38 protein-coding genes are annotated in these 40,954 nt (G+C 40.4%); 23 read left to right on the top strand and 15 right to left on the bottom strand.

Going from position 1 to position 40,954, the window contains the following annotated elements:
- Positions 1 to 145 precede the first annotated feature (145 nt).
- The gene (gene trpE, locus CDG77_RS18745) at positions 146 to 1,675 is read left to right on the top strand and encodes an anthranilate synthase component I (RefSeq protein WP_094330850.1); all 1,530 of its coding nucleotides are present in this window, start codon (positions 146 to 148) and stop codon (positions 1,673 to 1,675) included.
- Between the two features lie 460 nt (positions 1,676 to 2,135).
- On the opposite strand, the gene CDG77_RS18735 is transcribed toward trpE, so the two are convergent.
- The gene (locus CDG77_RS18735; RefSeq protein WP_094330848.1) at positions 2,136 to 2,375 is read right to left on the bottom strand and encodes a hypothetical protein; all 240 of its coding nucleotides are present in this window, start codon (positions 2,373 to 2,375) and stop codon (positions 2,136 to 2,138) included.
- A 775-nt stretch (positions 2,376 to 3,150) separates the two neighbouring features.
- Between CDG77_RS18735 and CDG77_RS18730 the strand changes: the two genes are divergently transcribed.
- Positions 3,151 to 4,113: an orange carotenoid protein N-terminal domain-containing protein gene (locus CDG77_RS18730; RefSeq protein WP_094330847.1), complete on the top strand. Its 963-nt coding sequence runs from the start codon at positions 3,151 to 3,153 to the stop codon at positions 4,111 to 4,113.
- A 316-nt stretch (positions 4,114 to 4,429) separates the two neighbouring features.
- Here the strand turns inward: CDG77_RS18730 and gndA are convergent, their stop codons facing one another.
- Positions 4,430 to 5,860 (bottom strand): NADP-dependent phosphogluconate dehydrogenase, encoded by a 1,431-nt coding sequence (gene gndA / locus CDG77_RS18725; RefSeq protein ID WP_094330846.1) that lies wholly within the window; start codon positions 5,858 to 5,860, stop codon positions 4,430 to 4,432.
- Between the two features lie 357 nt (positions 5,861 to 6,217).
- Here gndA and CDG77_RS18720 point away from each other — a divergent pair, with 357 nt between their 5' ends.
- Complete coding sequence (locus tag CDG77_RS18720) at positions 6,218 to 6,955, top strand: Ycf66 family protein (protein WP_094330845.1); 738 nt, start codon at positions 6,218 to 6,220, stop codon at positions 6,953 to 6,955.
- Positions 6,956 to 7,008: 53 nt separating this feature from the next.
- Here the strand turns inward: CDG77_RS18720 and CDG77_RS18715 are convergent, their stop codons facing one another.
- On the bottom strand, positions 7,009 to 7,203 hold the full coding sequence (locus CDG77_RS18715) for a hypothetical protein (RefSeq protein WP_223269871.1): 195 nt from the start codon (positions 7,201 to 7,203) through the stop codon (positions 7,009 to 7,011).
- A 153-nt stretch (positions 7,204 to 7,356) separates the two neighbouring features.
- Between CDG77_RS18715 and CDG77_RS18710 the strand changes: the two genes are divergently transcribed.
- The gene (locus tag CDG77_RS18710; RefSeq protein WP_094330843.1) at positions 7,357 to 7,623 is read left to right on the top strand and encodes a type II toxin-antitoxin system ParD family antitoxin; all 267 of its coding nucleotides are present in this window, start codon (positions 7,357 to 7,359) and stop codon (positions 7,621 to 7,623) included.
- Complete coding sequence (locus CDG77_RS18705) at positions 7,623 to 7,925, top strand: type II toxin-antitoxin system RelE/ParE family toxin (RefSeq protein WP_094330842.1); 303 nt, start codon at positions 7,623 to 7,625, stop codon at positions 7,923 to 7,925. Before CDG77_RS18710 ends, CDG77_RS18705 begins: the two co-directional genes overlap by 1 nt.
- A 339-nt stretch (positions 7,926 to 8,264) precedes the next feature.
- Here CDG77_RS18705 and CDG77_RS18700 read toward each other — a convergent pair whose 3' ends face one another.
- Together CDG77_RS18700 and CDG77_RS18695 are read right to left on the bottom strand one after the other, a co-directional pair.
- Positions 8,265 to 9,488 carry a glycoside hydrolase family 10 protein gene (locus CDG77_RS18700; RefSeq protein ID WP_094330841.1) on the bottom strand — a complete coding sequence of 408 codons (1,224 nt, stop codon included), beginning with the start codon at positions 9,486 to 9,488 and terminating at the stop codon, positions 8,265 to 8,267.
- Between the two features lie 417 nt (positions 9,489 to 9,905).
- Positions 9,906 to 10,883, bottom strand: a complete 978-nt coding sequence (locus tag CDG77_RS18695; RefSeq protein ID WP_094330840.1) for a DNA cytosine methyltransferase — start codon at positions 10,881 to 10,883, stop codon at positions 9,906 to 9,908.
- Positions 10,884 to 11,049: 166 nt separating this feature from the next.
- Here CDG77_RS18695 and bchI point away from each other — a divergent pair, with 166 nt between their 5' ends.
- The 5 genes from bchI (at position 11,050) to CDG77_RS37700 (ending at position 14,400) form a co-directional block, all read left to right on the top strand.
- Positions 11,050 to 12,174, top strand: a complete 1,125-nt coding sequence (bchI, locus tag CDG77_RS18690; protein WP_094330839.1) for a magnesium chelatase ATPase subunit I — start codon at positions 11,050 to 11,052, stop codon at positions 12,172 to 12,174.
- A gap of 111 nt (positions 12,175 to 12,285) precedes the next feature.
- Positions 12,286 to 12,582: a hypothetical protein gene (locus CDG77_RS18685; RefSeq protein ID WP_094330838.1), complete on the top strand. Its 297-nt coding sequence runs from the start codon at positions 12,286 to 12,288 to the stop codon at positions 12,580 to 12,582.
- Positions 12,583 to 13,121: 539 nt separating this feature from the next.
- On the top strand, positions 13,122 to 13,385 hold the full coding sequence (locus CDG77_RS18680) for a helix-turn-helix domain-containing protein (RefSeq protein WP_094330837.1): 264 nt from the start codon (positions 13,122 to 13,124) through the stop codon (positions 13,383 to 13,385).
- Positions 13,382 to 13,582: a hypothetical protein gene (locus tag CDG77_RS37705; RefSeq protein ID WP_223269870.1), complete on the top strand. Its 201-nt coding sequence runs from the start codon at positions 13,382 to 13,384 to the stop codon at positions 13,580 to 13,582. The genes CDG77_RS18680 and CDG77_RS37705 overlap by 4 nt, the downstream gene beginning before the upstream one ends.
- 410 nt (positions 13,583 to 13,992) lie before the next feature.
- Positions 13,993 to 14,400 (top strand): hypothetical protein, encoded by a 408-nt coding sequence (locus CDG77_RS37700; protein WP_223269869.1) that lies wholly within the window; start codon positions 13,993 to 13,995, stop codon positions 14,398 to 14,400.
- Here the strand turns inward: CDG77_RS37700 and CDG77_RS37695 are convergent.
- From CDG77_RS37695 to CDG77_RS18655, 5 genes are all read right to left on the bottom strand, one after another.
- Positions 14,366 to 14,977 (bottom strand): DNA methyltransferase, encoded by a 612-nt coding sequence (locus tag CDG77_RS37695; protein ID WP_223269868.1) that lies wholly within the window; start codon positions 14,975 to 14,977, stop codon positions 14,366 to 14,368. The genes CDG77_RS37700 and CDG77_RS37695 overlap by 35 nt on opposite strands.
- A 60-nt stretch (positions 14,978 to 15,037) precedes the next feature.
- A complete protein-coding gene (locus CDG77_RS37690; protein ID WP_223269867.1) occupies positions 15,038 to 15,454 on the bottom strand; it encodes a hypothetical protein in 417 nt (138 codons plus the stop codon).
- Positions 15,455 to 15,649: 195 nt separating this feature from the next.
- Positions 15,650 to 15,877, bottom strand: coding sequence for an antitoxin (locus tag CDG77_RS18665; RefSeq protein WP_094330836.1), 228 nt, complete (start codon positions 15,875 to 15,877; stop codon positions 15,650 to 15,652).
- A 42-nt stretch (positions 15,878 to 15,919) separates the two neighbouring features.
- Positions 15,920 to 18,694 (bottom strand): hypothetical protein, encoded by a 2,775-nt coding sequence (locus tag CDG77_RS18660; RefSeq protein WP_094330835.1) that lies wholly within the window; start codon positions 18,692 to 18,694, stop codon positions 15,920 to 15,922.
- A 68-nt stretch (positions 18,695 to 18,762) separates the two neighbouring features.
- Positions 18,763 to 19,932, bottom strand: a complete 1,170-nt coding sequence (locus tag CDG77_RS18655; protein WP_094330834.1) for a cysteine desulfurase family protein — start codon at positions 19,930 to 19,932, stop codon at positions 18,763 to 18,765.
- Between the two features lie 217 nt (positions 19,933 to 20,149).
- Between CDG77_RS18655 and CDG77_RS18650 the strand changes: the two genes are divergently transcribed.
- Positions 20,150 to 21,781 carry a DUF655 domain-containing protein gene (locus tag CDG77_RS18650; RefSeq protein WP_094330833.1) on the top strand — a complete coding sequence of 544 codons (1,632 nt, stop codon included), beginning with the start codon at positions 20,150 to 20,152 and terminating at the stop codon, positions 21,779 to 21,781.
- Between the two features lie 64 nt (positions 21,782 to 21,845).
- On the opposite strand, the gene CDG77_RS18645 is transcribed toward CDG77_RS18650, so the two are convergent.
- A complete protein-coding gene (locus CDG77_RS18645) occupies positions 21,846 to 22,931 on the bottom strand; it encodes a glycosyltransferase family 4 protein (protein WP_094330832.1) in 1,086 nt (361 codons plus the stop codon).
- Between the two features lie 810 nt (positions 22,932 to 23,741).
- Here CDG77_RS18645 and CDG77_RS18640 point away from each other — a divergent pair.
- Positions 23,742 to 24,551 carry an ABC transporter permease gene (locus tag CDG77_RS18640; RefSeq protein WP_094330831.1) on the top strand — a complete coding sequence of 270 codons (810 nt, stop codon included), beginning with the start codon at positions 23,742 to 23,744 and terminating at the stop codon, positions 24,549 to 24,551.
- Here CDG77_RS18640 and CDG77_RS18635 read toward each other — a convergent pair.
- Positions 24,544 to 24,804 carry a hypothetical protein gene (locus CDG77_RS18635; protein WP_094330830.1) on the bottom strand — a complete coding sequence of 87 codons (261 nt, stop codon included), beginning with the start codon at positions 24,802 to 24,804 and terminating at the stop codon, positions 24,544 to 24,546. The genes CDG77_RS18640 and CDG77_RS18635 overlap by 8 nt on opposite strands.
- 96 nt (positions 24,805 to 24,900) lie before the next feature.
- Between CDG77_RS18635 and CDG77_RS18630 the strand changes: the two genes are divergently transcribed.
- From CDG77_RS18630 to CDG77_RS18615, 4 genes are all read left to right on the top strand, one after another.
- The gene (locus tag CDG77_RS18630; RefSeq protein WP_094330829.1) at positions 24,901 to 25,869 is read left to right on the top strand and encodes a bluetail domain-containing putative surface protein; all 969 of its coding nucleotides are present in this window, start codon (positions 24,901 to 24,903) and stop codon (positions 25,867 to 25,869) included.
- 676 nt (positions 25,870 to 26,545) lie between these two features.
- Entirely contained in the window at positions 26,546 to 28,384 is a 1,839-nt protein-coding gene (locus CDG77_RS18625) for a bifunctional serine/threonine-protein kinase/formylglycine-generating enzyme family protein (protein WP_181154328.1), read from the top strand.
- A 27-nt stretch (positions 28,385 to 28,411) separates the two neighbouring features.
- Entirely contained in the window at positions 28,412 to 28,873 is a 462-nt protein-coding gene (locus CDG77_RS18620; RefSeq protein WP_094330827.1) for a hypothetical protein, read from the top strand.
- Between the two features lie 595 nt (positions 28,874 to 29,468).
- The gene (locus CDG77_RS18615; protein WP_223269866.1) at positions 29,469 to 30,161 is read left to right on the top strand and encodes a hypothetical protein; all 693 of its coding nucleotides are present in this window, start codon (positions 29,469 to 29,471) and stop codon (positions 30,159 to 30,161) included.
- Here CDG77_RS18615 and CDG77_RS18610 read toward each other — a convergent pair.
- Positions 30,148 to 31,695 (bottom strand): phytoene desaturase family protein, encoded by a 1,548-nt coding sequence (locus CDG77_RS18610; RefSeq protein WP_094330825.1) that lies wholly within the window; start codon positions 31,693 to 31,695, stop codon positions 30,148 to 30,150. The genes CDG77_RS18615 and CDG77_RS18610 overlap by 14 nt on opposite strands.
- Before the next feature lie 344 nt (positions 31,696 to 32,039).
- On the opposite strand from CDG77_RS18610, the gene CDG77_RS18605 reads away from it, so the two are divergent.
- The 6 genes from CDG77_RS18605 to CDG77_RS37685 all read left to right on the top strand — a co-directional run bounded on the left by CDG77_RS18605 (position 32,040) and on the right by CDG77_RS37685 (position 37,597).
- Positions 32,040 to 32,888: a prohibitin family protein gene (locus CDG77_RS18605; protein WP_181154327.1), complete on the top strand. Its 849-nt coding sequence runs from the start codon at positions 32,040 to 32,042 to the stop codon at positions 32,886 to 32,888.
- A 170-nt stretch (positions 32,889 to 33,058) separates the two neighbouring features.
- Positions 33,059 to 33,475, top strand: a complete 417-nt coding sequence (locus tag CDG77_RS18600; protein ID WP_094330823.1) for a DUF1824 family protein — start codon at positions 33,059 to 33,061, stop codon at positions 33,473 to 33,475.
- Between the two features lie 71 nt (positions 33,476 to 33,546).
- The gene (locus CDG77_RS18595; RefSeq protein WP_094330822.1) at positions 33,547 to 35,475 is read left to right on the top strand and encodes an ABC-F family ATP-binding cassette domain-containing protein; all 1,929 of its coding nucleotides are present in this window, start codon (positions 33,547 to 33,549) and stop codon (positions 35,473 to 35,475) included.
- Positions 35,476 to 35,714: 239 nt separating this feature from the next.
- Positions 35,715 to 35,921 carry a hypothetical protein gene (locus tag CDG77_RS18590; protein ID WP_094330821.1) on the top strand — a complete coding sequence of 69 codons (207 nt, stop codon included), beginning with the start codon at positions 35,715 to 35,717 and terminating at the stop codon, positions 35,919 to 35,921.
- Positions 35,911 to 37,113: an alpha/beta hydrolase gene (locus tag CDG77_RS18585; RefSeq protein ID WP_094330820.1), complete on the top strand. Its 1,203-nt coding sequence runs from the start codon at positions 35,911 to 35,913 to the stop codon at positions 37,111 to 37,113. The genes CDG77_RS18590 and CDG77_RS18585 overlap by 11 nt, the downstream gene beginning before the upstream one ends.
- Positions 37,114 to 37,156: 43 nt before the next feature.
- Positions 37,157 to 37,597, top strand: coding sequence for a hypothetical protein (locus tag CDG77_RS37685; RefSeq protein WP_223269865.1), 441 nt, complete (start codon positions 37,157 to 37,159; stop codon positions 37,595 to 37,597).
- A 7-nt stretch (positions 37,598 to 37,604) separates the two neighbouring features.
- Here CDG77_RS37685 and CDG77_RS18575 read toward each other — a convergent pair whose 3' ends face one another.
- Complete coding sequence (locus tag CDG77_RS18575) at positions 37,605 to 38,216, bottom strand: hypothetical protein (protein WP_094330819.1); 612 nt, start codon at positions 38,214 to 38,216, stop codon at positions 37,605 to 37,607.
- A 134-nt stretch (positions 38,217 to 38,350) separates the two neighbouring features.
- On the opposite strand from CDG77_RS18575, the gene CDG77_RS18570 reads away from it, so the two are divergent.
- Positions 38,351 to 38,782, top strand: coding sequence for a biotin carboxylase (locus CDG77_RS18570; protein ID WP_094330818.1), 432 nt, complete (start codon positions 38,351 to 38,353; stop codon positions 38,780 to 38,782).
- Positions 38,783 to 39,092: 310 nt separating this feature from the next.
- Here the strand turns inward: CDG77_RS18570 and CDG77_RS18565 are convergent, their stop codons facing one another.
- A complete protein-coding gene (locus CDG77_RS18565) occupies positions 39,093 to 40,607 on the bottom strand; it encodes a trehalase family glycosidase (protein ID WP_094330817.1) in 1,515 nt (504 codons plus the stop codon).
- Positions 40,608 to 40,954: the final 347 nt, after the last annotated feature.

Here is a 40,954-nt window from a genome sequence, read left to right as displayed (position 1 = left end):
AACTAGGGACTGGGAATTGGGACTAGAGACTAAAAAAGTTTTCTTAATACCCAATGCTCCATACCAGATACCCTAAACCCATATCCAAGCCCCAAGTTCCAATCCCCAAGTTCCAATCCCCAATCCCCAATCCCTTGGCTATTTTATGGTATTTCCCGATTTCTCTGAATTTTCCCAGCTAGCTCTACAAGGCAACTTCGTACCCGTATATCAAGAATGGGTAGCCGACTTAGATACGCCCGTATCTGCTTGGTATAAAGTCTGTGCAGGTCAGCCCTATAGCTTTTTGTTGGAATCCATAGAAGGTGGGGAAAAACTAGGACGCTATAGTTTAGTGGGTTGCGATCCGCTTTGGGTTTTGGAAGCAAGGGGCGATCGCACAACCCAATTAAACCGCGATGGTTCGCAGGTCGTTTTTGCAGGCGACCCTTTTACAACTTTAGCCGAATGTTTAGCACCTTATCACCCAGTCAAGTTACCACAGCTACCGCCGGGAATTGGCGGATTGTTTGGGTTTTGGGGTTATGAATTGATTAACTGGATTGAGCCGCGCGTGCCAATCTATCCACAAGACGAACGAAATATCCCTGATGGGTTGTGGATGCAGGTAGACCACCTATTGATTTTTGACCAGATAAAGCGGAAAATTTGGGCGATCGCTTATGCTGATTTACGCGACCCCAATGTAGATTTACACGCAGCCTATCAACAAGCAGGCGATCGCGTCACCCAAATGCTCGAAAAGCTATCTCTCCCCCTATCCCCAGAAAAAACTCGATTGGAATGGAACCCGCCAGGAAGCAGAGGGGCAGAGGAGCAGGGGAGCAGAGGGGCAGAGGAGTATAAAAGTAATTTTACCCGCCCTGATTTTTGTGCCAGCGTCCAAAAGGCCAAAGACCATATTAAAGCTGGCGACATCTTTCAAGTAGTAATTTCTCAGCGATTATCAACAGCATACACAGGCGATCCCTTTGCCCTTTACCGCTCCCTACGTCAGATAAATCCTTCGCCTTACATGGCTTACTTTAACTTCCAAGATTGGCAAATCATCGGTTCCAGTCCTGAAGTGATGGTAAAAGCCGAAACCGATCCAGATGGTGGAGTTATAGCAACAGTACGCCCCATTGCTGGGACACGTCCACGGGGTAAAACTACCCAGGAAGATGCAGCCTTCGCTCAAGATTTACTCGAAGATCCCAAGGAAGTTGCCGAACATGTAATGCTTGTAGATTTAGGACGGAATGATTTGGGGCGTGTTTGTCAAAATGGTAGCGTCAAAGTTGATGAATTGATGGTAGTTGAGCGCTACTCTCATGTGATGCACATTGTTAGCAATGTTGTGGGTAAATTAGCACTTGATAAAACAGCATGGGATTTATTGAAAGCTTCCTTCCCAGCAGGTACGGTAAGCGGCGCACCTAAGATTAGAGCGATGGAAATTATCCACGAGTTAGAGTCTAGCCGTCGGGGTGTTTATTCCGGTGTGTATGGATATTACGATTTTGAAGGACAATTAAATACTGCGATCGCAATTCGCACAATGGTAGTACATGACAAGACGGTTAGCGTGCAAGCTGGTGCAGGTTTGGTAGCTGATTCTGAGCCAGAGAAAGAATACGAAGAGACGCTGAATAAAGCTAGAGGTTTATTAGAAGCAATTCGCTGTTTGCGTTGAACTGGGGAATAGTAGTGGCGAAAGTATTGCCTACCTTTCAAACATCCTCTAATATCGTTATTCAATGCCTTTACAGTTACTATCCCTTACAATTAATTGCCAACTGGTTTTTATTGCTTAATTGTAAAACCGGGCTTGATACAAGTACAGTAACAGTTCGATTTGCTGTATGAGAATCTAGACCAGACTTTAAAAGTTGATTTATCAATATCCTTCTATTTTGAATTACGTATGTTTTACTTTGAACTGCCAGATGTTTAGAAACAATTTCTGCTACTTCTAAACCCATGTATCCACAGTACCTTGACAAATTAGGAAGCTTTATAAATCCAATCAACATCGAATTTTTTCCAAAGCTAAACAGAGTTTTTTAGACGTATTAAACAGTGAAAATAAGTCCTGGTATCCAAATCCAAGACCTCCATTAAATTTACCATATACTAGAAATGAACTCACTTGCTCATCCTAATTGGCTGAAGTAAACCGCCCACAGAATTCCAGTTACTCCAATAGCGATTAAGAGGTTGGTAAAAAACCTGCCTAATTCGATTTCTTGTCCCAGTCCCTTATCATCTTGACCGGCACTGAAAAACAATGACCACGCTTGATTTGCATTGATGGTCTCAAAGTTGTTGAAATCAGGTCTAAAAACCACTGCTCCAATCAAATCTTTTCTGGGGTAATCAAAATCAGTTTTCATTAGTTTGCCTCTAAATTGTTTTATTTGTCAACTGGAGAAAATTTGTAGTCTTCTCTAAAAGCTAGTTTGTCCCGTGAAAACTTCCAAGGCAATGAGTTAAGACAAAACCAATCATTGCCAAAACATAAAGCTTGAGTTCAATTGCAAATCTGTTGAACTGACCGCGTTAGTCAATAGTGAAGTTTTTATTTGTTATCTGTAAATGAATATAACGTATTGTAAATATTCTTTGCAAGTACTTGACACTAACCAATAGTAGTGAGAACCGTACCGTTCTGGTCGGGTATTTTGCATTTGTGCGAGAAGATAAGCGACGGCGCAAGAAGTTCAGTGAAGGATTGTTTGTGGAAATTTGATACATCGAAAGATATGCGAATGCTCTTGAAAGTCAATGCATACAAAGACATCAATTATCTTGAATAGAGCTTAATTAAAACTTATAACTCTTATAAACAAAAATTATCGAAGGAAAAGTAAAGAAGTCTTGCTTATTTGTAACGAGTTTGTTATGTTTCTTTACATAAAGATACAAAAACCAGATAAATGCGTTAAACCACTGTTAACCAAGGTTTTCTAAATAACTATGTAGTTGGGTCTTCAATGTGCTTTGCCGAGTATCCAAACTCAACCCCCCATAGCTTTGGTAAAGCATATCTAAAACGCCCTATACCCAGACTGTTTAGTGCCTTTATTAACAGCTAAACGCATTTCCCTACGTCTTTGCACATTTGACTTCACATTCTATAGAACCGTAATTTTTTTGGGAATATCTGCTATGTCTTTTACCATCAAGTCGGCTCAAAGTATTTTTCCCGGCACGTTAGTTGCTGATGTTGTTCCAGCAGTTGTCGAATCATTCTCTCAACTCAATGCTGAAGATCAACTAGCATTACTCTGGTTTGCTTATACCGAGATGGGTAGAAGTATTACGGTTGCCGCTCCCGGAGCAGCTAACATGATCCTCGCACAAGGCTTACTCGAACAAATTAAGCAGATGCCTTTCGAGGCTCAAACACGAGTTATGTATGATTTAGCTAACCGTGCTGACTCTCCCCTCTGTCGTTCCTATGCATCCTTCACCGTGAACATCAAGTTGGGCTTTTGGTATCAATTAGGAGAATGGATGGCTCAGGGAATTGTCGCTCCTATTCCAGAAGGCTACAAACTTTCTGCCAAGGCTGCTGATGTATTAGAAGCAATCAGGAATGCTGATTCCGGTCAACAAATTACAATTCTTCGCAATACTGTAGTGAGCATGGGATTTGACCCGAATGCTCCCGGTAGTTACAAAAAAGTCTCAGAGCCTGTGTCTCCACCCACTGCACCAGCATTTCGGACTAAAGTCACCATTGAGGGGATCGCCAACCCCACAGTGCTTGGCTATATCAACAACATGAATGCCAACGACTTTGATGCTGCTGTTGCTCTGTTTACTTCTGAAGGTGCTTTGCAACCTCCCTTTGAAAGACCAATTATTGGTCAAGATGCAATCCGCGCTTATATGCGTGAAGAATGCCAGGGATTAAAGATGATACCAGAGCGTGGTATATCTGAGCCAGTGGAAGATAACTATACTCAAGTTAAAGTCACAGGTAAAGTTCAAACCCCTTGGTTCGGTGCGAGTGTGGGAATGAATATTGCATGGCGGTTTTTGCTCGATCCCCAAGGCAAAATCTTCTTCGTAGCGATTGACTTGCTTGCTTCTCCTAAAGAACTTCTCAACTTAGTACGTAAGTAGAAGCTGGATTAGTTTTTGCTTGAGCGTGGATAAGTGAAGGAGCGATCGCCATTTTCCACGCTCAAGCTCACTTATGCTATTATTGATGGCGTTAAAGTTAAGAGAGAAAAGGGTAACTACAGTATAAAACCTATCAAGTTTGACTCTAATAGCTTTAGTTAACTTTTCACTATATCTATATATTTAATATTTATAAATTTTCTCGCTCGCCTACTGACGTTAAAAAAAGTGGCTCTGAAACTCAGAGCCACTTTGAAATCTGTATTTAGAAAACTGACTAACCTTTCACAATATTTTGATACAGATGTGCAAAAGCTTACTTCTTAGCTTCAGCAATAGGTACCCATTCAGTATGGAAACTTCCGGGCTTGTCAAGACGTAGGTAGGTATGTGCGCCGAAGTAGTCGCGTTGTGCTTGAGTTAGATTTTGAGGTAAGCGATCGCGGCGATAGCTGTCAAAATAATCCAAGGATGCGCTAAATGCGGGGACTGGAATTCCCAGTGTTGCAGCTGTCGCAATCACTTCCCGCCAAGCAGTCTGTCTATCGAGAATTGTCTGCTTAAATTCGGGAGCTAACAGCAAGTTAGGCAAAGCTGGATTTTCGCTAAAAGCCTTTTTAATCTTATTCAAAAAGCGAGCGCGAATAATACAACCGCCCTTCCAAATCCGCGCCATTTCGCCCAGATCCAAATTCCAGTTATATGTTTTGGAAGCTGTGGATAGCAACGCCATCCCTTGAGCATAAGAACAGATTTTTGAGCAATAGAGAGCATCGCGTACTTTGTTGATAAAGTCCTTAGTTTGCCCGTCATACTTGCCACTGGGGCCTGTGAGGACTTTCGATGCTGCAACCCGCTCGTCTTTAATCGAAGAAATAATCCGGGCATTAACTGCGGCTGTAATTGTGGGAATAGCAACTCCCAATTCCAATGCAGTTTGCACAGTCCAGCGTCCAGTTCCCTTTTGACCTGCTGCATCAACAATCAAATCCACCAGGGGTTTATTTGTTTCTGGGTCAATATATGGGAAGATATTCTTCGTAATCTCAATCAAAAATGAATCGAGTTCATCGGTGGTGTTCCATTCAGCAAACACATCATGTAGCTGACTAGGGTTTAATCCAGCGACATTTTTCAGCAAGTCGTAGGCTTCAGCAATTAGCTGCATATCGCCATACTCAATACCGTTGTGTACCATTTTGACATAATGGCCAGAACCACCGGGGCCAATATAGGTTACACAAGGGCCATCATCGACTTGGGCAGCAATTTTGTTGAAAATTGGTGATAGAAACTCGTAAGAGCTTGTTGTACCTCCGGGCATTAGTGAAGGGCCGTTGAGCGCCCCTTCTTCACCGCCACTGACACCCATACCAAGATACCGAAGCCCAGCCGGTTCTAATTCCTGAGTGCGTCGTTCTGTATCTTCAAACCAAGAGTTGCCACCGTCGATAATGATATCGCCTTCGTCTAACAAAGGTTTTAGTTGAGCAATCACCGCATCCACTGGCTTACCAGCTTGCACCATTACTAGAATTTTGCGGGGACGTTCCAATAAGGCGACGAATTCTTCCAGAGTAAAAGCGGCTTTGACGTTCCTTCCTGGCGCACGCTGCGCCATAAACGCATCCGTTTTTTCGCGGGAGCGGTTGTAAACTGCAATTGGGAAGCCATTGCGCTCAACGTTGAGAGCGATGTTCTCACCCATAACGGCTAATCCAATCACACCAAAGCTTTGTAGTGTCATAAAAAATTTCTGGCTAACTCTTGCAGATCCTTTACCTATAAGGGTAGTCCGATATTTTCCGTTCTCCCCTAAAGAAGACCTTAAGACTTGAATAAAGGGCAAAAATCCACAACTAACATGGATAATTAATTTTAAATTGTATCTAAATCAACAATTGACTGGCAAAATTTGCAAAATTGTTAGTTGAGGGACTAGGGACTGGGGATTGGCGACTGGGGACTAGGAAAGAATTTAATTTACTAAATTAGTTTTTCTTCCTAATACCCAATACCCAATACCCAATACCCAGTCCCCAATACCCAATACCCAGTCCCCAATACCCAGTCCCCAATCCCTAGTCAAAGGAGTAACCAAATAATGCTGGCATATATCCTAGCTTTAGTAGTAGGTCTTGGTAGTTTAGCCATCTATATAGCAGCTTTCTTTTTTCCAGAAATCCACCGTAAGAATGACTTTATCTGGAGTGGTGTGGGACTATTCTATGCTTTAGTCTTATGGGTGTTTGCACCACGCATTACTGGAGGTTTGTTGCTGGGTCATGTGGCTAGTGTGGCTCTTTTGGTTTGGTTTGGTTGGCAAACTCTATCATTACGTCGCCAACTGACCCCCCAGGCACAACAAACCCAAGTACCTAGTGCTGAGACGGTGAAAACTGGCATTCAAGAACAGGTGAATAAGTTTTCCCTTCAGGAAAAGCTGGGCCAGTTGCAAAAAGGTCTTGATAGTACCTTTAGTGGCGCGAAAGACAAGGTGCAACAGACTGGGAATAAAAAGCCACCCACAACCCCCAAACCTGAAGACATTACTTCTGTTCTGGTAGAACAACCTGCTGTTGAGATTATCGACAAAACTATTGTCATACCAGAACAACCAGCACCGCAGACAATTACTACCGACACCGAAGCAAAAACCGAGAGTATACCGGAAGCGATTCCACCACATCCCCCATCTCCTGAACTGGTGGAAGCAGCGCAACCAGATTTTGAAATTGAGGATAAGCAACCGATTATCGTAGAAGAAATTGCGCCGGATGCGGTACTCGCTCCCCCGGCGGAAACACCACCGGAAGCAATACCGCCAAATCAAGCTAGTTAAATGGAGTGAAACCTAACGTTAACCTAATATGATGTTGGGTTTCACTATTTCCATCAAGCTATTTTAGGGCTAATTTCAAACACTAATTCAGAACGATAGAAGCACATATCAAACGCTAAAAAGAAATTCATGTGTCCTAAAATCAATGGGGCGTTTCTATCTCTTGTCCAAGCAAAAGCTAACTCTACTGTCGGAAATTGCTCAACATTTGCCATCAACACTAATGCTCTCGCCTCAAACCTAGCCAAATTACCACCCAATGGAACAGAGAGTCTTTGACGTTCCCAAACTGCTCCCAGCCTATGAGTTCGGTAAGAAGCATAAGTTAAGGCTTTAATGAATTTAGATAAATTTTAGAGCATAGTTTGGGGAATGCTCTTAGCTAACTAGGAATAACAATTATGAACATCCAACTTGAAGCTGAATACGAGCAATTTATACAAACCCGAATTGCTACAGGTAGATATGAAAATGCTGAAGATGTGATTGTTAAAGCATTGAAACTGCTGGAAGAATGGGAGAAGGGTTATCAGGAATGGGAAGAAGAAACCCAGAAAAAAATAGCTGTTGGGCTTGCTTCTATTGAAAGTGGAGACGTAATAGATGGTGAAGTGGTGATGGCGCGACTGTCAGAAAAATTACGCAAAGCGCGTGAGACTCAAGGATAATGGAATATTTTATTGCCAAAGAAGCAAGCCAAGATTTAGATGAAATTTTAGATTATTTTCTAGTTAGCAATATCAACGCAGGGGAAAGATTTATTCAAGGATTTAATAAGAAGTGCCAAAACATAGCTCAATTCCCGAATATAGGACGAAGCTACGCCAATTTTGATCCAAGCCTTAGAGGAATACCCTTAGATGGCTACATTATTTTTTATCGAGTTTTTGAAGATAGTGTTGTGATTGTACGAGTAGTTAGCGGTTATCGGGATTTAAAATCTATATTTGCAGATGTGGACTATGAGTAGATTTTTGAGTTCTCTAATTTAGACCTTGAACGGTTTTCATAATATTTAAAATCCTAGAAAGACAGTGCTTTAGGGGAAAGGCTGGAACTATTTCTATCTCAAAGGATTGCAGCAATCCATTACCCTAGTTCTCAGTATTCCCAAACTGATGTACTGTCTAACTAATTACCAATTACCAGCGAAACGTAGCCTAGTAAAGCAATCCCAGTCTTGACGAGATTACTTTGCTTCTCTTTGAGAGGCTACGTCAACGCTTGTAATGACAAAAACACTTACCTTTGCGTAAGTCCTCAAAGTGAATTTTATTAACTTCGTCGAACTTAAATTAAACAGACAAAGTTATTCAACTCTGGCGCGGAGTGCAGGAGATGGAAAGAGACTTCCAAATCCAACTTGTCGCTCTTTTAAGGATTCTAGAGAATCGTTCCAAAGACTTTCATAATAAAAGAAAGTTACACCTAAACCGCGTTCTTGAGCAGCCCGCACCTGAGACTTAATTTGCTGCATGGGAACTGGATTATTTCGTAACCCAGTCATAATCCCAATTCCAGTTGGAATTATTTTTTGTGCCTCTTGGATTTCTGGGCGAGAAATATTAGCCACAAAACTTTGCATATCGGGACGATAAACTTGCACAATTAACTCGTCCACAATATTTTGCCGCATCCAAGTCAGCCAATCTTGCAGGTGAAACTTGTAAGCAAAATCATGATAATTAGGAGAAACAGAGAAAATTGCTTGTGGTTTTCTTTGCTTCACAGCTTGGTTAAGTTGTACCATGAACGCCGTAATTTTATCTGCCCGCCACTTTACCCATGCCGCATCTTGGGCATCCCTTGGAGGAGCATTCTTAGTTTCTTTAGTGTACAAAGCAACTGTATATTGATCGTAGCCAAATTCGTAAGGCAAACTCATGTGATCGTCAAACTGAATACCATCAGCATCATATTGGGTAATAGTTTCCAGCACGAGGTTGGTGATGAACTGTTGTACTCGCGGAAGGAACGGATTGAGCCACATCACCTCACCAGCTGCACTATTTGAAGTTTGGCTACCATCCCGCTTTTGTGTGAACCAATCAGGATAATTTAGTGCTAGTTCTGACGTTGGGGGGGCCATGAAACCAAACTCAAACCAGGGAATTACTAACAGTCCTTTGCGATGGGCTTGGTTAATTAGGTCTGCAAGAATATCATGTCCATCTGAACCTTTGTAGATAAAAGGTTGAATACCCGCACGTTGTGCGATCGCACTCGGATACATTACATAACCAGAATTCCACACCACAGGATAGATTGTGTTAAAGTTCAGCCGTCGTAATTGACTCACCGCATCCTGCACTTTCTCCCGATCCTTGAGGGTGTCAAAATCATTGGTAGTCATCCAAACCCCGCGAATTTCTTGACGGGGTAGCTGTGCGATCGCGCCAAAACCCCAACCTTCTGCGATCGCAGGGGCGAAACTGTCTACCAGCAATACCGTAATAAAGGATATTAAAATGAGAATCGGAAAAAGAGACTTGAATAGTCGCCGCCAACTTTGAGCAATAAAAGGTGATTTCATAAATTTGAATGATGCATTAGCTACTCACACACGCCATTGTTCGCTTTTACGATTTAATCTACTAAGCATATAGTCTACAAGTATTTATGCTTAGTACAAAACTGATGAGTTGGTAGTTGTTCGTTCCCTGCTTATGGAACTTTTGCACCAAAAAAACTAAAGCAGACGTACAAAGTTATAAGATGCTTGACGCAGCAAGTAGTCATTTGTGCCCAATAGATATTGGTATGGAGAATGGGGCATTGGTCATTGGTTATATTCCATCTCTCTTTTGGACTTCCAAAAAATAAAATCACTGATGCATAATTTTCCACTAATAACTTGATGTAAACCTTGAAAAAGATAAGTTAAACTAATGACTAAAATAAAATAACTTGAGAGGTTTCATCTCCCATTTTATTGTTCATTTTAAATTAATTATGAAAGACAATTTTCTGCTGTAAATCTTATAGGATTATTTAAACTATCTTTAATATATTCAAGGATACTTTTAGCAACATATTCTGCAAGCTTTACTGGTACAGCGTTCCCTATCATTTGTTCAAGGTCTGTTTTTGTACCTTCAAAAATAAAAGTTTCAGGGAAAGTCTGCAAGTAGCTTCTTTCAATTGTAGTCAATGGGCGCAAGTTTTCTATAATGCTTACTGGATCTTTAGGATGTTTCTTATAGGTTTTAGGAATAGGACGATTAACTCCTCTTACTGTTGGGCTAGGTTCATCAATACTAAAAATTCCTCTTCTTTGGTAACTTCTTGGATGTCTGTAGTAATATTGAATTTCTAATTTATTTCCCAGATAATCCCTAATGGTCATTGGTTTATCTGCTAACTTTTTTTTCAGGTAAGGTTCTAGACTTTTGTCTTTTCCCTGTAACTCTCCAAAACAAAAAAATCTTTTTCGCTTTTGAGGGACACCGCACAAACTCGCATCCAAAATTATTTCACTTAAACCATATCCAGCGTCTTTCAATATTTGTTTAACCTCTGTATATTTATTGCTTTTACGAAATAAGTCTACGTTCTCTATCAAAAACCACTGAGGAAGAACACTTTTAACTATCTCAGAAAATACAATACTTAAATCTCCTCTTCCTAAATTTTCATTGCGTTTCCCGGCACTAGAAAAGTCTTGGCAAGGTGGCCCACCAATAATAATTTCAGGACACATTTCTTTAAAAATTTGATAGTTACTCCTTAAATTACTAAGATCGTAATCAAAAATTTCATGGCTAAAGTTTTTTTGATAAACATCTATAGCTGGTTTCCAATTATCAAATCCTGCTAAAATATTAAATCCAGCATTTTGAAATCCTAAAGATAACCCTCCACAACCAGCAAAAAGGTCTAAAACTTTAAATGAAGAGTTTTTTATCTCATTCCTAGATTTTTCTTTCATATTTTTATATATTTTTTAATTATTCAATTCATCAATAATTATTATTTTAGTGTATGTACTTAAGACAATGTATTTAATAATGCCTTGAAAATTACTAACCTATTCCACACCCCAACTGTGTCACAATAGAAAACTGTAATAAGAAAAATATTGTTAAGGTAATTTAGTGAGTCCAACTGCTCAATCCACGGCAAGTACGCGTCGCATAGTATTTCCTTTTACGGCAATTGTGGGCCAGGAAGAAATGAAACTGGCGCTCCTATTGAACGTGATTGACCCCAAAATTGGTGGTGTAATGATCATGGGCGATCGCGGTACCGGTAAATCCACAACTATCCGGGCGCTGGCGGATCTGCTGCCAGAAATTTCTGTGGTTGCCAATGACCCTTTCAGTAGCGATCCTAGCGACCCTGATTTGATGAGCGATGAAGTCCGCCAACTTTTAGAACAAGGGGCAGAAATTCCTGTAACTCACAAAAAAGTCCAAATGGTAGACCTACCTCTAGGAGCTACAGAAGACCGAGTTTGTGGCACAATCGACATCGAGAAAGCTTTATCTGAAGGTGTCAAAGCTTTTGAACCAGGACTGCTGGCAAAGGCTAACCGGGGCATTCTCTATGTGGATGAAGTCAACTTATTAGATGACCACCTTGTAGATGTACTGCTCGACTCCGCCGCCAGTGGATGGAACACTGTAGAACGGGAAGGTATTTCTATCCGTCACCCGGCGCGTTTTGTTCTTGTGGGTTCTGGAAACCCTGAAGAAGGCGAACTACGCCCCCAACTGCTCGATCGCTTTGGGATGCACGCAGAAATTCACACAGTCAAAGAACCAGCCTTGCGGGTGCAAATCGTGGAACAACGGGCGGATTTTGACCAAAATCCTCCAGTGTTTCTTGAAAACTACAAACCCCAGCAAGAAGCATTGCAAGAACAAATTGTCAATGCTCAACAGCTTTTACCAGAAGTAAAACTTGACTACGAGCTACGGGTAAAAATTTCTGAAGTCTGTTCTGAACTGGATGTAGATGGTTTGCGGGGTGACATTGTTAGTAACCGTGCCGCTAAAGCCTTAACAGCTTATGAAGGACGCACTGAAGTTACAGTTGATGATATCTGCCGCGTGATTACCCTATGTTTGCGTCATAGGCTGCGGAAAGACCCCTTAGAATCGATTGATTCTGGCTATAAAGTCGCCAAAGTTTTTAGCCGCGTCTTTGGTGTAGAACTACCAGAAAGTGATACTGCACAGAAAAACGGCACAGGTCAAAAGTTAGGGGCTAGGAGTTAAAAGTTAGGAGTTAGGAGTTAGGAGTTTTGAATCAAACGCGGCTTCCTAACTCACAACTTTAATTTCTCACTCATAACTCAGCACTAATAACTCAGCACTCAGCACTGCAATATGAGATTTTGGTCTTTTTGGTTCAACAGCTTTGTTTTATCCAGCCAATATAACCCACCCAGGTTTGTAGAATTATTGATGCTCTTATTAGCGATCGCTATGCTGGCAATAGCGAGTATTTTACCTGATAGACCCTATTTAATTTTAGGCTTGAGCCTAGTAGTAGGTGCATCTATTTCTATCTTAGTGCGGGAAGCGATCGCGCCTTCACACCAGACGCGAATTACCCAACTAACAGCATCACTATTACTTATCATCAGCCTCTATGGTTTTGCTGACTTAATGTACAGTCTTTAACGGTCTAACTAAAGATAAATCCGGTGTCAGCCTCTGCAAAACTTGCTTTAACACCATTACCGTCCAATATACATCCGCTTGCGTCGAATTCCGCCCAAGGCAGCTTTTTCGGAATAGCCCAATGGTAAAAGCCTCGTTTAAGGCTTCAGCGACAATCGAATAGAGCGCCGATTCAGATAAAACCTAGATATTTTGATACGCGATACGCAAGCAAAATCCCTGCAATACCACCAATAACGCTAAAGAAAATCGAGCTAAACGATAGCAAACTTCCACCCCACAATACTGGGATATAGCTGCCAATCGTAGAACCCATAAACATTCCAATCCCAATGATAAATTTATTCATTCAAGAAAAGCTTCAAAAGTAATCAAAATAAGTCATGTTTAAACTCCTTTATGACTCAAAATATTACCTTTTGGGAAAAGATTTATTTAACAATACCGAAGGTAGGACAACCTTAAATATCCTATTTTGGGATAATCCGAAAACAGGTTTATTGTGTTCGACGTAAACATAGTGCTAAAGCCAAGGCACAATGAAATTCGTTTTCAGCCAGAACTATGAAATATTCCGTCGCTGTATGATTGCGGCTCGTAAGGAAGCAAAACTAACTCAACAGACGCTTGCTAATTCCTTGAAAAAGCCACAATCTTTTGTAGCCAAATATGAAAACGGTGAACGGCGGTTAGATGTAATTGAGTTTCTGTTAGTTACTCGCGTCATTGGTGTAGATCCTTGCGATATTCTCAGAAAAGTTGAACAAGGAATATCTGAAGCATCTTGTGAGGAAGAGATATGAATACACAGGATGTAATAAGGCTGGCATCTCAGTATCTAGATAATTTATCGGGTCATATTTTTGATGTTTTAGATATATCTAAGCCTGTAACTGTAGATGCAGCGCTAAACTTGGCCAAAGTTATCTCAAAGCTTTCACCCTTACTCGGAAATTTAATCGAATTTAACACAGTTGAGTTTTTGAATAAACAAAATTAATTTTCTGAGTTTGGAAAGTGGCAGAGGCAAGATCCGGGCTTTCCAGATACTATTTTTGTAGGGACAGTTCAACCAACACCAGGATTAGAAATTAAAGCATGGTTTCCATTAGCAACAGAAATAACAGCACGCTTTAAAGACAGTCAAAATCATTTTAAGTACGATCAGACCTATGTTGCTATGCTGGCATGGTTGCCTGATAAAATTATCTATGGCAAGCCTCGTATTCTTGATGTATGTGTTGTTTCTGGTTTGTCGGTAGCTTTAGCTAGAGATACTCATTATCATAATCCGCCAGATTATACAGCACTTCCGGCTATTATGCAATACAGTTTTTCTCCTTGCCCTCTCCTATCAAAGCTTTCAGATTTGAGGATGTACCTCATAGCTGCCGTAAGTGCTGTATTGTTTTGGAGCCAGAAGATACAATTCAAAGAACAGCAAATTTACAGCAGACAAACACTAGCGGTTATAAATTTCAAGGATCTGTTGAAGAGTTATTAGAAGCTCAAAAAATAGTTTATTCATGGGGTGTTGAAGGAAAAATCTATAAACCAACTAGAGAATATCAGCACCTTCTGCGTGAACTATTGATCCGGTATAAATACAGATTGGATACTAATTTCGCAAAGATGGACAGAATCGAGCATCCAGGTATTGCAAAATTTAAGCAACGTGTCTATAACATTGAAGTTTCTGGTATTACAGTTGGTCAATGGAATAGACTTCTATCAAGTCGTAGAGAAGACAGTATCAAGAAATATTTACAAGATTATCTAGAAATTAGAGAAGAGAGTATTGATGAACTTCTTGATTAAATCTCTGCACTCCATAATAAAAATAATCTGGATCAATTTCGCAAGAGTAAGCTTTTCGTCTCAGTTTACTTGCTGCTAGAGATGCACTGAATAGTCCTCCGAAAGGTTCCCAGATAACATCGTTTTCATCACTTGACGCTTCAACAATAACGCTCATCAAGTCGAGGGGCTTCTGATTCAGGTGTAATGCTTTTTCAGAAGGAATCTTAACTCTCTCATCACCCCGTAGAGCTTGCCGATCCCAAACATTTGTAAAACCATGAGGACATCTGAATTTAGAGCGCATCTTACTCCATTCTTGCCCTGTTAAAGATTGGTTTCCATCCAAAGAAAAATAAGGTCTTCCTTCTGGATTACCATACTCATTTGCATAGTTAACTAACCTCTCAAACATCTCTGGAGGAGGGAAATACCATAAGTGTCCTTGATCGAAATACTTCCTAGTTGCAGCATTAGCTACACCACAAGCATCGTTTGCCCGTCGTAGTCGTAATCCAGAACGTTTCCACTCTTCAAGCAACCATACTTTCAACGTCAGTTCATTGACTTTAACTTCTCTTACATATTGAACACACACTTCTGTAACTACAGGGAATCTACGAATTTTTTCTGTATTAACATTCCCTGCTATATGACCTTATCCTTTGTTCCAAATATTACAATTAACATAACGCCAACCGTATTTTTCTAAAAGTGGATGCACAACAGCCCAGCCAATTTCTGAATTCCAAAACCAGAGTGTTGTGCATGGTATGGCTGCTTTTGACCATGCAGCAATATGAGGTTCATACCAATTAGGTAAATCAATATGATCTGAAGTGTCTCCTTCAAAACCAAGAACACCGTAAGCTCCATCTGAAACGATGACTGTAGGCTGCTCCCAATTGTTGTAATGTTCGAGACTATCACCCAGATATAAAGCAACGCTTTCATCATTCCACGCAGAAAAATTTAAGTTGGTGTTGAGGTTGACTACTTTTCCCCGACCAACTGTGCTGGTAGCCTTGCGTTTTAAAGTCTTGAGGGAACTCGGTTCTGGGTTAGATAGACTCATTTATTGGTTTACGTGGCTCTGAAACTTGAGTACCTCTGATTTTATCCTGTTTTGGGATATTTCTATGGTGATAAACACTAGAATGGGAGCATCCCACTTTTTTGAGTGGAGCAAAAGTACTAATTGTCAAACCATCCATTCTACGGGGATTAAGTTTTTATTCTCTAGACGAAAAATAAAAATAGGTATCGCATTTTAGAAGTTCTCTCTGGTGTCGAGGAATGGCTGATCTCTGGTAGTCATGAAGTCATTAGAAAAATTGTCTAGACTATCAATTAGGGATTCCCAAGGGTTGTCTTTGGCAATCAGGATAATGGCGTTACCAATTTTTTTGATGTAAACTTCAGTCCCAGTAAGTTGAAATTCTTCGGGCAAAATAACGATTTGGTGAGTGCCATCAGTGGTGAGTTTAGCAGTGTTCATGGTGGTGTTTAAGGATTATTAATACAGAAACTAAAACATGGGTTATGTTGCTGATATTGAATATCTACAGGAATCAAAACGGCACACGCGAACTTGCTTATTCTTTTGATTAACTGTCAGCATCATCCCTTGTGTTCGACATTGAGGACATTCGGAACCAGTTATTTTTCTCTCTTCAGGTAGTTTGATTGAATGATTACAGGAATGACAATTACGGTAACGCTTGCTAACTTTCATTCCTATCGTGCCGCATTTTGGGCAAATATCGCCTTGAGTATAAGTGTTGCTGTGTTGTGTTCCACTTCCACAGTGAATACAGATGTAATAGTTCTTTTCTGGTGACTGGTATCTGCTCTCTCTACTATCAATTATTTCACTGCATCCCCAACATTCATTCAAATAAATATTATGGTCATGATCTTCTCCATGTTTGCAAGAAAAAACTGTAACCCTGAATCTAGTACTAAATTGAGAATATTCTATATTGTGCGGCATTATATCTTCACATACAGAACACTTGAGCCTTGAGCGAATTTCGTTAATGCGATTAATCCACCCTGATAGTTTTGGTAAGTAATCCTCCGGTTTTCTCAAATCAGGCATAGATGGCACAATATCTACTGCTTTAAAAAGTTCTAGTAAAGACCAGTTTTTCCAATCTTGTGAACATTCAGCAGATAAACGCGCTCCATACAAACCAAAATTGGAATTTGAGCTTCTGTTTGGTTCAAATAAGTTACAGTTATTTCTTGCACGCGGGCAATAAGCGCTAATTACTATTTTAGCCTCACCTGTTGTTTGAATTTCTTCTCTCTCCCATAGTTTTCCTTCACAGTATTTAACTTTCACCTCTGTAGGTTTGCAGTAAGGCAATAACGGATCAAGATTTATAGGTTCAGTAGAATTTTTAGCATATTGAATTACATAATTTATTAATAATTCGTGTACTTCCTGGAAAACTTCATTGCTTCGATTTGGATGTTCTTTAGCCCATAGTATTTTCAGGACACATCTTATCAAATTATCATTCTCTGGGTTAGTGTTATGAATACGTTTAAACTCAGTAATAAATAGAGAGATATTTGTATTCTCTTTTGCTAGGCGATAAACACATAGTATTTTTGCTTCTCTTGACAAATAATGCCAAATAAATAAGGAGCCATCTGCTATAAAACTCCACACTAATCGTATTTGATCTTCTGGAAGCAAAAAATGGAATGATTGAAGGATTGGTTCTTTGTATTTTACCCCATCTGGAAGTCGGTCAATTAATATTATGCGTTCTTCATTGGAAGCTGCATTAATCACATTTCCAATTTTTTGGATGATATCTTGATTTTCTAATTGATATTCTTCTTTAAGCTTTGATAACAGGATCAAAAATTTGTCTTCTGGCGGTAAAAACTCTAATATTTCATCCCATATTTTAACGCTATCTGGCAGTTTAGAAATCAAAAATTGAAGGTTATCACTTGAAGTTGCAGCAAGAATTTTTGCAATCTGGGATATAATGTTAGCGTTTTCACTAACATTATTGTTCAGCCTTGCCCTCAGAATAGTAATTTGTTCAACAGCAGGTAGGAATTTTAAAATTGCGTCGTGACATTTAATCGAATGCTTATCTCGAAATATAGAAATTAGCGTTGGAATTTCTTCAGGTACAGATTCTTCAAGTACCTCTGCAATTTCCAAAATTTTATCTTGATGATTTAAATCTTGTTGATTGGTAATTTGACTTACAAGAATGCCAACACGTTTATCTCTTGGCGTTATAGGCCAAATCTCTTGTTTAAGAAGAATATAATTAGGTATAAATATCCACAACTCGCTTGCTTTGGAATGTACTAAAGTATCTCGTAATTCATTTAAGAGGGTGACTTGACCAAGATCATTTTCTAAATCACTTATAAGTTCAACTAAGCATTTGGTATGGAGTTGTATCCTGAGTTGCTTACGATCTTCTGGATGATCTAAATATAATTTATAAAATTTGGTTATGATTTTATCACATAAAGTCAAGTTTACATTTTGGAACTTGGTAATAATATTAAATATTTCTTGTTTTAAATTGTCATTTATTACTATGCTTAAGTTATTATTTAAAAGTTGTAATAATAATTTAAATTGTTTTTCGTCAGGTAATACTTGTTTAAGAGTTTGAGTTTCAAAGTAAAGTACAATAGCCTCTGGTGCTTCGCCTAAAAAACGCTTCTTTTCCCAAGACGAATATCTTTTGAACTTTTCTTCTGCTAAAGATATTGCCTCTTCAATCGAGTTATTATTTAGATATCTCCAAAATCCCAAAGCACAAAATCTAGGATCATTGTGATTTAAGCAACGTTGAATAATATCTGAATCGGTTTCTTTCTTAAAATCTAGTAAATGTACATTTTTTGCCCTATAACCGTCACCATATTTTCGCAGTTCAAACTTTATGAGTGTCCCTTCTTTTAAATCAGATTCTAAAAAATGGATTTGGCTTTTATGGAGTAAGGTATTATCTTGATATTGGCATTCGATAAACCAATAATTATTTTTACTTGTTCTCCCTATATTTGTACCAAAGGTTTTTATCCTACCGACCTCTTTAAATAAATTCAAGTTTGTAGCAAATTGTTTATTAGTCTGCAAATTTATAACTAATTCAAAAGTGACTAATGTTCCTTCAATCAAACTACTTTCTAAACAATTCACTTCTTCTCGATAGACTTTTATATCATCTGTTCTTCCTTCACGTCCAATATATCCAAAATCATTTTCCCTACCTCTTTGACGATCATAGCCACCAAACCACTTTATAAAACCAATTTCTCTCATCGCGCACCCGTGTTTAGCTAGTTTATACGGCTAGTATTCCCACAGGTATGCGATTTGTCACATTTAATTTAACGCTTAACTAAAGATAAATCTGGTGTCAGCCTCTGTAAAACTTGCTTCAACACCATCACTGTCCAATCTATATCCGCTTGCGTCGTATCACGCCCCAATGTCATGCGAATTCCGCCCAAAGCGGCTTTTTCGGAATAACCCATCGCTAACAATATCGGACTAGGGCTAAGTTTACCACTGTGACAGGCAGCACCAGCACTGATGCCAATGCCAGCAAGGTTTAGCTGTCGTACCAAGGTTTTACCGCTCAATTTTTTACCATCGGCGTTTTCTAGGCACATACTGATATGGTGAGGTAAGCGGTGATGCGGATGCCCTGTAGCAATTAAACCCGGAATCTCAGCTAATTGGGCAAAGGCGCGATCGCGTAACTCAATTAAGCGTGGTGTTTCTGTCGCTAATTCTTGCGCTGCTAATTCTGCTGCTACACCAAATCCAGCAATTACGGGTACTGCTTGCGTACCAGAACGCAGCCCCATTTCTTGTCCACCACCACCCAGTAAGGGCATCAAATCCACGCCAGGACGCACATACAACGCCCCCGCACCTTGGGGCCCATATATTTTATGACTGGAAAGGCTAAGTAAGTCTACTGGGAGTTGTTGCACATCTATGGGTAAACGCCCCGCAGCTTGCACCGCATCTGTATGGAACAAAGCGCCGTGCGATCGCACAATTTTACCCAGTTCTGCGATCGGTTGCACTGTTCCAACTTCACTTTGACCGTAAATTATCGAAACCAAAACTGTGTTATGTCGCAACGCCGCCTTTAAATCTAGGGGATTGACTCTACCTTTCACATCTACAGACAAGCGCGTAACTTCCCAACCCCACATTTCTAGCAACCTTACTGTTTCAGAAATTGCAGAATGTTCGACGCTGGAAATAATTAGATGTTGAGGAACAGCATACAACCGAGCCACACCCATAATCGCCAAATTATCTGCTTCAGTGCCACCAGAGGTAAAAACGATCGATTCAGGGGTAACAGCGTTAATTAAACCAGCAACTTGGACTCTGGCTTGTTCCACAACCGTTGCCGCCCGTTGTCCCCACTCATGTAAGCTGGAAGGATTGCCCCACTGTTGAGTGAGGACTGTTTGCATAACTGCGATCGCTTCTTTTCGAGTCGGAGTAGTGGCGCTGTAATCTAGATAAATTTGCATATAACCGATAATGGTGAGAACACACGTTGGCAGTAAGCTGCTGATCTTGTCAGCATATACAGTTTGAGTGGATAAATCCTGAAAAAATCTCTGTAATTCTGCCTCTAGCAGTGGATTTTTCCCTTTGCTTGGAAAGTTATTTTTCTACTTAATTCAGAACATAAAATTTTGGGAATGATAAATCTATCCACTCCCAATCCACTTTTAACAGATTACAGTGCAACTTATCTCTAGACAAAGATATTTTTTATATATCTTTTTACTGATATTCTCCCTCGCTGGTTGTCAACGAGTTCAGTCTTATAATCAGCGTCCTACACCGTTACCACAAGATCCGTTAGTTCAAGTTTACTTTAACCATTCTGAGTCTTCAGAATACAAGGAACCTTACCGTTTGCAAACTCGCCTTGGGGATGATTTAGAAAAACAAATTGTTAATGCTATTACGCAGGCTAAATCTACAGTAGATGTGGCGGTGCAAGAATTACGTTTACCCAAAGTTGCCCAAGCACTGGTTGATAAACAAAAAGCTGGGGTAAAAGTCAGGATAATTTTAGAAAATACCTATAGCCGACCTTGGAGTAATTTAACATCTGCTGAGGTAAGTAAGTTAGATAAAAGGGAACAGGAACGCTATAAGGAATTTCGCCAATTTATCGATATCAACCAAGACAATCAACTCAGTCCAGCAGAAATTAATCAAAGAGATGCTTTGATAATTTTGCAGAATGCTAAAATTCCCTGGATAGACGATCGAGCAGATGGTTCAGCAGGTAGCAGCTTAATGCATCACAAATTTGTGATTGTGGATAATCGCATTGTAATTATCACTTCGGCCAATTTTACTTTAAGTGATACTTATGGTGATTTTACAAATCCCAATACTTTAGGCAATGCTAATAACTTATTGCAGATTGACAGCCCAGAATTAGCGTCTTTATTTACAGAAGAGTTTAACATTTTATGGGGAGATGGGCCAGGAGGTAAACCTGATAGTAGATTTGGTTTGGAAAAACCGATGCGATCGCCTAAACAAATCACTTTAGGTAACACCCAAATTACTGTACAATTTTCACCTACTTCTCCAACTCAATCTTGGAGTAACAGTAGTAATGGTTTAATTGGTAAAACTTTAAATTCAGCAACCAAATCTGTTGATATGGCGTTATTTGTCCTTTCCGATCAGCGTCTTGCCAATATTTTAGAAAATCGCCATCAACAAAGCGTGCAGATTCGCGCTTTAATTGAACCACAATTTGCCTATCGTCCCTACAGTGAAGCCTTAGATATGATGGGAGTTGCTCTCAGTAATAAATGTAAATATGAAATTGACAATCATCCTTGGCAAAATCCAATTACCACTGTAGGCGTACCTCTGTTACCCAAAGGCGATTTATTACATCACAAATTTGGTGTGATTGATAGCCAAACAGTAATTACAGGTTCTCATAATTGGTCAGATGCTGCAAATAATGGTAACGATGAGACACTTGTAGTAATTCAAAATCCTATAGTTGCTGCCCATTACGTGCGAGAATTTGCTCGTCTTTATGGCAAAGTTAAACCCGGCTTACCACCAGGAATTCAAGAAAAAATTAAATCAGAACAAACACGCTGTCCACAGATAAAAAGTTCTTCATCAAGTGAACTACAAGCAATTAAACAAATAAATATTAACACTGCAAGTTTGGCAGAATTAGAAACTCTCCCTGGCGTGGGTAATAAGTTAGCACAACGGATAATTCTTAGCCGCCAACAGCAAAAATTTACATCTTTACAAGACTTAGAAAGAGTTCCAGGGGTTAAAGCGAAGACCTTGGAAAAATGGCGCGATCGCTTAACCTGGTAACAGTCTTTATTTACTAACAAGATCCCCGACTTTTCAGAGAAGTAGGGGATCTGAGGCACAGAAATTAAATGCGATCGCTACCTAGACCAATCAAACTGCGTGAATGCCCATTCTGAGAAAATCGTTCTGCGATTATTTTTTGATAAACTGCCTCATAGCCATCAGTCATTTGCTTAACGCTGAAACTATTTTCGACATACTCGCGGCAACTATAGCGGTCTAACTCTACTACGCGATCGATCGCACTAATGCAGTCTTGAATATTATTGCAGAGGAAACCCGTCTTACCGTGGGAAATTATCTCCTCAGTAGATCCCAAGTTCATCGCAATCACTGGCGTACCCGAAGCCATTGACTCAACCATCACTAATCCAAAGGGTTCTCGCCAAGTGATGGGGAACAGGGTTGCTACTGCACCTCCCATGAGAGCATTTTTTTGAACATGGTTGGCTTCACCCAAATACTGAATTTGCTCGCCGTCAATGTGCGGTTTGATTTCCTTCTCAAAGTATTCCACATCAACGACATCTACCTTACCTGCCATTTTTAAACGCCAACCAGCAAGTTTTGCAATTTCTATTGCTAAATGCGCTCCCTTTTCGGGAGACATCCGACCCAAAAACGCTAAATAGGGGGGATCTTCTGGTTGGGCGTGAAAATTATAACTGCTGACATCAATTCCGTTATAGACCGTTGCTAGATAATTCAACCCTAACCTTGGTTCTCGTTGTGAATCAGAAATACTGACGTAGGGTTGTTTTTTCCCAAAACTAAACATCTTTTCATTGTCAGGGGTAAAAATACCGTGCAACGTGTGAACCGTAGGGGTTTTAACGAGATTTGCGTAAGCCAGTGCCCCATGCCCGATATGAGAGTGAATAATATCAAACTCTTGTGCGCGTTCGTACACCGAAGCTAGATTCAGCATTTCGTAAATGCCGTAATCTTTGATAGTGCGATCGAGTCTGAGGGCATGGGGATGAACTGACACTAGTTTTGCCAGACTGATAGAATCTCCCGATGCAAATAAAGTTACTTCATGTCCGCGTCGAACTAACTCATCAGTCAGTAACCCTACTACCAACTCTATGCCACCATAAGCTGGAGGTGGAACTCTTTCCCATAATGGAGCTAATTGAGCAATTCTCATCACAAACCTCCTAAAAAATAAAACTAGAATTAGAAGTTTTTTATTTCTGTTGTTGTAGTGCTATGTAATTGATTTACTGTGGTATCAGAAAGTAAGTTCACATACTAAACTTATTAAGAATTCTGCTCAAATTTTATTCTGTTTTTTCTATGTTCCTTGTCTATCCTAGTACGGAAATTACCCACTCCTAAAGAGGTAAATGCATCCTAATTTATTAAAACTTCATGCTTTAGTACTATTTTAAATAGAATATTTTTGACAGATATTATTTTCAAAAAACGCCTAAATAGTATCTATATGGTGATATTAGGCTAAAAAGCTCTGTTAACGCCTGTAATTTATCGAATTTTAAAATATTAATTAAAGGATGCAGTCTGTAGACTAATTCTGACGGCTTTCCGTACTATATAAAGATAACTCATTGCCCCAAAAAGATTAACTTCTGTTAAGGAGGTAGTTTTAAATCAAAAACGGCAAAATTTTATTATAAGCTCTGAGCAATGACAATTAACTCTATCCTTGGCCGCTTTAAAAGGTAATAAAGAGATTCCCAAAATTCAACTCCCCCGACTCATTCCACGAACTAGATTCCCTAGCAGTTCTGCAAAGGTATTGAAGAGAATAAGCCTTTCAAGGCGGGTAAAAATTTTGGTCAATAAATTACTTTGTTCTCTGTGTTTTCTGCGCCTCTGTGGTTCAATCAATCACTTTTAAATCGCTGAAGACACAGAGAATAGAGTCAGATAATTGACTTATTGCATGAAATATGATATTTTGAATTGCTATCAATAAAAATCATATTATATAAACGTGAATATCTCTCCATCTCTCAAAAAACCGCGTGTCTCATGGCAGGCGGTTTTCTCACTACTGATATTTGTGTTCATGTACCTGCCTATATTGGTACTTGGCTTTTATAGCTTCAATCAGTCGCCTTACAGTGCAACTTGGCAAGGATTCACTCTCGATTGGTATCGCAAGTTGTTCAGCGACGATCGCATTTTATCGGCTTTGCAAAACAGTATGATCGTTGCTGGGTGTGCTGTTGGGGTTTCAGCAGTGCTGGGAACCTTGATGGCGGTTGGGTTGGCGCGTCACCAATTTCCTGGGAAAAAATTGTATCGGGGTATTGCTTACCTACCATTGATTATTCCCGATATTGCGATCGCAGTGGCTACCCTAGTTTGTTTAGCCGCCTTTGCCATACCCCTGAGTTTGTGGACAATAGTTGCAGCGCATATCGTCTTTTGTCTGGCTTACGTCGGACTTGTGGTTGCTTCCCGACTTACCAATTTAGACCCCCACTTAGAAGAAGCAGCACTAGATTTAGGCGCTACACCAATCCAAGCTTTCATGCAAGTATTGTTACCTCAATTGATGCCTGGTATTTTGGCTGGTTGTCTTCTAGCATTTGTCCTCAGCTTAGACGACTTTTTGATTTCCAGCTTTACTGCTGGTAGCGGTTCTAACACCCTACCGATGGAGATTTTTAGCCGGATTAGAACAGGAGTCAAGCCTGATATTAACGCTTTGAGTGTGATGTTAATTTCAGTATCTGCGATCGTTGCTCTGATAGCTGAATTAATTCGCGCTTCTGGAGAGAATAAAAGTTTCAAATAAGATAAAACTTACGCAGAAAGCCTTGATCTTCTGTAGGAGAAATTAATTCATCAATTGCCCCGACATTGCTCTTGATAATACAGTCAAACTGTACATTTGGTGCAAAAGATGCCAGCATAGCAGGTATTTCAGCTAGAGATACAGTAAAAATTATTGCTCGCATAATTTTAGGAAGTGCCGCAACTTGTTCAATTAAAGCATTGGCATCAATTTCAAATACCCAGACTTGGTATAAAAAGATTTTGCAGAACATAGCAATGTGTGATAAAAACACATTGCAGTACACAACTAAAATCAAGCAGATAAGGAACACTGATTTAGAACTTATACTTACGATGTCAACGGAAACTTGACATCTTTTAGCCGTGACACTAACGGCGACGGCATATCTGATGGTGGCGAAACCTATACTTATGGACGTGCATCCGCCAGATATGACTTTAACAATGATGGTGTAATTGATGCAGTTGGCATCTACATCTACGATTTTAGCGGCAAGCTAGCATCACAAAAAATTGACAATAATTATGATGGCATCTTTGATGAAGTCACCGCTTACAGTTACGACGGTAACGACAAACTCACTGCACAGGTAACTGACAATAATTATGATGGCATCGCTGACGAGATTACGACTTACAACTACGATGCCAATGGCAAACTGACTGACGCAGATATTGACAACAACAGTGATGGCATTAGTGATGCAGTCGCCACTTATCTGTATGATACCAACGCTCAACCAAGCAGCAAAACCACCATAGAGGGAAATGTACCAAGCATTACTTTAAATGGGGGTAACGGTACAGATCGAGTTACTGGTGGGGCTGGTAACGATCGACTTTCCGGTCAAAACGGCAATGATAAACTGTTTGGATTAGCTGGAAATGATAAACTACTTGGTGGCAATGGTAATGACATCCTCAATGGTGGCGCTGGGCGTGATACCCTCATAGGCAATCGTGGCGCTGATAAGTTTGTGTTTAACAGCCTGAGTGATTCGCTGCTGTCTACCTTTGATAAAATTACTGACTTGAACATTTGTGAAGATAAAATTGATGGGCTGTATGAAGTTAGCGCTGCTAATCTAGTTCAACTTGGCACTGTTGCGAGTCTAAATCTCTCAGATGTACAACAGATATTGACTGTAACTGCTTTTGTAGCTAAAAGTGCGGCAACTTTTACCCTTGGTACAGGCAATCATCAGCAGACTTTTCTGGCACTCAACGATAACACTAATGGATTCTCTGCCCTCACGGATGCTGTCATCGAGATTAGTGGCTACAAAGGCAAGTTAGTTTCTTTAGCCATTGTCTAAGTTGAATTACCCAAAGTAGACCACAAAAAGACAAAAAGTAAAAAATCGGTTGAAGAAGTGAAACCCCAGGGCAAAAGCATCTTAATGATTATTGCTACTACAACAGTGAATATTTGATTTCCTGAAAGTTATGTCTGAACCAGGCCTTGGTAAATTCCACTCTTATCTAGGCTCGTCAATATTTAGATACGTTTGCCGTGACTCCTGTACGGTTCGCTTAAAGGGGAAAGAATCGAGAGGAGAAGCCAATACTGCTTATCTGAAATGTATTGAGAGCCAAATTTGCAATGAAAATTATGGGTTTTCGCCGAATAAAGGATTTTATACCCCTACTTATACAAGTAACTAAAGTCTCACTAGGCTTTAAATCCTCTTATGTAACTCTCTTAAATTTTGAATTCTTTAATTGGTTCTTTTTGAACTTTTTTGATAGCGAACAACAGCTATATTAAAATATACGGTAAGTTACGGCAAGCCGAGAATACTAATATCAATTTTATTTGGGGTTTTAATTCCCTGATTTAACTCTTTTTAATTGTTAATTATGCATCTCTCTTCGTGTAAAAGATAATTTTTAAGCACATAAACAAATTTCCGTGTTCGCTTCTCTACATAACTGTTTTCAATTAGATAATATTGGGGCTAACTTTGGAGAAGATGCTATTTCCCCCTCATTATGCAAATCTGCCAAAATCCCAATTGCTCAAACCCATTCAACTCTGATAGCAATAGATTTTGTGTGAGTTGCGGACAAAGCAACTTTGGCAAACTTCTAAGAAGCCGTTACCGTGTATTAAGACTATTAGGTGAAGGTGGATTTAGTAGAACCTATGCTACAGAAGATGTAGATAGACTAAACGCGCCTTGCGTCATCAAGCAATTTTTCCCACAATTTCAGGGAACCGGACAACGCACCAAAGCCGCAGAATTTTTTAAAGAAGAGGCTTTTCGGTTGTATGAACTAGGAGAGAATCATACCCAAATTCCTAGATTACTAGCTTATTTTGAACAAGGTACTAGTTTGTATCTTGTTCAAGAATTTATTCAAGGAAAAACCCTCTTACAAGAAGTTCAGCAGCAAATTTATGGTGAAAAACACATTTGGGAACTGTTAGCTGATTTATTACCAGTTCTAGAATTCATTCATGCCCATAACGTCATTCATCGGGATATCAAACCAGAAAATATTATCCGTCGTGCTAGTGATGAAAAACCCGTATTAATTGACTTTGGTGGTGCTAAACAGGTAACACAAACCAGTTTAGGAAGACAAGCAACAGTAATTTATACGCTTGGTTATGCCCCAACTGAACAAATGGCTGGATTTGCTTGTCACGGTAGTGATTTGTATGCTTTGGGTGTAACTTGCGTGCGTCTTTTAACTCGATGTTTGCCTTTGCAGGATGCTTCTGGACAGGTTAATGACCCTATTTATGATGCCATGAATGCTAAATGGATGTGGCGCGAGCGGTTAGAAGAAAAAAGTATTACTATCAGCGACGACTTAGGAAGAATTTTAGATAAATTACTAAAAAATCTAGCAAGTGAAAGATATCAAACAGCAGTAGAAGTTATCAACGATTTGAAGTTTACAACATCGAATATTGAACCTGTTGCCCTGAAAATTACTTCAATATCTCAACCCATGTTACCGCCGCTACCACAAAAAGTAATAGTCCCATTACCTCCCTTAGAAACCTTTGAATTTGATGTGGTGACAGTAGACACAGGTGGAAGAGAAGTAAACCGCATGAGTGGTAATGCAAATTTCTTTGCGGAAGAATTGGGTAAATCTGTCACATTAGAAATGGTATCGATTCCTGGCGGTACTTACATGATGGGTTCACCAGAGTGTGAAGGAGATGCTGACGAACGTCCTCGACATAAAGTTACTGTCGAACCATTTTTTATGGGGAAATTTCCTGTAACTCAAGCCCAGTGGAGAGTAGTAGCAGCTTTACCCAAAGTCAAACAAGCTTTAAATCCCCATCCATCGAAATTTAAAGGTTTAGATAGACCTGTGGAAAATGTATCTTGGTATGAGGCTGTAGAATTTTGTCTCAGACTATCAGAAAAAACTGGACGCGACTATCGTTTACCGAGTGAAGCGGAATGGGAATATGCTTGTCGGGCTGGAACTACAACATCTTTCCACTTTGGCGAAACCATAACTTCTGAGTTAGTTAGTTGCACTATCGAACCAAAAACCAAATTCCGTAAAGAAACAACAAACGTCGGCAGTTTTGAAGTTGCCAACGCTTTTGGATTGTACGATATGCACGGGCTAGTTTGGGAATGGTGCGCTGATTCGTGGCACAACAATTACAGCGATGCACCCTCAGATGGAACAGCCTGGGAAGTTGGCGGTGATATTAATCGCCGAGTGCTACGTGGTGGTTCTTGGAGTTTCAACGCCGAACTGTGTCGCAGCGCCAGCCGTAGCTGGAATGAGTCAGACGGTGGGTTAAGGGTTTGTGGCTTTAGAGTAGTATTTTCTGTAGAGGAGATTATTTAACAATTTAATTGAGAGGCTGTATAAATTATGAAAGACAAGATTGAGAAGGGGGACATAGTACTTGTTAATAAAAGTGGAAAATATCACAACCAGGTGGGTGAAGTTAGTGCGGTTGATTACAATATTTTTTTCGTCAAAATAGTGATAGTGAAGTTAGGCAATGAACAAGAAACTTTTGAAGAGAAAGATTTACAATTACAAACTAAAAAACCGAGTCTTGAAGAAGTCATTGCATCAATAGATAAAATTTTAGAAGAAGTTGAACAGATTTCCAACTTGCCGACACAAGAGCAAGTAGAGTTACCCAACCGTCTGAAATATCTTAAATTAGATATTCCTAAATTAGATAAGCAGTTGATTCAGAAAAACTTCGACAGTATAGATAAGATATTCGCCGCAACAAGAGAAATAGACTCATCAGCAAGCTTTTGGCAGGAAATAGATTCTAATTTGGAGAAAATAAGCTGGTGGATTAGAACAAGTCTGTGAACAAACAAGTAAGTAGGCGAGAGGGAATTAAACTATGGGTTTTGTAAGCACCAGTGCGTTGATTGGTGTCAACTTAGCGTAAAAACCATCTGAGGGGGTGACGAAATTTGTGCGTTAGTTAGATTTATGATTTTTTGGTGCTAAATTCCTATTCCCAGCCTTTAACTATCACACTATTTTAGCCTTGCCACGCCACTTACTTTATAAAAAATTTAAGAAAGTGCTTTGCCTCTTAACCTAATCTTATCAATAATTTGAGGAAAAACCTATCTTTGACCACATCATGATTGCTAGATTTAAGGCTAAATAATTGGTGTTGGGCATAATTAAACGTAACTATATTTTTATAAGTTTTTATCCCTAATGCCTTATCCCTTATATTCTATGCTTCATTGTGAAGAGTTAAATTTATTTTTGCCCACCCATTTTAATTTTTATTCATAACTGTATGACTTAAAGTTTGGTATTAACTTGACACTTTCCTCATATAAATTTTAAGAAAGTGTTTTTTTCTCTCTTGAGGGTTAAATTTTAGCGTTTATGCATAAGTTTATAGATTAATAAAGAGGCTTTTATTAGATAAAATAAATTACAAATGTCATCAGGGATATATATGCGTTTTTCTCAGTTTGCAGGGATTGTTAGTTGCACTACCGCAGCTTTTATATCAATTGCACCCATGCAGGTAGAAGCTGCAACTTTTAAAGTAATATCAGGAGTTACCAGTATCGATCGCGATCATGAAGATATTCTTAAAGGTATCGGGCTAACCTTGACAGGCAGAAATAATACAGTTGCACCAATTCCGAGTAATTATTTAGTTGGCTTTAACATCGATTCAGCCACCAACTTCACGTTTAGCGACGAGGGCGGTTTTACTCCGCTTTCAGGGACAATCGAGCATACTGGTACTGTTACCTTCAATAATCAAACTACTGTTGGTGACTTTTCAATTGGTTTTGCTCCGGGACGTACTACTGAAGGTGCTAGCGGATTTGTTTTAAGAGACACATTTTCTTTAGATACAATTTTGTTTGATTTGAGTCTTCCAGAACCTGCGGTATTTGATGGTCAAAATTTAACCATCCCTGATGTTAAATTGCTGTTTTCCCCAGAGTTTGCCAAGATACTAGGGAACCCTGACTTGACAGGTGTGTTTGCTGGAACTGCAAGAATTGATGCTCAAGTTGCTGCCGTACCCGAACCTGATAGTGTACTAGCAGTTTTGGCAGTGGGTGCGGCTCTCTTGGCAACTAGATTTTATACTCAAAAAATTAAATGCACTTGATATCTTGAAGCATTGCTAAATGCTTACTAAGAGGTGCAAGGGTATTGGCAGCAATCAACCCACTGGCGGCAACTGCTGGTAAACCAATACCGGGAAATGTTGAGTCGCCACAGCACATCAGTCCTGGTAGGGGTGTGCTGGGGCCAGGAAACATACCACTTCCAGCTTGAATTGCTGGCCCATAAGAACCTTGGTGACGGCGGAGATAACGTTCGTGAGTTAACGGTGTACCAACAAGTGTGACTTCACAACGAGAGCGAATATCTGGAATTACCCGTTCTAAAGCTTCCCACATTATTTCAGCACGCGATCGCTTTTGTTCGATATATTCCTGGCTCCTTCTATCCATTCCCTGCCAGATAGAGTATGGCTCATTACCAGGTGTATACACATGAATCACGTGTTTTCCTGCTGGCGCTAAGGATGGATCGAGAACTGAAGGGATGGAGATAACCACCATATTCTGAGGTGCTGTTATGCCCAATTCCCAGCTATTAACCACAATATAATGACACCGCAAATTTGACTGCAATCCTTGAGCATCAATGCCGAGATGTAGATGCATAAAGCTATCACATTCTGGTGTAGCTTGTCGTTTGCGGCGGTACTGTTTAGGTATTGCCTTTTCTGGTAGCAGCTTCAGTGTGTCCCAAACCGAGGCATTAGAAATTACTGCTCGTTTGGCGCGAATTTCGGAGCGATCGCGCAGACGCACACCCACCGCCCGATTACCTTCTACAAGCACTTCCTCCACATGAGCTAACAGCATCAGCTTTCCACCGTGACGCTCCAATCCTTGTACAAGGCTGTCAACTAAAGCACTACTCCCACCAATTGGATATTCAAGTACTGCGTCTGGCCGATACCAGTCCGCAAACATAAATGCTACCTCTGCGGCACTAGTGCCATCTGCGGGCAATCCAGAAAGGAGAAAGCAAAGCAAATTCAGCCAGTTTCGGGTAAATGACTCTTTAACAACCCCATCCATAATCCGGCTGAAGGGGCCCGTCAGCTTGATTATATTCGCCACATTCTTTGTCATAGATGGGAGAAATGGGCCCACAGTTCTAGCTGCACCAAAATCAAAGCGTAATGCGGCTGGTGGTATGGAAGTTGCAGCCCTTGCAAATGGTTCCATAACGCGCTGGAGTTCTTGCCATTCGGCTACAGCATCATTGCCACAAAATTTCATCAGCACTTCAGAAAATTGCTCGGCACCAACCGCCGTGTCAAAATCACCTTCAGGCAGACAACAACCCCAAGTATCGTAAGTGACACATGGTAATTCCGAACCAATTGCATCTAATACTTGTCGCAAAGGGTTAGCAGAGGGGCTGTAAGATAGACCAGAGTAGAGAGACGGGCCTGAGTCAAACTTGAAACCATTGCGCTCAAAACCATGAGCAGCGCCTCCAGCAATGGAGTGGCTTTCGCAAACTATCACATCAAAGCCATACCGTGCCAAAACAGCAGCACAACTCAAACCGCCAATACCGCTACCAATAACAACTATATCTGTATCTGTGTTTTGCATATCCTTGATGTTTGCAACAATAAGTTAAAACAGTTGTGGAAACTTGGATAATATCATTCGCTCCTCCATCCAGAAACCGCTCTAATTGCTTGATATCATCACTAAGGATGGACATAAAACCGTCAGTACTGCGTTCTTGAGATGAAAAATTTGATTCAGACAGACTTAAACTAGAAACTGAGTTTACTCAAGTCAAAGTAAAACTGGGGATTGGGGATTGGGGACTGGGGATTGGGGACTAGGGACTGGGAGACAAGAGGAGAAGGGGAATAACTAGCCCAATGCCTAATAACAAATGACTAATGACTAATGACTAATGACTAATTCATATTGGAGAGAGGAATTTGAAAAATCAGCAATTGGGAAATTGGCAAACCACAGTTTTAGGAATTGTGTTAGCAACACTAGTGATTTTTGGACTAAATTCCTTTATCATTATCAACCCAGGACAAGCAGGAGTGATTAGCATCTTGGGTAAAGCTAGAGACGGCGCTTTATTAGAAGGGATTCATGTGAAACCGCCTTTTATCTCAGTGATAGATGTGTATGATTTAACTGTCCAAAAATTTGAAGTACCAGCAGAGAGTTCTACTAAAGATTTGCAAAATTTATCTGCGAGATTTGCAATCAACTTTCGCCTCGATCCCATAAAGGTAGTTGAAGTTAGAAGGAAACAAGGAACCTTAGAGAATATTGTATCGAAAATCATTGCACCACAGACTCAAGAAGCATTTAAAATTGCAGCCGCCAGAAGAACAGTAGAAGAGGCAATTACTAAAAGAAGTGAGTTAAAAGAAGACTTCGATCAAGCGTTAGGCGATCGCTTAGACAAATATGGGATAATTGTGTTAGATACTAGCGTAGTTGATTTAGCATTCTCGCCAGAATTTGCCAGAGCAGTGGAAGAAAAACAAATTGCTGAACAACGGGCACAAAGAGCCGTTTATGTAGCACGGGAAGCAGAACAAGAAGCACAGGCAGATGTGAATCGTGCTAAAGGTAGGGCAGAAGCTCAAAGACTTTTAGCAGAAACACTCAAAGCCCAAGGAGGACAGTTAGTTTTGCAAAAAGAAGCAATTGAAGCTTGGAAAAGTGGCGGCGCTCAGATGCCCAAAGTCCTCGTTATGGGTGGTGACTCAAAAAGCGGTGTCCCCTTTATATTCAACCTTGGGAATGTCCAAAATCAACCGTAAGGGGTTGGCATTAAATAACAAACTCCGTTATAAAATTTGCTCTGAGTTCAGACAAATTTTATAATACTTGGACGATTCCCAATCTCAAATCTAAAATCCCAAATAGTATAATTTGGGCTAGTCCCAACTCAAACACAACAGAAAAACCAACAAGATCCTGATCAAAGTTTATGTCAACCCCCAATCCTGAAAATCTCACCGCAGAAGAAGCGAAAAAATTACTGAATAAATTTAACTGTTTAGACATTGCGCCTATCCTCAATGCATCCGAAAAAGCAGTAATTCGTGATGCACTAATTTTGGTAAAAAACCTTGCTGATTATCAAATCTTAGGGATTTGTGCTGATACAGCAGAGGAAGGAATACTGGCTATGAAAACCTATTCTCTAGCTTTGGGTTATGAACCACCAAACAATTTACTGACACCTGAAGGGCCAGTTTATATCAAATTAAATGGTAAAAATGGCTTGTGTTATCTTGATTCTTATGCCGGACATCATCGTGGTGTATTAGTATCTTGTCAGTCTTACCACGAAGACGGAATCAACGAAATGTATGGACATCTACCCTTGGATTTATTTGTATAGAATTCGGCGAATGTAGGTAGAGCCTGTGCTTTACCTACTAATTAACGACTAATGAAAAATTACTAGATTTTATGAGTATTATTACACTTCAGTCGGTTAAAAAAGACTTTGGCATCAAAGAAGTTTTAAAAGATGCCAGTTTTAGCCTCGATGCTACCGATAAAGTTGGCTTAATTGGTACTAATGGTTCTGGAAAATCAACCCTGTTAAAAATGATTGCCGGGTTAGAATCCATTGATAGCGGTCAAATTATCATCAACTCTGGTTCTAAAATCATTTATTTACCCCAGCAGCCAGATTTAGATGAGAACCACACAGTTTTAGAGCAAGTTTTTGCAGACAGTGGCGAACATACGACTTTAGTGCGTGAGTATGAGGAACTATCAGATAAATTAGCTCACTATCCAGATGATAGCCAACTAATGTCTCGCCTATCTGTGGTGATGCAAAAGATGGATACAAATAATGCTTGGGAATTAGAAACAAATGCCAAAATCATCCTCACAAAATTAGGAATTTCTGACTTTGAGGCCAAGATAGGCACTTTATCTGGAGGCTATCGCAAGCGCATTGCATTAGCATCAGCATTGTTAGCAGAACCCGATGCTTTGCTGATGGATGAGCCGACAAACCATCTGGATGCTCTTTCTGTTGAATGGTTACAAAGTTATTTAAATCGCTATCGCGGGGCACTTTTTCTGATTACTCACGATCGCTATTTTCTAGATCGCGTCACCAATCGGATCGTTGAAATCGACCGAGGCGACATTTACACCTATACAGGTAACTATTCATATTACCTCGAAAAGAAAGCTTTAGCTGAAGAATCTGCCGTCAGCAGTCAACGGAAACATCAAGGCTTATTGCGGCGCGAGTTGGAATGGCTGAAAAAAGGGCCAAAAGCTAGGAGTACTAAGCAAAAAGCTAGAATTGACCGCGCTCACGCTCTGCGGGATACTGAATTTAAACAAGTTCAGGGTAAAGTTGATATTTCTACCGTTGGTCGTCGTATTGGCAAAAAAGTTATTGAATTAAATAACGTTTCTAAAGCATACAATGGACGCACTCTGATTAATAATTTCACCTACGAATTTAGTCCAGAAGACCGCATTGGTATCATCGGCGCTAACGGTGCGGGTAAATCGACTTTAATGGATATTATTACTGGTCAGATTCAGCCAGATTCAGGTATTGCAGATATTGGGACTACAATTCACATCGGTTATTTTGACCAGCATTCTGAAGAATTGCTCACAGCTTTAAACGAAAGTCAGCGCGTGATTGATTACATCAAAGAAGAGGGTGAATTTATCAAAATCACCGATGGAACTCAAATTACCGCTTCGCAAATGTTGGAGCGGTTTTTGTTTCCTGGTAATCAACAATATGCGCCAATTAGTAAACTTTCTGGTGGTGAAAAACGCCGTTTATTTCTGTTGCGAGTTTTGATGGGTGCGCCCAATGTGTTGATTTTAGATGAACCGACAAATGATTTAGATGTTCAGACTTTGGCAGTATTAGAGGATTATTTAGAAGATTTTGTTGGGTGTGTAATTGTAGTTTCTCACGATCGCTACTTTCTCGATCGCACCATCGACACAGTATTTTCCTTTGAGGAAGGCGGTAATCTCCGACAATATCCAGGTAATTACTCGATTTATCTGGACTATAAGAAGGCTGAAGAGGCACAGCAACAAGCTGCTAACGCTAAGGAAAAGCCGAAAAATGTCGAAGTCCAAAATGGTTCGTCTGCGCCCAAGGATGTAGAGAATACAAAGCGGCGGAGGTTATCTAATTGGGAAAAGAAAGAATTTGAGCAGTTGGAAGGTAAAATTGCCGAGTTAGAGGCACAGAAGGCAGAAACCGAGAAAACGCTAGGGAATGTGTCACCGGGCAATTATAGCGAAGTGCAAAAGCTGTACGATCGTGTCGAAAAGCTCAAGCACGCGATCGATGTGGCGACTGAACGCTGGTTAGAATTGGCTGAGATGGAGTCTTGATTTTTTAACATAGCGTGAATTTGCCGAACCGCTTCTTGTCTTGAACCCTTACGGTGTACGCACAAGTCTGAAATAGCTGACTAATCAAGGTTTTAAGGTCAATTTTACCCCACCCTAACCCTCCCCTTATAAACTATTCATTATCAAGGGGGGTTAGGGGGGATCAAGAAGTGCCTAAAATCACAGCCAACCACTTTTAAAACATCCTCTTAGAGACGATGCGATCGCTACTCTCAAAGATGGGGAATAATATTGTGCCTTTGGGGGATGATGGTGATGAAGGTACTTCTCGGTACATGAAGGCGGCAGGGATTGCCATCGATGAGGAGTATTATCGTAAAGTGGCTAATGCCAAAGATATTTACTGGAGGACTTACACCAGTAGACAGCACCAAGATTACCTAAAGCCCGAAGAGGTTTTGCACATTTTAATTTATGTTTACTAAACCCAAAATACTTTTATCCTGGCTTGTATTATTACTAAGTTTTGCAAGTTTATTTCTCAGTTCTTGGATTATTCTTCCGCCTCCAAATATGTCTTTACTCACCTTAGCAGTGGGAGCGCCAGAAGTTAGCCCTTGGTTATTGTTATTAAATTCACTCTCTTTATTGCTTTCTTTTTTCTGCATTCGTCGCCGTCAATTACAACGCCTAGCTTGCATTTTCAGTTTAATCGGATTGCTAATTTGTGCATGGGTGTTAGTGAATATCCCACCAACTCAAATACAGATGGCTAAAGCGATGAAACAAGGGTTGGGAGAAAATTATTTAGAGCAAATTCCAGCCCAAGTAAGGGCGAAAATGCAAACCCATCCCTTTAACTTAGTTAATTTTGTCGGGGGTATTCCATTAGGTAAAACCCGTCATCAAAAAGATATTATTTTTGCAACTCCTGCGGGAGTGCCTTTAAAAATGGAAGTTTACCAACCGTCAGAGGTGGGGAAATATCCAGCAGTGGTAGTAATTTATGGTGGAGCTTGGCAATATGGCAATCCTCATGCCAATTCTGAGTTTAATCAATATATTGCTAATCATGGATATACAGTATTTGCAATCGACTATCGACACGCACCTAAATATCAGTTTCCGACTCAGTTAGATGATGTGCGTACAGCCTTGAATTTTATTCGCAAACATGCAGCAGCTTATGAAGCCGATCCAGAACGCATGGTACTTATAGGACGTTCTGCGGGAGCGCACCTAGCAATGCTAGCGGCTTATCAACCAGATGCACCACCCATTCGGGCTGTAGTTAACTATTACGGGCCTGTTAACTTACCTGGAGGATATAAAACACCACCATTTCCCGATCCTATCAACACCCGCGCTGTTTTAAAAGCATTTATGGGTGGTTCTTTAGAGGAATTGCCTAATCAATATCAAATTGCTTCACCGATAAATTATCTAACGCACCCTTTACCGCCAACTTTATTAATTTACGGTAGTCGTGACAATTTGGTAGAAGCGCGATTTGGCAAAAAGATGTATGAACGTTTACATGACTCTGGTAATACTGCGGTTTTTCTACAAATTCCTTGGGCAGAACACGCTTTTGATGCCGTTTTTAACGGTGTGAGCAATCAATTAGCGTTGTATCATACTGAGAGGTTTTTAGCTTGGGCGTTGTTTAAGCAATAATTTCACTAACATACAGCAACAATCAGAGCATAAAGACTCATTAATGGAGTTCAAACACTCATTAATGGAGTTCAAAGGCTCATTAATGGAGTTCAAACACTCATTAATGGAGTTCAAACACTCATTAACGGAGTTCAAAGGCTCATTAATGGAGTTCAAAGGCTCATTAATGGAGTTCAAAGGCTCATTAATGGAGTTCAAAGGCTCATTAATGGAGTTCAAAGGCTCATTAATGGAGTTCAAAGGCTCATTAATGGAGTTCAAAGGCTCATTAATGGAGTTCAAAGGCTCATTAATGGAGTTCAAAGGCTCATTAATGGAGTTCAAACACTCATTAACGGAGTTCAAAGGCTCATTAACGGAGTTCAAACACTCATTAACGGAGTTCAAAGGCTCATTAACGGAGTTCAAAGGCTCATTAATGGAGTTCAAAGGCTCATTAATGGAGTTCAAACACTCAATGAGATTTACTTCTAACTCCTAACTCCTCACTATTTCTGCGGCCAACGCCAGTTATAGCGATTCCATTCGTAGATTCCTTGAATTTCATACTCAGCGCCGTTGAAGAAGCGGACGACGCAATTAGTAGAGGAATCATCACCATTGCTAATTTCCTCGACTTTAATCACCATACAGGGAAACCATTCCCGCTTACAAGGGCCATCTTCTTGCACCCATTCCCATAGTGCATTGGAAACTTCAATGCGATCGCCTACTCTTAACTTTAGTGCATCCTCAAAATAAGAATACTTATCAAAATGGCATGACTGAACGCGATTCAACCACTGTAAACCATAGCGTTTCCGAATAAACTGTACTGTTCCAGAGTGATTTTCTAGCAGCCAGTCGTTGAGTAATTGCACTTTCCAAGTGCGGTTGCGTTGTTCTTCGTCTTTAACAAACTGTAAAAATGCTTCTAACTCCTCTGGGGTAAGTTCATCTAAGGGATTAGCAATACTTGACACCCCAGAGGTGTAACTTCCCTGAATTTGCTCGATTACTTGCAGTAATATCTGCTTCTGCATGTCAGTGAGAGGACAGCTTGCTGCATCACAATCATTAAAGGCTGCGAGCATAGATGCTTCAATCTCATCTGGAGTCATAATTTAATGGCAATTAAGGGTTATTTCCTTAATTATTGCAAAGGTTAAATTAAAGTCTTCAATCCCTTGTAGTGAAATTCAGGTAAGCTGAGATTATAAGTTACATATTCTTGGATTCAGTAACGGGGTCTTGTATGCGGTTGCGCTCACTCACGGTTGTTTTGATTTCCTGTTTCATCGCATTTCTATCGTTGGCGATCGCTCCCTCTGCTGTAGCGTTGACACAGATTAGATTATTTGATGTTACTTATAAGGATTGTCCGCCAGAACTAGCAAAAGGGGCTGTAATTAGTAGTGGTAGCGCAGCTGCTAATTGCTTTATTGTTATTGGCAAGGCAGAAAATGGCACTAATAAAACAGTCTACGATGCAGATATTTTTGGACGCATCTATGATGCTAATAATGACTCAGTGATGCAAAACCGCACTCGTTTAGGTTCTATTGCTGAAGTCCCAACAGGTATTAGCGATTTTGAGTTGAGAATTTCTGTACCTGCCAATCAGCCTACTCCGTTGAAGCTAAAGCAGTTTAAAGCAGCTGGATTTAGCGGTCAAGTGCGTAGATAATATCATGTCCGCTCGCGATCGCTTATTAAACCCGAAGAACCTGACCCCGCCAAAGTTATGCTTTGTCTTCCCTCGCTGCAAACCTACGGTATACACTACAAGTCTTGCCGCAGCCATATCTTTGTTAATGAATCTAGTAGTCTATCAACTTAGTTTTGCGGGATAAAAAAACGAACCGCAAAGGGCGCAAAGGTCGCAAAGAAAGAGAAAAAGAAGAGAATAAAAATTACCTTGATAGACTACTAGCAGTGTGTTTATATCCCGCCCTGAATCTTCAGTTCAGGGCGGGATTTCGATTAGTGTAAAAGTTTCACTTTTTCCCACGGGCTGCTAGGAGTTCGAGAATTACTCCATTTGTCCAGCCAAAGCCAACTTCGTTAGAACTGTATCCAAAGGAAATATCGTCAGAAACGTTGGCAGAACAGCGTTCAACATCATATTTCTCAACTAGGGTGTTATGACGCTCGAATTCTTTAACCACCATAGCCAGAAATTTATTGGCAATGCGATCGCCTTCTGTATGAAACCCATAACGGTGAAGTCCTTGCACAGCAATTAATGTCAGTGGTGCCCAACCGAAGGGAGCATCCCATTGGTTTCCGGTGACATGAGTACTGGTAAGAATTCCGCCTGGGGCTTCAAACAAAGAGAGATTTTCCACGACGCGCTGGGCTTGGGCTTGAGAAGAAATTCCTAGCCACAGGGGATAGAATGTGGTGGCAAATTCGTAGCAACGGCGTTTTCCACTCTGGAAGTGATAGTCGCAATAGAGTCCTCGTTCTTCATTCCAGAGAAATTGATCGATCCGATCGCGCCGATATCCGCCGCGATCGCGCCATTGTTTTTCTAGTTGTTCGTTCCCTAAAATAGCGTTAATTTGCGCTAAGTCTTGTTCTACCTGATATAGCAAAGTGTTGAGGCACACAGGAGCATAGTGGAGGATATCAGCACTGAAGGGGCCAAATCGGTTGGTGATATCAAAACCGGACTCGCGCATGGTGCGATCGGCTTTGTAAAATAGGTGGGTCAGTTTATCATTTTCCCGATCGTAGTAAAGATTAACGTCGTAATCGTCAACCTCATTGGTTTGGTAATATTCCTTGACGCGATCGTAGTGGCTTTTTCCCTCCTCATCTCGCTCGGAGAACACAACTTCTGGCGCGGGGCCTTCGCCAAAGGCATAAAATCTGGATAAGCCGGTTCCAGGATTCAAATGGGGCGGTACTACCCAGTAATAGTAAAATTGTTCTAGCAGGGGTACGGTCGATCTCAACCACTCTTCATCCTGGGTGTGCTGGAATAATGCCAAAACCATCATGCTGAGGACAGGGGGTTGCGATCGCGACAGCATATAAGTCCGGTTGGCATTGAGGATAGTGCCGTAATGCTTCACCTGGTACAATAATTGGTCAACCTGGCTTTGCGCTAGCTCCCATTCCTCATCGTGCAAAAGTCCTAGTAATATAAAGTAGCTGTCCCAGCCATACATTTCGTTAAATCGACCACCTGGTACAACATAAGGCCCTGGTAGGTATAGTAAGCCATGCTGTTTAATCGCTTCCACTTCTGACGGCAAAGTGCGAATTTCGAGCTGTTGCATATCTTTGGGATATAGCGATCGCTCTAACACACGCTGAATGTCGGGACAATCTTCTAAAGGGGAAATGTAGACAATCCAAGGAGTATTGGTTTTGTGGTCTAGTTTGGTATCCTTGGCAGATTGTAATAAGTGTTCGTGCGATCGCGTTAAGGTTTTCCACGTTTTTTTGATATGGAAGCGCACTTTGTTTATCTGCGTGGTACTAAGTTGTGGGGGAGTGGTCATAATTTAATTTGGCGGGGTGTTGAGGAGTTTTGGAGGAATTTTTTTAACGCAGAGGGACGCGGAGTTTTTACGGTATCTGGAAAACGTCTCTCCTAGAAGGCTACCGTGTACACACAAGCCTGAAATAGCAGGTTTTACCCCACCCTAACCCTCCCCTTATAAAGGCTACGGTGTACACACAAGTCTTATAGAGTTGCCCCAGAGCTTTTTGATCCCCCAACCCCCCGATAAATTGGGGGGCAAAATTCTCTTAAAGTCCCCCAATTTATCGGGGGATTTAGGGGGATATCTAACGATTTTGGGTCTGTACAGAGATGTGTGTACACCGTAGGTTACTAAGGTGAGGG

Source organism: Nostoc sp. 'Peltigera membranacea cyanobiont' 213, from assembly GCF_002245975.1.
Lineage (GTDB): Bacteria > Cyanobacteriota > Cyanobacteriia > Cyanobacteriales > Nostocaceae > Nostoc.
This window is presented reverse-complemented; position numbering and strand designations above follow the sequence as displayed.

Coding starts and splice junctions, on each gene's coding strand:
- trpE (WP_094330850.1), top strand. CDS start 146: ATGGTATTTCCCGATTTCTCTGAATTTTCCCAGCTAGCTCTACAAGGC.
- CDG77_RS18735 (WP_094330848.1), bottom strand. CDS start 2,375: ATGAAAACTGATTTTGATTACCCCAGAAAAGATTTGATTGGAGCAGTG.
- CDG77_RS18730 (WP_094330847.1), top strand. CDS start 3,151: ATGTCTTTTACCATCAAGTCGGCTCAAAGTATTTTTCCCGGCACGTTA.
- gndA (WP_094330846.1), bottom strand. CDS start 5,860: ATGACACTACAAAGCTTTGGTGTGATTGGATTAGCCGTTATGGGTGAG.
- CDG77_RS18720 (WP_094330845.1), top strand. CDS start 6,218: ATGCTGGCATATATCCTAGCTTTAGTAGTAGGTCTTGGTAGTTTAGCC.
- CDG77_RS18710 (WP_094330843.1), top strand. CDS start 7,357: ATGAACATCCAACTTGAAGCTGAATACGAGCAATTTATACAAACCCGA.
- CDG77_RS18705 (WP_094330842.1), top strand. CDS start 7,623: ATGGAATATTTTATTGCCAAAGAAGCAAGCCAAGATTTAGATGAAATT.
- CDG77_RS18700 (WP_094330841.1), bottom strand. CDS start 9,488: ATGAAATCACCTTTTATTGCTCAAAGTTGGCGGCGACTATTCAAGTCT.
- CDG77_RS18695 (WP_094330840.1), bottom strand. CDS start 10,883: ATGAAAGAAAAATCTAGGAATGAGATAAAAAACTCTTCATTTAAAGTT.
- CDG77_RS18685 (WP_094330838.1), top strand. CDS start 12,286: ATGAGATTTTGGTCTTTTTGGTTCAACAGCTTTGTTTTATCCAGCCAA.
- CDG77_RS18680 (WP_094330837.1), top strand. CDS start 13,122: ATGAAATTCGTTTTCAGCCAGAACTATGAAATATTCCGTCGCTGTATG.
- CDG77_RS37705 (WP_223269870.1), top strand. CDS start 13,382: ATGAATACACAGGATGTAATAAGGCTGGCATCTCAGTATCTAGATAAT.
- CDG77_RS37690 (WP_223269867.1), bottom strand. CDS start 15,454: ATGAGTCTATCTAACCCAGAACCGAGTTCCCTCAAGACTTTAAAACGC.
- CDG77_RS18665 (WP_094330836.1), bottom strand. CDS start 15,877: ATGAACACTGCTAAACTCACCACTGATGGCACTCACCAAATCGTTATT.
- CDG77_RS18660 (WP_094330835.1), bottom strand. CDS start 18,694: ATGAGAGAAATTGGTTTTATAAAGTGGTTTGGTGGCTATGATCGTCAA.
- CDG77_RS18655 (WP_094330834.1), bottom strand. CDS start 19,932: ATGCAAATTTATCTAGATTACAGCGCCACTACTCCGACTCGAAAAGAA.
- CDG77_RS18645 (WP_094330832.1), bottom strand. CDS start 22,931: ATGAGAATTGCTCAATTAGCTCCATTATGGGAAAGAGTTCCACCTCCA.
- CDG77_RS18635 (WP_094330830.1), bottom strand. CDS start 24,804: ATGTTCTGCAAAATCTTTTTATACCAAGTCTGGGTATTTGAAATTGAT.
- CDG77_RS18625 (WP_181154328.1), top strand. CDS start 26,546: ATGCAAATCTGCCAAAATCCCAATTGCTCAAACCCATTCAACTCTGAT.
- CDG77_RS18620 (WP_094330827.1), top strand. CDS start 28,412: ATGAAAGACAAGATTGAGAAGGGGGACATAGTACTTGTTAATAAAAGT.
- CDG77_RS18615 (WP_223269866.1), top strand. CDS start 29,469: ATGTCATCAGGGATATATATGCGTTTTTCTCAGTTTGCAGGGATTGTT.
- CDG77_RS18610 (WP_094330825.1), bottom strand. CDS start 31,695: ATGCAAAACACAGATACAGATATAGTTGTTATTGGTAGCGGTATTGGC.
- CDG77_RS18600 (WP_094330823.1), top strand. CDS start 33,059: ATGTCAACCCCCAATCCTGAAAATCTCACCGCAGAAGAAGCGAAAAAA.
- CDG77_RS18595 (WP_094330822.1), top strand. CDS start 33,547: ATGAGTATTATTACACTTCAGTCGGTTAAAAAAGACTTTGGCATCAAA.
- CDG77_RS18590 (WP_094330821.1), top strand. CDS start 35,715: ATGGGGAATAATATTGTGCCTTTGGGGGATGATGGTGATGAAGGTACT.
- CDG77_RS18585 (WP_094330820.1), top strand. CDS start 35,911: ATGTTTACTAAACCCAAAATACTTTTATCCTGGCTTGTATTATTACTA.
- CDG77_RS37685 (WP_223269865.1), top strand. CDS start 37,157: ATGGAGTTCAAACACTCATTAATGGAGTTCAAAGGCTCATTAATGGAG.
- CDG77_RS18575 (WP_094330819.1), bottom strand. CDS start 38,216: ATGACTCCAGATGAGATTGAAGCATCTATGCTCGCAGCCTTTAATGAT.
- CDG77_RS18570 (WP_094330818.1), top strand. CDS start 38,351: ATGCGGTTGCGCTCACTCACGGTTGTTTTGATTTCCTGTTTCATCGCA.
- CDG77_RS18565 (WP_094330817.1), bottom strand. CDS start 40,607: ATGACCACTCCCCCACAACTTAGTACCACGCAGATAAACAAAGTGCGC.